The 57,671-nt window shown below is 72.4% G+C and carries 50 protein-coding genes, 2 tRNA genes and 2 pseudogenes (1 of these 54 running past the window's edge); 44 read left to right on the top strand and 10 right to left on the bottom strand.

From position 1 onward, the window contains the following. On the top strand, positions 1–719 hold the 3' portion of the coding sequence (galE, locus tag AB0L21_RS08090) for a UDP-glucose 4-epimerase GalE (protein WP_365699512.1). It extends 253 nt beyond the left edge of the window; the window shows 719 of its 972 coding nt (coding positions 254–972); its start codon lies beyond the left edge, outside the window; its stop codon occupies positions 717–719. Between the two features lie 94 nt (positions 720–813). Here galE and AB0L21_RS08085 read toward each other — a convergent pair whose 3' ends face one another. After that, positions 814–1,542, bottom strand: coding sequence for a hypothetical protein (locus AB0L21_RS08085; protein ID WP_365699511.1), 729 nt, complete (start codon positions 1,540–1,542; stop codon positions 814–816). Between the two features lie 492 nt (positions 1,543–2,034). Here AB0L21_RS08085 and proB point away from each other — a divergent pair, with 492 nt between their 5' ends. The 5 genes from proB to AB0L21_RS08060 all read left to right on the top strand — a co-directional run bounded on the left by proB (position 2,035) and on the right by AB0L21_RS08060 (position 7,123). Next, positions 2,035–3,141 carry a glutamate 5-kinase gene (gene proB / locus AB0L21_RS08080; protein WP_365782855.1) on the top strand — a complete coding sequence of 369 codons (1,107 nt, stop codon included), beginning with the start codon at positions 2,035–2,037 and terminating at the stop codon, positions 3,139–3,141. Between the two features lie 213 nt (positions 3,142–3,354). Further along, a complete protein-coding gene (locus AB0L21_RS08075; protein WP_103810746.1) occupies positions 3,355–3,780 on the top strand; it encodes a hypothetical protein in 426 nt (141 codons plus the stop codon). A 181-nt stretch (positions 3,781–3,961) separates the two neighbouring features. Continuing rightward, on the top strand, positions 3,962–5,248 hold the full coding sequence (locus AB0L21_RS08070; protein ID WP_365782823.1) for a glutamate-5-semialdehyde dehydrogenase: 1,287 nt from the start codon (positions 3,962–3,964) through the stop codon (positions 5,246–5,248). A gap of 116 nt (positions 5,249–5,364) precedes the next feature. Further along, positions 5,365–5,964 (top strand): hypothetical protein, encoded by a 600-nt coding sequence (locus AB0L21_RS08065; protein WP_365782821.1) that lies wholly within the window; start codon positions 5,365–5,367, stop codon positions 5,962–5,964. A gap of 88 nt (positions 5,965–6,052) precedes the next feature. Beyond that, positions 6,053–7,123 carry a hypothetical protein gene (locus tag AB0L21_RS08060; RefSeq protein ID WP_365699508.1) on the top strand — a complete coding sequence of 357 codons (1,071 nt, stop codon included), beginning with the start codon at positions 6,053–6,055 and terminating at the stop codon, positions 7,121–7,123. 90 nt (positions 7,124–7,213) lie between these two features. Here the strand turns inward: AB0L21_RS08060 and AB0L21_RS08055 are convergent, their stop codons facing one another. After that, entirely contained in the window at positions 7,214–8,299 is a 1,086-nt protein-coding gene (locus AB0L21_RS08055; RefSeq protein WP_365699507.1) for a M48 family metallopeptidase, read from the bottom strand. A 103-nt stretch (positions 8,300–8,402) separates the two neighbouring features. On the opposite strand from AB0L21_RS08055, the gene AB0L21_RS08050 reads away from it, so the two are divergent. From AB0L21_RS08050 to AB0L21_RS08020, 7 genes are all read left to right on the top strand, one after another. Continuing rightward, positions 8,403–8,567, top strand: coding sequence for a hypothetical protein (locus AB0L21_RS08050; RefSeq protein WP_189813311.1), 165 nt, complete (start codon positions 8,403–8,405; stop codon positions 8,565–8,567). A 167-nt stretch (positions 8,568–8,734) separates the two neighbouring features. Further along, the gene (locus AB0L21_RS08045) at positions 8,735–8,899 is read left to right on the top strand and encodes a hypothetical protein (RefSeq protein WP_014672678.1); all 165 of its coding nucleotides are present in this window, start codon (positions 8,735–8,737) and stop codon (positions 8,897–8,899) included. Positions 8,900–8,955: 56 nt separating this feature from the next. Then, complete coding sequence (gene nadD / locus AB0L21_RS08040; protein ID WP_365782819.1) at positions 8,956–9,642, top strand: nicotinate-nucleotide adenylyltransferase; 687 nt, start codon at positions 8,956–8,958, stop codon at positions 9,640–9,642. A gap of 16 nt (positions 9,643–9,658) precedes the next feature. Beyond that, positions 9,659–11,413: a LytR C-terminal domain-containing protein gene (locus AB0L21_RS08035; protein WP_365782817.1), complete on the top strand. Its 1,755-nt coding sequence runs from the start codon at positions 9,659–9,661 to the stop codon at positions 11,411–11,413. A gap of 125 nt (positions 11,414–11,538) precedes the next feature. Then, a complete protein-coding gene (gene rsfS / locus AB0L21_RS08030; protein WP_014672675.1) occupies positions 11,539–11,982 on the top strand; it encodes a ribosome silencing factor in 444 nt (147 codons plus the stop codon). Then, positions 11,976–12,647, top strand: coding sequence for a histidine phosphatase family protein (locus AB0L21_RS08025; protein WP_365782815.1), 672 nt, complete (start codon positions 11,976–11,978; stop codon positions 12,645–12,647). Before rsfS ends, AB0L21_RS08025 begins: the two co-directional genes overlap by 7 nt. Positions 12,648–12,739: 92 nt before the next feature. Then, positions 12,740–12,812 (top strand) — tRNA-Ala (locus AB0L21_RS08020). Positions 12,813–12,898: 86 nt separating this feature from the next. On the opposite strand, the gene AB0L21_RS08015 is transcribed toward AB0L21_RS08020, so the two are convergent. Continuing rightward, the gene (locus AB0L21_RS08015) at positions 12,899–13,765 is read right to left on the bottom strand and encodes a helix-turn-helix transcriptional regulator (protein ID WP_365782853.1); all 867 of its coding nucleotides are present in this window, start codon (positions 13,763–13,765) and stop codon (positions 12,899–12,901) included. Positions 13,766–14,067: 302 nt separating this feature from the next. Between AB0L21_RS08015 and AB0L21_RS08010 the strand changes: the two genes are divergently transcribed. From AB0L21_RS08010 to AB0L21_RS08000, 3 genes are all read left to right on the top strand, one after another. Then, positions 14,068–15,432 carry an MFS transporter gene (locus tag AB0L21_RS08010; protein ID WP_365782851.1) on the top strand — a complete coding sequence of 455 codons (1,365 nt, stop codon included), beginning with the start codon at positions 14,068–14,070 and terminating at the stop codon, positions 15,430–15,432. A 69-nt stretch (positions 15,433–15,501) separates the two neighbouring features. Beyond that, positions 15,502–15,675, top strand: coding sequence for a hypothetical protein (locus AB0L21_RS08005; RefSeq protein ID WP_365699502.1), 174 nt, complete (start codon positions 15,502–15,504; stop codon positions 15,673–15,675). 3 nt (positions 15,676–15,678) lie between these two features. Next, positions 15,679–15,912, top strand: a complete 234-nt coding sequence (locus AB0L21_RS08000; RefSeq protein ID WP_030653820.1) for a hypothetical protein — start codon at positions 15,679–15,681, stop codon at positions 15,910–15,912. Here the strand turns inward: AB0L21_RS08000 and AB0L21_RS07995 are convergent. Beyond that, on the bottom strand, positions 15,902–17,113 hold the full coding sequence (locus AB0L21_RS07995; protein WP_365782813.1) for a glycosyltransferase 87 family protein: 1,212 nt from the start codon (positions 17,111–17,113) through the stop codon (positions 15,902–15,904). The genes AB0L21_RS08000 and AB0L21_RS07995 overlap by 11 nt on opposite strands. 115 nt (positions 17,114–17,228) lie before the next feature. On the opposite strand from AB0L21_RS07995, the gene AB0L21_RS07990 reads away from it, so the two are divergent. Continuing rightward, positions 17,229–17,301: transfer RNA gene (locus AB0L21_RS07990), tRNA-Ala, on the top strand. A 117-nt stretch (positions 17,302–17,418) separates the two neighbouring features. Here AB0L21_RS07990 and AB0L21_RS07985 read toward each other — a convergent pair. Both AB0L21_RS07985 and AB0L21_RS07980 read right to left on the bottom strand, forming a co-directional pair. Continuing rightward, the gene (locus tag AB0L21_RS07985; protein WP_365782811.1) at positions 17,419–19,029 is read right to left on the bottom strand and encodes an NADH-ubiquinone oxidoreductase-F iron-sulfur binding region domain-containing protein; all 1,611 of its coding nucleotides are present in this window, start codon (positions 19,027–19,029) and stop codon (positions 17,419–17,421) included. Then, entirely contained in the window at positions 19,026–20,309 is a 1,284-nt protein-coding gene (locus AB0L21_RS07980; protein ID WP_365699498.1) for a cytochrome b/b6 domain-containing protein, read from the bottom strand. The genes AB0L21_RS07985 and AB0L21_RS07980 overlap by 4 nt, the downstream gene beginning before the upstream one ends. 414 nt (positions 20,310–20,723) lie before the next feature. Between AB0L21_RS07980 and leuS the strand changes: the two genes are divergently transcribed. From leuS to holA, 9 genes and pseudogenes are all read left to right on the top strand, one after another. Further along, on the top strand, positions 20,724–23,603 hold the full coding sequence (gene leuS, locus AB0L21_RS07975; protein WP_365699497.1) for a leucine--tRNA ligase: 2,880 nt from the start codon (positions 20,724–20,726) through the stop codon (positions 23,601–23,603). A 137-nt stretch (positions 23,604–23,740) separates the two neighbouring features. Next, positions 23,741–24,478, top strand: a complete 738-nt coding sequence (locus AB0L21_RS07970) for a hypothetical protein (RefSeq protein WP_365782809.1) — start codon at positions 23,741–23,743, stop codon at positions 24,476–24,478. Positions 24,479–24,550: 72 nt separating this feature from the next. Next, positions 24,551–25,396 (top strand): DegV family protein, encoded by an 846-nt coding sequence (locus tag AB0L21_RS07965; protein WP_365699495.1) that lies wholly within the window; start codon positions 24,551–24,553, stop codon positions 25,394–25,396. Between the two features lie 133 nt (positions 25,397–25,529). Further along, a complete protein-coding gene (locus tag AB0L21_RS07960) occupies positions 25,530–26,684 on the top strand; it encodes a ComEA family DNA-binding protein (protein ID WP_365699494.1) in 1,155 nt (384 codons plus the stop codon). Between the two features lie 77 nt (positions 26,685–26,761). Next, a complete protein-coding gene (locus AB0L21_RS07955; protein WP_365782849.1) occupies positions 26,762–29,443 on the top strand; it encodes a ComEC/Rec2 family competence protein in 2,682 nt (893 codons plus the stop codon). A 136-nt stretch (positions 29,444–29,579) separates the two neighbouring features. Beyond that, positions 29,580–30,416, top strand: a complete 837-nt coding sequence (locus AB0L21_RS07950) for an arylamine N-acetyltransferase (protein ID WP_365782807.1) — start codon at positions 29,580–29,582, stop codon at positions 30,414–30,416. A gap of 49 nt (positions 30,417–30,465) precedes the next feature. Further along, positions 30,466–30,726 (top strand): annotated as a pseudogene (locus tag AB0L21_RS07945) (YceI family protein); the annotation flags it as partial. Positions 30,727–30,889: 163 nt separating this feature from the next. Beyond that, positions 30,890–31,135, top strand: coding sequence for a hypothetical protein (locus tag AB0L21_RS07940; RefSeq protein ID WP_365699492.1), 246 nt, complete (start codon positions 30,890–30,892; stop codon positions 31,133–31,135). A gap of 123 nt (positions 31,136–31,258) precedes the next feature. Then, entirely contained in the window at positions 31,259–32,248 is a 990-nt protein-coding gene (gene holA, locus AB0L21_RS07935; RefSeq protein ID WP_365699491.1) for a DNA polymerase III subunit delta, read from the top strand. A gap of 410 nt (positions 32,249–32,658) precedes the next feature. Here holA and rpsT read toward each other — a convergent pair whose 3' ends face one another. Continuing rightward, complete coding sequence (gene rpsT / locus AB0L21_RS07930) at positions 32,659–32,925, bottom strand: 30S ribosomal protein S20 (RefSeq protein WP_004001350.1); 267 nt, start codon at positions 32,923–32,925, stop codon at positions 32,659–32,661. 225 nt (positions 32,926–33,150) lie between these two features. Between rpsT and lepA the strand changes: the two genes are divergently transcribed. From lepA to AB0L21_RS07905, 5 genes are all read left to right on the top strand, one after another. Further along, a complete protein-coding gene (gene lepA / locus AB0L21_RS07925) occupies positions 33,151–35,025 on the top strand; it encodes a translation elongation factor 4 (RefSeq protein WP_365699490.1) in 1,875 nt (624 codons plus the stop codon). 260 nt (positions 35,026–35,285) lie between these two features. After that, positions 35,286–37,160, top strand: coding sequence for an AMP-dependent synthetase/ligase (locus AB0L21_RS07920; protein ID WP_365782805.1), 1,875 nt, complete (start codon positions 35,286–35,288; stop codon positions 37,158–37,160). A 182-nt stretch (positions 37,161–37,342) separates the two neighbouring features. Further along, positions 37,343–39,163, top strand: coding sequence for a SpoIIE family protein phosphatase (locus AB0L21_RS07915; protein ID WP_365782847.1), 1,821 nt, complete (start codon positions 37,343–37,345; stop codon positions 39,161–39,163). 27 nt (positions 39,164–39,190) lie between these two features. Beyond that, entirely contained in the window at positions 39,191–40,423 is a 1,233-nt protein-coding gene (gene hemW / locus AB0L21_RS07910) for a radical SAM family heme chaperone HemW (protein ID WP_365782803.1), read from the top strand. A gap of 100 nt (positions 40,424–40,523) precedes the next feature. Further along, the gene (locus tag AB0L21_RS07905; RefSeq protein WP_365699486.1) at positions 40,524–40,694 is read left to right on the top strand and encodes a hypothetical protein; all 171 of its coding nucleotides are present in this window, start codon (positions 40,524–40,526) and stop codon (positions 40,692–40,694) included. Here AB0L21_RS07905 and AB0L21_RS07900 read toward each other — a convergent pair. Together AB0L21_RS07900 and AB0L21_RS07895 are read right to left on the bottom strand one after the other, a co-directional pair. Continuing rightward, positions 40,672–41,478 carry a DUF3097 domain-containing protein gene (locus AB0L21_RS07900; protein WP_365782845.1) on the bottom strand — a complete coding sequence of 269 codons (807 nt, stop codon included), beginning with the start codon at positions 41,476–41,478 and terminating at the stop codon, positions 40,672–40,674. The two genes, AB0L21_RS07905 and AB0L21_RS07900, sit on opposite strands and share 23 nt — an antisense overlap. Positions 41,479–41,609: 131 nt before the next feature. Continuing rightward, positions 41,610–42,332, bottom strand: a complete 723-nt coding sequence (locus tag AB0L21_RS07895; protein ID WP_365699485.1) for an MBL fold metallo-hydrolase — start codon at positions 42,330–42,332, stop codon at positions 41,610–41,612. Between the two features lie 163 nt (positions 42,333–42,495). On the opposite strand from AB0L21_RS07895, the gene hrcA reads away from it, so the two are divergent. The 10 genes from hrcA to AB0L21_RS07845 all read left to right on the top strand — a co-directional run bounded on the left by hrcA (position 42,496) and on the right by AB0L21_RS07845 (position 53,229). Beyond that, a complete protein-coding gene (gene hrcA / locus AB0L21_RS07890; protein ID WP_365699484.1) occupies positions 42,496–43,512 on the top strand; it encodes a heat-inducible transcriptional repressor HrcA in 1,017 nt (338 codons plus the stop codon). Continuing rightward, entirely contained in the window at positions 43,513–44,649 is a 1,137-nt protein-coding gene (dnaJ, locus tag AB0L21_RS07885; protein ID WP_103810769.1) for a molecular chaperone DnaJ, read from the top strand. 100 nt (positions 44,650–44,749) lie between these two features. Next, positions 44,750–45,826, top strand: a complete 1,077-nt coding sequence (locus AB0L21_RS07880) for a nitronate monooxygenase (RefSeq protein ID WP_365699483.1) — start codon at positions 44,750–44,752, stop codon at positions 45,824–45,826. Further along, positions 45,823–46,575 carry a 16S rRNA (uracil(1498)-N(3))-methyltransferase gene (locus AB0L21_RS07875; RefSeq protein ID WP_365699482.1) on the top strand — a complete coding sequence of 251 codons (753 nt, stop codon included), beginning with the start codon at positions 45,823–45,825 and terminating at the stop codon, positions 46,573–46,575. The genes AB0L21_RS07880 and AB0L21_RS07875 overlap by 4 nt, the downstream gene beginning before the upstream one ends. Before the next feature lie 15 nt (positions 46,576–46,590). Beyond that, positions 46,591–46,983 carry a VOC family protein gene (locus tag AB0L21_RS07870; RefSeq protein ID WP_365699481.1) on the top strand — a complete coding sequence of 131 codons (393 nt, stop codon included), beginning with the start codon at positions 46,591–46,593 and terminating at the stop codon, positions 46,981–46,983. Between the two features lie 120 nt (positions 46,984–47,103). Next, on the top strand, positions 47,104–47,616 hold the full coding sequence (locus AB0L21_RS07865; protein WP_365782801.1) for a hypothetical protein: 513 nt from the start codon (positions 47,104–47,106) through the stop codon (positions 47,614–47,616). 46 nt (positions 47,617–47,662) lie between these two features. Further along, positions 47,663–50,896, top strand: a complete 3,234-nt coding sequence (locus AB0L21_RS07860; RefSeq protein WP_365699479.1) for a PDZ domain-containing protein — start codon at positions 47,663–47,665, stop codon at positions 50,894–50,896. A 42-nt stretch (positions 50,897–50,938) separates the two neighbouring features. After that, positions 50,939–51,292, top strand: a complete 354-nt coding sequence (locus AB0L21_RS07855) for a histidine triad nucleotide-binding protein (protein WP_365699478.1) — start codon at positions 50,939–50,941, stop codon at positions 51,290–51,292. Positions 51,293–51,298: 6 nt separating this feature from the next. Further along, positions 51,299–52,204 carry a ribonuclease Z gene (locus tag AB0L21_RS07850; protein ID WP_365782799.1) on the top strand — a complete coding sequence of 302 codons (906 nt, stop codon included), beginning with the start codon at positions 51,299–51,301 and terminating at the stop codon, positions 52,202–52,204. A 20-nt stretch (positions 52,205–52,224) separates the two neighbouring features. Beyond that, on the top strand, positions 52,225–53,229 hold the full coding sequence (locus tag AB0L21_RS07845; protein WP_365782797.1) for an adenosine deaminase: 1,005 nt from the start codon (positions 52,225–52,227) through the stop codon (positions 53,227–53,229). Here the strand turns inward: AB0L21_RS07845 and AB0L21_RS07840 are convergent. Beyond that, a complete protein-coding gene (locus AB0L21_RS07840) occupies positions 53,181–54,464 on the bottom strand; it encodes an MFS transporter (RefSeq protein ID WP_365699474.1) in 1,284 nt (427 codons plus the stop codon). The two genes, AB0L21_RS07845 and AB0L21_RS07840, sit on opposite strands and share 49 nt — an antisense overlap. A gap of 226 nt (positions 54,465–54,690) precedes the next feature. Between AB0L21_RS07840 and AB0L21_RS07835 the strand changes: the two are divergent. The 3 genes and pseudogenes from AB0L21_RS07835 to AB0L21_RS07825 all read left to right on the top strand — a co-directional run. Next, positions 54,691–54,860, top strand: a pseudogene (locus AB0L21_RS07835) (5-dehydro-4-deoxyglucarate dehydratase); the annotation flags it as partial. Next, a complete protein-coding gene (locus tag AB0L21_RS07830; protein ID WP_365782795.1) occupies positions 54,857–56,146 on the top strand; it encodes a glucarate dehydratase family protein in 1,290 nt (429 codons plus the stop codon). The pseudogene AB0L21_RS07835 and the gene AB0L21_RS07830, both read left to right, overlap by 4 nt. Before the next feature lie 75 nt (positions 56,147–56,221). Further along, the gene (locus tag AB0L21_RS07825) at positions 56,222–57,379 is read left to right on the top strand and encodes a PfkB family carbohydrate kinase (RefSeq protein WP_365699472.1); all 1,158 of its coding nucleotides are present in this window, start codon (positions 56,222–56,224) and stop codon (positions 57,377–57,379) included. Positions 57,380–57,671 lie beyond the last annotated feature (292 nt).

The following is a 57,671-nucleotide window of genomic DNA, read 5'->3' as shown; positions in this document are numbered from 1 at the left end:
GGCCTCTCCACTACTACCGCGAGAACGTCACCGGTCTGCAGACCCTGCTGGAGGCGATGGCGGCCACCGGTGTCGGCCGGATCGTCTTCTCCTCGTCCGCCGCCGTCTACGGCATGCCGGACGTCGACCTCGTGACCGAGGACACCCCCTGCGTCCCCATGAGCCCCTACGGCGAGACGAAGCTGATCGGCGAGTGGCTGATCGCCGCCGCGGCCAGGGCCCACGGGATCCGGGCCGTGTCCCTGCGTTATTTCAACGTGGCCGGTGCCGCCGCCCCGGAGCTGTCCGACGCGGGCGTCTTCAACCTCATCCCCATGGTGTTCGAGCGGCTGGAGGCCGGCGAGGCACCGCGGATCTTCGGCGACGACTACGCCACGCCGGACGGCACCTGCGTACGTGACTACATTCACGTCCAGGACATCGCCTCCGCCCACCAGGCGGCGGCGGCACGTCTGCGGGACGCCCCGGAGGGGACCTCGCTTGTCCTCAACATCGGCCGGGGTGAGGGCAGCTCGGTCCGCGAGATGGTCGACCGCATCCTGAAGGTGACCGGCAACGAGCGGCTGACGCCCGAGGTGACCGACCGCCGCCCCGGAGACCCGGCGAGGGTGGTCGCGTCGGCGGACCGCATCCACGCGGAACTGGGCTGGACCGCCCGTCTCGGCCTGGACGACATGATCGAGTCCGCGTGGCTGGGGTGGCGTCACCGGCACGCCTGAGCGGCCGGCCGCGGAGCCGGGCGTCGGCACGGCCCGGCTCTCGTCGGCTCCCACCCCCGCCCGGGGCGCGGACCGGCCGCGCCCTGATATCCCGTCAGGCCTTCAGCTCGGCCTTGTCGCCCATCACCACGACGGGGTGCAGCCGGGGATCGAGGGTCCGCAGCAGGTACCGCATCGCCGACTCGGACTGGCTCACACACGCCGAAGTGCCGCTGCCGTGGTCCATGTGCAGCCAGATGCTGCCGCCCTTCGACTGGCCCTGCGGCCGGGTCGGGTCATTGGGCGCCGTGCCCTTGACGCGGTTGTAGTCGATGGCGATGACGTAGTCGAAGTCGTGCCAGTACGCCTTCTTCCAGTAGCGGGGCGCCTGGAAGGCCGAGGACCGGGTGTACGGCAGCTTGGTCCCCGGGGCGGCGAGGACACCGCCCGCGTCGCTGAGCGTGAACACTCCCACGGGGCTGCGCAGATCGCCCTCGTGATGGTCCGTCGTCCACCCCTTCCGCCCGTTGTGCGCCGCCCAGGAGCGTTCCTGCTTCCAGACGGTGCCGTGCTTGGTGAAGAGGGCGACGGTGGAGTCGGGGGAGTTCTTCCCCGCGCCGTACACCGCGACCACCTGGCGGGAGTCGGCCGGCACCCGCCGCCACAGCCGGTCCCCGATGCCGGGTACGCGCTTGAAGGCCGTCTTCCGCGGCTGCCTGTCGTCGGACCGGTCCCGCGGGGCCGCACTTCCGTCGTCCGAAGTGCCGCACGCCGCGACCGACATCACCAGCAGCCCACCGAGGACCCCGCCCCACGCTGCCCGTGTCCAACCTCTGCTCCGCATGGGGTCCATGGTCGCAGACCGCCGCGAACACGGCCGTACCGCCCTGTCCGACGCCGGCCAAACCGCTGCAGGGCCGCACCGGTTGGGGGTCGGGCCGGGCCGGAGTCCCTGGACGAAGGTGTTGCCGTCCGGCGACACGGAACCGTCCTTGCCGTGCTGCGAGCCGGCCAGGAGGCAGAGGTGGCCGCCGTAGCTGGGGAACCCCGGAAGGGGTCGAGCAGCCGGGCTGGAGGCCGGCGGGCTGGGCGCCGTCGGCGAGGGCGGCTCTGACGACACCCGCAAGGCTTCGAGGACGATCCCGGCTCGGCGGCCGTCCCTGGGGAGCCGCCTCGGCGGGGTGACGCCGGCGGGCCCCGGCTCGGGACTGTCCGTCGGTTGAGCGGCGCGGGCACGCCACGCCCGGCTTCCCGTAGATTGAGGACGCCGGGAAGCACGGTGCCGGAACGCGCACGTGAAGGAGACGGACCGCAGGTGGCAAGGGCAAGGCAGGCCGTGGGCGAGGCCCGCAGGATCGTCGTCAAGGTGGGCTCCTCCTCGCTGACCACCGCCGCGGGCGGCCTGGACGCCGACCGCGTCGACGCGCTGGTCGACGTCCTCGCCAAGATCCGCAGCGGAGGCGAGAAGGAGATCGTGCTGGTCTCCTCCGGCGCCATCGCCGCCGGCCTCGCCCCGCTCGGCCTGCGCCGCCGCCCCAAGGACCTCGCGCGCCAGCAGGCCGCCGCCAGCGTCGGCCAGGGACTGCTCGTCGCCCGCTACACCGCCTCCTTCGCCCGCTACGGCGTCCGTGTCGGCCAAGTCCTGCTCACCAGCGACGACATGAGCCGCCGCGCCCATCACCGTAACGCCTCCCGCACCCTCGACCAGCTGCTCGCGATGGGTGCCTTCCCGATCGTCAACGAGAACGACACCGTCGCCACCGACGAGATCCGCTTCGGCGACAACGACCGCCTCGCCGCCCTCGTCGCCCACCTCGTCCACGCCGACCTGCTGGTCCTCCTCTCCGACGTCGACGGCGTCTACGACGGCGACCCCAGCAGGCCCGGCACCTCCCGGATCGCGGAGGTGAAGGGCCCGGAGGACCTCGCCGGCGTCGAGATCGGCAGCGCGGGCAAGGCCGGCGTCGGCACCGGCGGGATGGTCACCAAGGTGGAGGCGGCCCGGATCGCCGCCGCCGCCGGCATCCCGGTGGTGCTGACCAGCGCCGTCCACGCGGCCGAGGCCCTGGCCGGCGGCGACACCGGCACCTACTTCCACCCCACCGGCAAACGCTCCGCCGAGCGGCTCCTCTGGCTCCAGCACGCCTCCACCCCGCAGGGCGCCCTGATCCTGGACGACGGGGCGGTGGACGCGGTAGTCCAGCGGCGCACATCGCTGCTGCCCGCCGGAATCGCCGCCGTCGAGGGGGACTTCAGCGCGGGCGACCCCGTCGAGCTGCGGGACACCGCGGGCCGCGCGGTGGCCCGGGGACTCGTCAGCTTCGACGCCAAGGAGATCCCCCGGCTGATCGGGCGTTCGACCCGTGAGCTGGCCCGCGAACTGGGCCCGGCGTACGAACGCGAGGTCGTACACAGGGACGACCTGGTCCTCCTGCTCCCCTGAAGCTCGCAGAACCGCTCGTAAAACGGGGCGCACGGAACGACCCCGGTGGGGGACGTTCCGTAAAACCACCACGCGGAGCCCTGCGGCCTGCTCAACTTTGTCTGGGGGACATGCTGAAGCGACGGGTTCCGTCAAGGGGCCGAGCGAGTCATACGAGCATGTGAGCCGTGCGAGCCATGTGAGCCATGCGAGCCATGCGTGAAGGAGGCCGTCGTGAGACGAGTGCGCCCGGGGGCGGCGTCCCGCGGTGCTCTGACGAGCGTCGCGGCCGGGGACACCTATGAGGAGCCCAAGGACCTGCCCAGGCTGTGGCACGTCACCCTCAGCGTCTCCGGGGAGAAGGTCCCCCTGCCCGAACTGCGGCGGGCCCTGGAACAGCTCGCCCACGACCACCCCTTCCTGCTGACCAGCAGATACGCGACCGACCACGCCGAGATCCGGTACTGGGAAGAGGCCCGCGACCTGCACGACGCCGCCGCCGTGGCGCTGCGCCTGTGGGGCGAGCACCGGCAGAGCGCCGGCCTGCCACCCTGGGAGATCGTCGGCCTGGAGGTCATCGACCGCGAGACCTACCACCACCGCATCGCCGAGGGCTACGGCCCCGCCCCGGCGACACCGGTGGGGGTGCATCCGTTCTGAGCGGAGCCGGGTGGGCCGGGGGCGGCGAGCCGGGGCCGGGTGAGAGGGTGCCGAGTGGGTGCGCCGTGCCGGAGTGAGCGGGCCGGCCGTTCCCCGGCCCACGAAGGTTCACCCCTTTTGCGGTGTCTCGGGGTGTGGGACGACCGCTGAACCGCCGCGCCCCGCGCACTACCCTTCCCTCATGACCACGCTCTCGCCGTACGACTCGATGTCCCCGGTCACCCAGGCCGCCTACCGGGCCAAGGCCGCCGCCGCCGACCTCGCGCCGCTCCCGCGCGCCGTGAAGGACGACGCGCTGCTCGCCATCGCCGACGCCCTGGAGGTCCGGACCGCCGAGATCGTCGAGGCCAACGCCAAGGACGTGGCCAAGGCCCGCGAGAGCGGCACCAGCGAGGCCATCGTCGACCGCCTCACCCTCACCCCGGAGCGGGTCCGCGCCATCGCCTCCGACGTCCGTGACGTCGCGAAGCTGCCCGACCCGGTCGGCGAGGTCGTCCGCGGCTCCACCCTCCCCAACGGCATCGACCTGCGCCAGGTCCGCGTCCCGCTCGGCGTCGTCGGCATCATCTACGAGGCCCGCCCGAACGTCACCGTGGACGCCGCCGCCCTCTGCCTCAAGTCCGGCAACGCCGTCCTGCTGCGTGGCTCGGCCTCCGCCTACGAGTCCAACACCGCCCTGGTCCGGGTGATCCGCGACGCCGTCGGCGGCGCCGGGCTGCCCGCCGACGCCGTCCAGCTCGTGCCCGGCGAGAGCCGCGACTCCGTCCGCGAGCTGATGCGCGCCCGCGGCCTGGTCGACGTCCTCATCCCGCGCGGCGGCGCCTCCCTGATCCAGACCGTGGTCAACGAGTCCACCGTCCCCGTGATCGAGACCGGCACCGGCAACTGCCACGTCTACGTCGACGCCCAGGCCGACATCGACATGGCCATCGAGATCCTGATCAACTCCAAGGCCCAGCGGGTCAGCGTCTGCAACGCCGCCGAGACCCTCCTGGTCCACCAGGACATCGCCCCCGAGTTCCTGCCGCGCGCCCTGGACGCCCTCGCCGAGGCCGGCGTCACCGTCCACGCCGACGAGCGGGTCATGGCCTACGCCAAGGACTCCAAGGCCACCGTGGTCGAGGCGACCGCCGAGGACTGGGAGACGGAGTACCTGTCGTACGACATCGCCGCCGCGGTGGTGGATTCGCTGGACAAGGCCGTCGAGCACATCCGGCTGTGGACCTCCGGCCACACCGAGGCCATCGTCACCACCTCCCAGCAGGCCGCCCGCCGCTTCACCCAGCTGGTCGACTCCACCACCGTCGCCGTGAACGCCTCCACCCGCTTCACCGACGGCGGTCAGTTCGGCTTCGGCGCCGAGATCGGCATCTCCACCCAGAAGCTGCACGCCCGCGGCCCGATGGGCCTGCCGGAGCTGACCAGCACCAAGTACATCGTCACCGGCGACGGACACGTCCGCCGCTGAGGTTCACCCGTCCGGCCGCGGCCCACTGGTCCCGGAGGCCGTCCCGTGAACCGTCCCGCGGCCCGGCGGAAAAGGCGTCTCACCAGGCAGACGAATTTCCATACCGTCTGCCCAAATTGACCCCCCAGGTCTACTCTGGATCCGTGCCGGAGGACGTGGGGGGCACGCCGTTCCCTGACGGCTGGGAGCCCGACGACGACCACGACCACGGGGTGTCGGACGAAGAGTTCGCCTCCGTGGTCTTCGACGAGGCCTTCGTACAGGCGGCCACCTTCCACGAGCCGACCGCAGTGGAGCGCCTTCTGGCCGCGGCCCAGGCCAGAGCCGAGGCCTCCGAGGCGGAGGCCCGCCGCGCACGCGCCCGGGGCGAGCACTACGACGACGGCTACGGCCCCGAGGGCGCCGAATTCGGCCAAGATCACGACGATGACGAGCTGGACGACACCTACGTCGTCGGCGACCACCACGGCCCCTTCGGCGCCTACGGCAGGCAGGTCCGCTGGCACCGGCCCGTGGCCTGGATCCTCGCCGTCGTGATGGGCATCGGCATGGTCGCGCTGGCCTTCGCCGCCGTCTACCGGGGAAGCTCCTCGGGCACCCGCGACCGCGTGCCCACCCCCGCCTCCACCGGTCCGGAACAGGGTGGCGCGCCCGCCCCCGGCTCCGCCACCGATCACTCCCGGCCGGCCGTCTCAGCCATCCCGCCCTCCCCCTGAGCGCCCCGCCCGCGCTTGGTGAGAACCTGTCAGAAGTTGTCGCGCAGCGGGGCGTTTACCCGGCGCTCACGAGACCTACTCTGAAGGTATGGGCGGGCCTGGAGACCCACCGGAGGGGACACCCGAGGGCGGCCCCGGAGGTGCGGAGGACGAATACCGATCCGTCGTCTTCGACGAGTCGTTCGTCCGCGCTGCCCGCCTCCAGGAGTTCTCCGCAGAGGAGCGGATGGCCGACCACGCCCACGCCGTCCGCCGCCGCCCGCCCCTGCACCGGGGCCTCAGCCGGCAGGTCCTCGTCCTCGTCCTGCTGATCGCCGTCGCCTTCGCCACCGCGATCTACATGGGCGTCCGCCACCCCTACGGCTCCCCGCAGACCCGGCGGCCCGTGGAATCCCTGCGGATGACCGTCATCCCGCTCGCCCCCCAGGGCAAGGTGCCCGGCGCCGCGGACCCCGAGAGGCTCTACGCGCGCAGCCCCGCCGCCCCGTACGAGGCCGGCGCCGAAGGCATACCCCTGCCGGCCTCGCGCGGCACCGCCCACTTCTCCGACAGCCAGGTGGTGACCGCCCTCACCACCGCCAAGGACTACATCGTCCGCTCCTCGCTCTACCCCGAGGTGGTCAGCGGTCGCGAGGTCCGCCCCGCCCGGGCCCTGATCGACTCCGACCAGCTCGACCAGTTCGACCAGAGCTTCGACCACCCGGCGGCGGACGGCCGGCACGCGGCCACGGGCTGGGTCGTCCGCATCGACCCCGCCCGGGCCCAGCTGGCCGACGACAGGATCCGCGTCTTCGGCAGCCTGCACGCCGCCGAAGCCGACGCGGCGACCCTGGAGGTCACCGCCGACCACACCTTCGTCTACGCCCTGCGCCCCACCGGCGCCGCCGCCGACACCCCCGCCTCCCTCTTCACGGTCCGCCGCGAGGTGACCTTCCACTTCGACCGCGACGACCTGCGCACCCACCAGATCGAGCTGGTCACGTCCTACGTCCAGGCGGGCCCCCTCGCCTGCGCCGAGGACGCCTCGGCCTACCTCCGTCCCCTCCTGGCCGGGCAGACGGCCCGGTCGGGCGGCCCCGCGGGCACCAACCCCTACGAGACGGACAGCGCCACGGCCCTGTGCGGGACGCTGGCCACCGGCGCCCAGCCGAAGGTGTGAGGGGCACGGGGGCGCGGCGGGAACGCGGGACGTGAGGGGCGCGGAGGGGGAGCGGCGCCGGTGGTGGTCGCCCTCTGCCGGGCCTGGCGGCTACTCCTCGCCGCCGCCCGGGGCGTCCCCCTTCGCCGACGGCGGGCTCCGGAAGCCGTCGAAGCCACGCCGGACCCGGCCGCCCAGGTCGCCCGCGCCGCCCGCGAGGTCGGTGACCAGCTTCATCAGCGGGTCCTTGGAGGTCTTCACATCGCTCGCGTAGCTGGCCGCCGACTCGCGGAAGGAGTCACTGACGGAGGCGTCCCTGTCCGCGCTGCGCCGTGCGTAGTGCCCGTCCATGATCCGCTGGAAGTCCCGGGACTCGGCCCACTTCTTCAGCTCGGCGGCCCGCACGGTGGTGAACGGGTGCGAGCGGGGCAGCACGTTCAGGATCTTCAGCACCGAGTCGCGCAGATCGCCCCCGGAGTCGTACTCCTCGGCCTGCTCCAGGAACGCGTCCACGTTCATCTCGTGCAGATGGTTGCCACCCGCGATCTTCATCAGCCCCCGCATCGAGGCCCGGACGTCCTGGCCCACCAGCAGGCCCGCCCGGTCGGCGGACAGCTCCGACTTGCGGAACCACTCCCGCAGCGCCGTGATGATCGCCATGATCGCCAGGTTGCCCAGCGGGATCCAGGCGACCTTCAGCGCGAGGCTCGTCAGGAACAGCAGGATGGTGCGGTACACCGAGTGCCCGGACAGCGCGTGCCCCACCTCGTGCCCGACGACCGCCCGCATCTCCTCCTCGTCGAGCAGCTCCACCAGGCCCGTGCTGACCACGATGATCGGCTCGTCGAGGCCGATGCACATCGCGGTCGGCTGCGGGTCCTGCGTGACGTACATCGGCGGGACCTTCTGAAGGTCCAGGATGTAACAGGCGTCCAGCAGCATGTCGTGCAGGTGCGAGAACTGCCGCTCGGAGACCCGCACCGAGTCGGACAGGAACAGCAGCCTGAGGCTCCGCTCCGGCAGCAGCCCGCTGAGCGCCTTGAAGACGGTGTCGAACCCGCTGAGCTTGCGCAGCGCGACCAGGGCCGAGCGGTCGGCCGGGTGCTCGTACGCGCGCGTGGAGATCCCCGGGAAGCGCCTGCGCTGCCTGCTCGGCACCCGCTCGTGCCCCGTGTGCTGGTGGCCGTCGTCGGACATGTCTTCCCCCATGTGCGTCTGAGTGCCCGCTGTGCCCCCGAGGCGGGGCCCAGCCTAGGCGGAGATACCGTGGACGGGCAGTACACCCGAAGGAGTCCACGTCATGGAGCACCACCCCGCAGCCGCCTGGCTGACCGAGGCCGCCGCGAGCGCCGTCCAGCAGCACGGGTCAGGAAACCTGCTCCGCGTCGTGCTGATCGTGATGGTCCTCGGCTGTGTACTGACCGCCTGGTTCCTGCTGCGCGGCTACAAGCGGAAGGACGACTGACGAGCGTCGAAAGTTCCCCGCCGGCGGGCGTTGACCGCTGCGCGCCGCGTGCGAGCCGCCGGTGCCCTCCGGGGTCAACGGCGGAGTCGGCGTGATCGCCGCACGGCCGCCCGCTTACGATGAGCCGACATCTTTATTCCGCCCACACGCGATAGGTCCTGCCGAAGATGAGCTTCCACAGCGCAGCAGCCCAGTTGGTCACCCTTGCCGCCGAGGGCGAGCAGCACGGCGGAAACCACAACAGCCTGAACCCGGCCCTCACCGGCGGCGGCGCCCTGTTCATCCTGCTCCTGCTGCTGTGGATCACCACGCGCTTCAACCGCGACCGCTGAGCGGGGCACCCGTCCCCGGCCGGACGTCCGAGGCCGGGCCGGTAGGGTCTGCACGCATGGGAGAGCAGGACATGCCTACCGGTCCGGCACACGAGACCGCCGACGACACGGTGAAGCAGCCGCAGCACGGACCGGGCAACGGCCCCGCCCACACCGGCAAACGGCGTCTCGGCGTCATGGGCGGAACGTTCGACCCGATCCACCACGGGCACCTCGTGGCGGCAAGCGAGGTCGCCGCGCAGTTCCACCTGGACGAGGTGGTGTTCGTCCCCACCGGCCAGCCGTGGCAGAAGTCCCACCGCAAGGTCTCCCCGGCCGAGGACCGCTACCTGATGACGGTCATCGCGACCGCCGAGAACCCGCAGTTCTCCGTCAGCCGCATCGACATCGACCGCGGCGGCCCCACCTACACCGTCGACACCCTGCGCGATCTGCGGGCCCTCAACCCCGACACCGACCTGTTCTTCATCACCGGCGCCGACGCCCTCGCCCAACTGCTGACCTGGCGCGACTCGGAGGAACTGTTCTCCCTCGCGCACTTCATCGGCGTCACCCGCCCCGGGCACCACCTGACCGACCCCGGCCTGCCGGAAGGCGGAGTCTCGCTCGTCGAGGTGCCCGCGCTCGCCATCTCGTCCACAGAGTGCCGTGCGAGAGTCGCCAAGGGAGACCCCATCTGGTACATGGTGCCGGACGGAGTCGTGCGCTACATCGACAAGCGCGAGCTGTACCGCGGCGAGTGAGCCGAGAGGGGCACCGGTGAACGACCGATACGACGCGGGTGACGCAGGCTACGGCGCCGGCCCGTACGAAGTCGTCGGCTACGACGAGTACGGCCGGCCCGTGTACGGGCAGGTCCCGGCACAGCAGGCTCCGCAGTCCCACCAGGCGGCCTACGACCCGTACGCCCAGCAGCAGGGCTACGGCTACGACCCCTACGCCACCGGCCAGCAGCCGCAGGCGCCCTCCTACGGCTCCGTCCAACAGCCGCACGCCTACGACCCGTACGGCACCCAGGCCCCGTACGACCCGTATGCCACCGGCACCCAGGACGCCACCGGCTACGACCCCTACGGGCAGGCGGCGGGCAGCGGACAGCAGCCCCGGGCCGCCGAGCAGACCGCCTACATCCCGCAGCAGGCCGGCCCCGCGGAGAACACCCGTATCCAGGACGACACCCGGTTCCCCCAGGACACCCGCACCCCGGAGGAGACCGAGCCGCCCGCGGGGGAAGGGGACTACCACACCGAGCAGTTCGCCTTCGTCGAGGAGCCGGACGGCGACTCCGAGGACGTCATCGACTGGCTGAAGTTCACGGAGAACCGCACCGAGCGCCGAGAGGAGGCCCGCCGCCGCGCCCGCAGCCGGATCATCGCCCTTCTCGTCGTCCTCGCCCTCGTCGCGGTCGCCGGTGTCGGCTACCTCTGGTTCGCCGGAAAACTGCCCGGCCTGTCCTCGTCCGACGGCAAGGCCGGCACCGCCACGCCGGTCACCGCCCAGAAACGCGATGTGATCGTCGTCCACCTGCACAACACCGGCAAGAGCGGCACCTCCACCGCGCTGCTGGTCGACAACACCACCACCAAGCAGGGCACCACGGTCCTGCTGCCCAACGCCCTCGCGCTGACCGACGACGACGGCTCCACCACGACCCTCGCCAAGTCCGTGGACGACGACGGTGCCTCCGGCACCCGCGACCAGCTCGACACGGTCCTGGGCACCAGAATCCAGGGCACCTGGCGCCTCGACACCCCCTACCTGCAGAACCTCGTCGAACTCGTCGGCAACATCGAGATCGACACCAACACCGACGTGCCCGACCCGGACACCAAGAAGAAGGGCACCGCGCCGCTCGTCCACAAGGGCCAGGACCAGACCCTCAGCGGCAAGATGGCCGTCGCCTACGCCACCTACCGCGCCGCCGGCGAGTCCGAGAACGCCCAGCTGGAGCGGTTCGGCCAGGTCATGCAGGGCGTGCTGCGCAAGATGTCCTCCGACCCCTCGTCCGCCACCACCACCGTGCAGACCCTCGCGCAGATCCTGGACCCGCCGCTGACCGACAAGGACCTCGGCGGTTTCCTCGCCAAGCTCGCCGACCTCGCCAAGAGCGGCGACTACAGAACCGCCCTGCTGCCCGTGCAGTCCGACGGCACCCTCACCGCGCGGACCAGCGACAGCGTGGTGAAGGACATCCTCGGCGGCACCGCCAAGAGCCCCGACGCCGGCTCCTCGGTCCGGGTCTCCGTCCAGAACGCCACCGGTGTGAAGGACGACACGGAGAAGGCGCGCGTCGTGCTCCTCAACGGCGGCTTCACCTTCCTGGAGGGCGGCGCCGCCTCCGGCACCCAGGCCGCCTCGAAGGTGCTCTACGCAAACGCCGCCGACAAGGCGAACGCCACCGAGGTCGCCAAGACCCTCGGGCTGCCCGCCGGCTCCGTGACCAAGGGCAGTGTCTCCTCCGGCGCCGACGTCTCGGTGATCCTCGGCAGCGACTACAAGCCGTCCTCCTCCTGACCCCGAGCCGCCGCCGAACCGCAGCGCGGCCGGGGGCACCCCACGTGATGCCGTAATCACGTGGGGTGCGCCGGGCGGTCCGTGAGACCCTTGATGACAAACGACCGCCGACGGAAAGCCATGTAGTGACCGCCACCGACCGTTCTCTTGAGCTCATCAACACCGCCGCCCAGGCGGCGGCCGACAAGCTCGCCCACGACGTCATCGCCTACGACGTGAGCGACGTGCTGTCGATCACGGACGCCTTCCTGCTGGCATCCGCCCCGAACGACCGCCAGGTCAAGGCCATCGTCGACGAGATCGAGGAGCGCCTCCTGAAGGACCTCGGGGCCAAGCCGGTCCGCCGCGAGGGCGACCGTGAGTCCCGCTGGATCCTGCTCGACTACGTCGACATCGTCGTCCACGTCCAGCACAGCGAGGAGCGCGTCTTCTACGCCCTGGAGCGGCTGTGGAAGGACTGCCCCGAGCTGGAGCTGCCCGCCGACGCCAAGGCCACCCGCGGCAAGGCGGAGGAGCACGCCAGGGCGCAGGCCGCCGAGGCCGACCAGGAACCGGGCGGGGCGTGGTGAGCGCCACCGGCGAGGTGACCGACCGCAGGGGCCGGGGCCGCCGCCTCATCCTGTGGCGGCACGGCCAGACCTCCTGGAACGTGGAGCGCCGCTTCCAGGGCACCACGGACGTCGAGCTGACCGAGACGGGCCTCGGCCAGGCCCGCCGCGCCGCCCGGCTCCTCGCCTCCCTGCGGCCCGACGCGATCGTCTCCTCGGACCTGCGGCGGGCCGCGCACACGGCCGCCGAGCTGGCCGCCCTCACCGGCCTCGACGTCACCCACGACGAGGGGCTGCGCGAGACCTTCGCGGGCGTCTGGCAGGGGCTGACGCACGAGGAGATCATCGCCCGCTACGGCGCGGAGTACGCCGCCTGGAAGCGCGGCGAGGCGGTCCGCCGCGGCGGCGGCGAACTGGAGACCGAGGTCGCCGACCGCGCCGCCCCCGTCGTGCTGCGGCACGCCGAGAAGCTGCCGGAGGACGGCACGCTCGTCGTCGTCAGCCACGGCGGCACCATCCGCACCACCATCGGCCGGCTCCTCGGCCTGGAGGCCCGGCACTGGGAGAGCCTCGGCGGACTCTCCAACTGCTGCTGGTCCGTGCTCGGCGAGGGCGCCCGCGGCTGGCGCCTGCTGGAGCACAACGCGGGCACCCTCCCGGAGCCCGTCCTCGGCGACGACGACTGACCGTCCCGAGGTGCCCGACCCCGGATTTCACTTTCTGGCAGGTCACAGGCTAAAGTTCTTCTTGTTCGCCCCGCCGAGCGGGAAGAACGCGAGGGGCTATAGCTCAGTTGGTAGAGCGCCTGCATGGCATGCAGGAGGTCAGGAGTTCAATTCTCCTTAGCTCCACTGATCGACACTCTGTTGAGTTGTCAAGGATCGGTGATGAGGATCCCGTCCCCGCAGGGGGCGGGATTTTCTGCATCCAGCTGCCTTCATTTCTTCAGCGCCGGCGGCCACACCCGCTCTCGTCGCTCCCGCAGCACCGCGGTCTTCGCCCGCGTCTCCTCGTCCTCCGGCGTGTAGACCACGATCCGGCACTCGGGCATCCCGTCGATGGAGAGCGACTGCGAGGTCATCCGCATCTCGCCCACGGCCGTGTGGCGGAACACCTTCACCCGGGGACCCGGAGGCGCCACCTCACCGCTCGCCCACAGCTCGGCGAACCAGGGGCTCGCCGCCGACAGCCCGCGTATGTACTCCTCCCAGGTCGGCTCGCCCACGTGTCTGCCGTAGGACGACCGCAGGGTCGCCACCATCAACGGCAGCTCCTTCTTCCGGTGCACCAGCGGACAGGCCCTCTCCGGCAGTGTGAACAGCGTCCACAGCACGTTCGGCATGCCGATCCGGAGGGTCTCGGGGACCAGGAACAGGTCCCGGTAGGCCGCGTTGGTGGCCAGGACGTCGTACCGCGCGTTGTAGACCGTCGCCGGCATCGGGTCGAGGGCGTCGATGATGCCCTGCACCTCCGGGCTGATCCGTCGGGTCAGCCCTTCGGGGTCCGGCTGGAACGGCACCTCCGCGAGCCGGTACAGGTGCTCCCGCTCCGGCGGGTCCAGCCGCAGCGTCCGCGCGACCGCGTCCAGTACCTGCGGCGAGGCGTTGATCGGCCGGCCCTGCTCCAGCCACGTGTACCAGGTCACGCCCACGCCCGAGAGCTGGGCGACCTCCTCCCGGCGCAGCCCGGGTGTGCGCCGCCGCAGGCCCGGCGGCATCCCCACATCGGCCGGTGTGACCCGCGCCCGCCTGCTGCGCAGAAAGGCGGCCAGTTCGGGCCTGCGTCGCTGTGTCCTCGTCCCCATCGTCATGCCCCCGTCGTCCCCGTCGTCCCCGTCTCATCGTCGGCACCCGGACCCGCCCATGCCAGGTGCTGGCAGTACCAGCATCGGCGGGCACTCGGCACCGGTACCGGCCCGTCGTCACGCTCGACGCCATGACGACGACATCCCGTACCGGTCCGGGCACCGAGCCGGTCCCGAACCTTGCGACCAGTGAAGCACCCGCCACTGACAGTGACGTCCCGGCCGCCGGCCGGGCCGTCTCACCCATCACGGACAGTGAAGCACCCGCCACTGACAATCGGCCCCGGCTGCTGCTCGGCGTGCTGCTCGCCGCCCTGTTCATGGCGGCCCTCGACGTCTTCATCGTGAACGTCGCGGCCCCGACGATCGGTTCCGGACTGCACGCCTCCGGCGCCGACCTGCAGCTGGTCATCGCCGGCTACACCATCACCTACTCCGTGCTCCTGATCACCGGGGCCCGGCTCGGCGACCGGCTCGGCCACGGCCGGGTCCACTTCGCCGGTCTGGCCCTGTTCACCGCGGCCTCGCTCGCCTGCGGACTGGCTCGGGGATCGACCGAGCTGATCGTGTTCCGGCTGGTGCAGGGCGCGGGCTCGGCGCTGATGATCCCGCAGGTGCTCAGCCTCATCCAGCGCACCTTCACCGGGGAGGCCCGGGCGCGGGCGCTCGGCGCCTACTCGGCCGTCCTGGCCGTCGGTGCGGCGGCCGGACAGGTCGCCGGCGGGGTGCTGGTCAGCGCCGACCTGTTCGGCGCCGGCTGGCGGCCGGTGTTCCTGGTCAACGTGCCGGTGGGCGCGCTGCTGCTCGTGCTGGGCCGGTGGGTCCTGCCGCTGGGCCGTGCGGGCGGGCGGGAGCGGGGCCGGGCGCTCGACCTGCCTGGCCTGGTGCTGCTCGGCGCCGCCGTGTCGCTGCTGACGGTGCCGCTGGTGCTCGGGCAGGAGGAGGACTGGCCGCTGTGGTCCTGGCTGTCGCTGGCCGCGGCGGCGGTGCTGTTCGCCCTGTTCTGCGGCTACGAGTCCCGGCTGGCCAGGCGTGGCGGCGCCCCGCTCATCACGCCCCGGGTGCTGCGGCATCCCGGCATCGGTCTCGCCGTCTTCCGGATCCTCGCCGTGATGTCGGTCAACGCCGGCTTCCTGTTCGCGCTGACCCTGCACGTCCAGGGCGGCCTCGGCTACAGCGCCCTGCGGGCGGGACTGAGTTTCGCGCCGACCGCGGCCGTCTTCGGCGCCGTCAGCCTCACCTGGCGAAGGTGGCCGGCCGCCTGGCAGCGGGCCCTCGTGCCGGCCGGGTTCGCGCTCACCGCGGTGTCCGTCGCCGTCGTCGGGCTCGCCTTCCACGGCGGCGGTGACGGGGGAGCGGTCCTGTACGCGGGGTACGCGGGCACGGGTGCCGGGCTGGCTCTCGCCTTCAGCCCGACGCTCACCGGGGCCCTGGCCACCGTGCGGCCCGAGGACGCGGCGGACGCCAGCGGCCTGCTGGCGACGGTCGCGCAACTCGGTCAGCTGATCGGCGTCGCCGCTTTCGGCACACTGTTCCTGAACCGGCTTGAGTCGTTCGGGGCGCTGCGCTCGTATCCCTCTGCGGAGGCCTTCTCGGTGTGCGCCTGGGCACTGGCCGGAACGGCTGCGGCGGGAGCCGTGTCCGGACTGGTACTGAGGCGTCGCTGACCGTATCGGTCCGGTCGTGGCAGAATCAAACGGCCGGAAGGGGGCGCGGCCCGACGGGAGGGAGTAGCGATGCCTGCGAGCATCCTTGAGGAGGTCGGCCACCTCCTCGGTGCGGCGTTGATACGGGACACGACCGCCCGGCTGAGCTGCCCTTCCTGCGGTTCCGCGCATGTGGCGCAGGTCCTCGGCGACAACGGCGGAATCTCCTACGTGTGCACGGCCTGCGGCCACAGCTGGAGCTGATCGATGGGTGCACACAGGCGAAAGTGCGACTGGTGCGGGAGCGGTACCCCGATCGTCCGTGACATGGAGCCGATCAATCCCGATTACCAGTACTGGTGCGAGGAATGCGCGCGGGCGCTGATCATAAAAGGCGACCCGATCGAGACATACCGGGAACTGGAGGGCGAGCCGATCTACGGACGCCTCCTGGAGGAGCACTGCACGCTCAAGAGGTTCTACCAGTTCGTCACGGCTTGACGCGGACCCCGCCCGTCCCGGACTTCGGCAACGATGTCCGGGTCAGCGCGAGGAAGAGCACGCCGACGCCTCCGTAGACGGCCGACAGCGTCAACTCCGCGCCCGACTGGTGCAGTTCCGGCCGCCCGGGCCCGTGCGGCACCCACCACGGGGCGTACGAGCAGAACACCAGCAGGGTGGCCACGGCCGCCGTCCGGTGCCCGCGCGTCCACAGCAGCAGTACCAGCGGGACACACCACACCCAGTGGTGGGTCCAGGAGACCGGGCTGATCAGCAGGGCCGTGACCGCGCAGGCACACACCGCCCAGGCCCGCTTCCCCCGCAACTCCGCCCGGACGGCCACGGCGAGGCCCAGGACGGCCACCACGGCCACGCAGGTCATCCACAGGGCTCCCGGGTCGGGTGTACGCAGAAGGCGGGCGAGAACGCCGCGCAGGGCTTGATTGGCGGTGTCCTCGGCGTGCCCGACCCGGCTCGCGCGGAACAGCATCCCCGTCCAGAACCGCCAGGAGTCGTACGGCAGGACGGCCGCCGCCAGCAGCGTCGCCCCGGCGAACGCGACGGCCGCCCCGCGCGCGTGCCGCAGCCACGGCTCCCCGTGACCGCCCCTCAGACGGGCCACCAGGCCCGTGGCGAGCAGGAACACCGGGAACAGCGCGGGCGTCAGCTTCACCGCCGCGGCCAGCCCGAGGCCCACCCCCGTCCAGCGGTCGTACCCGCCGGCGGGACGGCGGGTCAGGTCCCACAGCACCAGGACGGCCAGCAGCAGGTTGATCTGGCCGTACCGCACGGTGGTCCACACCGGCTCGCACCACACGGCCGGCGCCGCGACCCACCAGACGGTCTCCACGCGCGCGTGGCCGACGAGTTTCAGCGACAGCCGGACGAACACCACCAGCAGCGCCAGGTTCCCGGCCGTCGCCAGCTCCCGCAGGAGTGCGGTGTCCAGCGACGGCAGCGGCGTGAACAGCAGGGCCGCGAACGGCGGATAGGTGGTGGGCAGGTGTGCGGCCGTCGCGCGCAGCGCGTACAGGTCGCCGCCGGCGCGCACGGTGGCGCCCTCGGCCCGGTAGACCATCAGATCGATCATGGACACGTGCGCACCCCGCTGAGCGGCCCAGAAGGCCGCGAAGGACACCAGGCACACACCCAGCGCGACCGGGATCCTGCGGTGGGCTGAGGGCGACGGGACCATGGTCATGAAAACCGACATTAGCGGGCGTATCGGCGCAGAGCGGAAACCGATTTTGTGCTGCGCCCTCCGCCCTGTAATGTTTACGTCGTCGCCGGGGGAACCGGGCGAAACAACAGAACAAGGGGCTATAGCTCAGTTGGTAGAGCGCCTGCATGGCATGCAGGAGGTCAGGAGTTCAATTCTCCTTAGCTCCACAGAAGTCGAAGGCGGACCATCCTGACGGATGGTCCGCCTTCGGCGTGTTGCGACACGGCACGGCCGGGCGAAGGGGGCGGGCCGCCCGGTACGGGTGACCCACCCCTCGCGTGTGCTCAGCGGCCGAGCGCGCGCCGGCCGCGGCCCTGGGAGAGGACCGGCAGGTTGCGCGACGGCGCCTGCCCGCGCGTGTCCTCCTCGAGGCGCAGGGCCAGCGCCGGGCAGCGGCGCACCGCGCGCAGCGCCTTGGCCTCCGCGTAGCGCGGCACCTGCGCCTGGGCCACCGTCGGGAAGCCGTCGGCGCCGAGCTCGAACACCTCCGGGAGGATGTCCGCGCACAGCCCGTGGCCCCGGCAGAGCGTCCAGTCGACGTAGATCTTCTGGCGGCTGGCGCCGGTCTCCGCGGGCTCTCCGCCGCCCGGCACCCCCGTAGGGGCCCTGCCCCCCTCGAAGAGCGGCAGAACGCCTTCCACGGGCCGTCCGCAGCCGTTGCCGAGGACGTGCGCGGCCAGGTCGTCGGTGAACGCCTTGATGGTCGACTCCAGGAACATCGCCGAGCCGTCCGGGTGCGAACACGCCCCACGCCGCTTCACGTTCTTCGCGACCTGCTTCAGCGCTTCCAGGGCGGCCGGTCCGCCGCCGTTCAGGATGTCCTCCATCCCGCGCGCGGCGGCGGGCAGCCCCAGGTAGCAGGGTCCGCACTGGCCCGCGCTCTCCTCGGCCAGCCACTGCGCCACCCGCAGCGACTCGCCCAGCGGGCACGTCTCCTGGCTGATCGGCAGGATCGCGCCCGCGCCCAGCGAACCGCCCACCGCGTCCAGCGAGTTGCGGGAGACGATCGCCTCGTTGACGGTCGCCGCGTCGATCCACTTGCCGTGGTAGCCGCCGGTCAGCACGCCCTGCGGCACCGGCGGGGCGCCGGCCAGCTGCAGCACGTAGCGCAACGGCACTCCCGTGGGGACCTCGATCACCATCGGGCGGGCGACCGCGCCGGACACCGTGAGCATCACGGTGCCCGGTTCGTCGTACAGACCGGTGTTGCCGTAGCGCTCCGGGCCGATGCGGGCGGCGATGGCCAGCTGCGCGAACGTCTCCGCGTTGGACAGCAGCGTGGGCGCTCCGCCGATGCCGCTCTGCGAGGCGCTGATCTTGCGGCCGGGCGGGATCGCCGGGCCGCCGTCGATGGAGCGGATCAGCGAGGCGGCGGCGCCGGTGACCATGCGCACCGGATTGCGCTGCACCCACGCGCGCAGCGCCGATCTACGGCTGTTGCTCAGCCCGCGTTCGGCGAGCGCGGCCTCCATGGAGCGCTGCGTGGACTCCCGGGTGACGCCGATGACGAGCGTGCGTGCGCCGAGCGCCTCGGCGCACAGCAGGGCGCCGTCGAGGATGAGGTGCGGGGCACGGTTGATCAGCACCGTGTCCTTGCGGCAGGCCGGTTCGTCCTCGCTGCCGTTGACCACGACGACCGGCCGCACCCCGCGCTTGATCGCCGATTCGGCGACCGAGCGCAGCTTCTTGTGGAAGGGGAAGCCGGCGCCGCCGCGGCCCTTGAGGTTGATGCCTTCGGCGAGCTGGGCGAGCTGCTCGCCGCCCAGCGGGTCGAGCGGCCCGTGCACCTTCAGGTGCATGGCCAGATCGAGCCGCTCCACAAGGTCGAAACCCGACGTGAGCTGGGGAAGCCCGACCACGCGGACTTCGGGGACGTCGGGCAGGGCCTCGTTCACTTAAAGCCTCCGGAAGGCGTGTTCCAAGGTTCGCCCGAACCCGGTGTCTCGTAGGACGAGCCGGGCAGCGTTTCGGTGGCGGGACCGCTGTTGAACGTGTCACTCGGGTTGTACGTGCCGTAGAGGCCGTTTGTCTCACCGGTGTCGTACACGTCACTTCCGCCGTATCCAGGCGTGCCCGGATTGCCATAGACCGGGATGGTGTATCCGGTGTCCTGGAGCGGGTCGTACGCGGACGGCGGGGCCTCGCCGACCGGCGGCGGGGACGGGATCGGCCAACTGCCCGAGGTGCTGGAGGGGCCGTCCACGCGCGGGATGGCCTCCGTCGGCCGCAGATCCATGGGTACGTCCATGCGGGCGGTCTGGTCGGTCATGTAGGGCTGCTGGGGGCGGCCCGGCGTGGAGACCGCGCGGTAGGCCGCCGCGAAGCCGGAGGCGGGCTCGGCGCCGGGGGCGGCCGGGGTCTGGTAGAGCGGGGATGCCGCCGTGTCGGCGGACGCCATGCGTGGCTCGCGCCGGCTCTCGAAGCCGGGCAGCGCCGGCTCGGCCACCCGTGAGCGGCTCGCGTCCAGCTCGTCGAGCCCGGGCCGCTCCGAGCTGCCGAACAGGGCCACCAGCCGGTCGGCGACCTTGCGCTTGACCGGGCGCGGCGCGGCGCGCAGCGCGAGGGCGCCCATCACGGCGAGCAGGGAGAGGCTGTAGAGGATCACGAAGACCGGCTTGGCCGAGCGACCCGCGTAGAGGCCGTGGACCAGCGCGGCGCACCAGGCCGGGTAGGCCAGCATGTGCATGGCCCGCCAGCGGGCGGCGACCGGGGCCGGGGTGGCGAAATTGCTGCGCAGGGCGCCGGTGATGCCCACGAAGATCATCAGCAGGCCCGCGAGCGAGCCCAGTCCGATCAGGCCGGCGATTCCGGTGACGCCGAGCGAGAACGGAATGATCGCGGCGATCAGTTTCGTGTGGCCGAGCGCGATCTTCGTGGTGATGTGCAGCAACAGGAACGCGATCGAGGCGACCGCGGTCGTCCGGTGCACCGCCTGGCCGATGATCCGCTGCCGTGTGTTGAGGAAGATCCGGTCCTGGGCGAACAGGCCCCAGATCACCGAGCAGCTCAGCGAGACGAGGGACAGCACGCCCGCGCCGAAGTTCAGGAACTCGCGGAACTGGCTGCCTCCGACCAGCACGACCACGGGTATGAGCAGCAGGACGACAGCGGACGCCACCCCATAGGCCGAGCGGCCCGTTTTGGGGAGCGAGCTGGTACTACGACGAGGGTTCATGGGGGCAACTCCGAGCAGTTTCGGGAAAGCGGTCCCGCTGCCGCACTCTAAGTGGCGCCATACCGATCAGTACGGGGTTTGAGTTATTGCGTTATCAACGGACCATGCGACTGGGGGAGGTGTCCTATAGGGGACGTTACGCGAAGTAATCATTGACCTTCGTTCAGTTCCGGTGGGCTTCGTGACATGTCCACCAGGGATACGGAAGCGCCTCGCGGCTTGCTCAAGGGCTGCGGTACCCTGACGCCATGCGTGCCGTACGCCTTCTGCTTAGCGGGCCGCGCTGATCAGTACCGACCCCGGTCCACCCGTGAGGTCGGCATCGGCGCGGCGTCCCCTCCTGTGCGAGGGGTTTTTTCGTTTCTTTGAATGTCACAGCCGCAGGCAGAGACGATCGATGGAGCTTTGAGGATCATGAGCGAGACGAACCCCGCTGCCACCGCCGCGTCGGCGGAGGCCGCGCCGCACCGCTACACGGCCGCCAGGGCAGCCGAGATCGAGGCACGCTGGCAGGACTTCTGGGACGCGGACGGCACCTACGCGGCGGCGAACCCCACGGGCGACCTGGCGGGTGACCCCGAGCTGGTCGCCAAGCCCAAGAAGTTCATCATGGACATGTTCCCGTACCCCTCCGGTGCGGGCCTGCACGTCGGCCACCCGCTGGGCTACATCGCCACCGACGTCTACGCCCGGTTCCAGCGCATGACCGGCCACAACGTCCTGCACACCCTGGGCTTCGACGCCTTCGGCCTGCCCGCCGAGCAGCACGCCGTCACGACCGGCGAGCATCCGCGGATCACCACCGAGGCCGCCATCAACAACATGAAGTCCCAGCTGCGCCGGCTGGGCCTGGGCCACGACAAGCGCCGGTCGTTCGCCACGATCGACCCGGACTACTACAAGTGGACCCAGTGGATCTTCCTGCAGATCTTCAACTCCTGGTACGACGAGGAGGCGCGGAAGGCCCGCCCGATCTCCGAGCTGATCGCCCAGTTCGAGTCCGGTGAGCGCGCCGTTCCGGGCTCCACGCGCGCGTGGAACGAGCTGACCGCCACCGAGCGCGCCGACATCCTGGGCGAGTACCGCCTGGCCTACGCCTCCGAGGCGCCCGTCAACTGGTGCCCGGGCCTGGGCACTGTGCTGGCCAACGAGGAGGTCACCGCCGACGGCCGCTCCGAGCGGGGCAACTTCCCGGTCTTCAAGGCCAAGCTGCGCCAGTGGAACATGCGCATCACCGCCTACGCCGACCGGCTGCTGGAGGACCTGGAGGAGCTGGACTGGCCCGAGGCCATCAAGCTGCAGCAGCGCAACTGGATCGGCCGCAGCGAGGGCGCCCGCGTCGACTTCCCGATCGACGGCGAGCGCATCACGGTCTTCACCACCCGGCCGGACACCCTGTTCGGCGCGACCTACATGGTGCTGGCGCCCGAGCACCCGCTGGTCGAGAAGTTCACCCCCGAGGCGTGGCCGGAGGGCACGCACGAGGTGTGGACCGGCGGCCACGCCAGCCCGGCCGAGGCCGTCGCCGCCTACCGCGCGCAGGCCGCCTCCAAGTCCGACGTCGAGCGGCAGGCCGAGGCCAAGGACAAGACCGGCGTCTTCACCGGCGCTTTCGCGACCAACCCGGTCAACGGCGAGCAGGTCCCGGTCTTCATCGCCGACTACGTCCTGATGGGCTACGGCACCGGCGCGATCATGGCCGTCCCGGCACACGACAGCCGCGACTTCGCCTTCGCGCGCGCCTTCGAGCTGCCGATCCGCTGCGTGGTCGAGCCGACCGACGGCCGTGGCACCGACCCGTCCACCTGGGACGACGCCTTCGTCTCCTACGACGCGAAGATCGTTAACTCCGACAGCGACGACGTGAGGCTGAACGGCCTGGGCGTGGTCGAGGCCAAGGCGCGCATCACCGAATGGCTGGAGCGCGAGGGCATCGGCGAGGGCACCGTCAACTTCCGGCTGCGCGACTGGCTGTTCAGCCGCCAGCGCTACTGGGGCGAGCCCTTCCCGATCGTCTACGACGAGGACGGCGTCGCCCACGCGCTGCCCGAGTCGATGCTGCCGCTGGAGCTGCCCGAGATCGAGGACTACAGCCCGCGCACCTTCGACCCGGACGACGCCGACACCCAGCCCGAGACGCCGCTGTCGCGCAACGAGGAATGGGTCAACGTCACGCTGGACCTGGGTGACGGCCCCAAGAAGTACCGCCGCGAGACCAACACCATGCCCAACTGGGCCGGTTCCTGCTGGTACGAGTTCCGCTACCTGGACCCGCACAACGACCAGAAGCTGGTCGACCCGGAGATCGAGCGGTACTGGATGGGCCCGCGCGAGGGCCGGCCGCACGGCGGTGTCGACCTGTACGTCGGCGGCGCCGAGCACGCCGTGCTGCACCTGCTGTACGCGCGCTTCTGGTCCAAGGTCCTGTACGACCTGGGGCACGTCTCCTCCGCGGAGCCGTTCCACAAGCTGTTCAACCAGGGCATGATCCAGGCCTACGTCTACCGCGACAGCCGTGGCATCGCGGTGCCGGCCGCCGAGGTGGAGGAGCGCGACGGCGCCTACTACTACCAGGGTGAGAAGGTCAGCCGCCTGCTGGGCAAGATGGGCAAGTCCCTGAAGAACGCGGTGACTCCGGACGAGATCGCCGCCGAGTACGGCGCCGACACGCTGCGCCTGTACGAGATGGCCATGGGCCCCCTGGACGTCTCCCGCCCGTGGGACACGCGCGCGGTGGTCGGCCAGTTCCGGCTGCTGCAGCGGCTGTGGCGCAACATCGTCGACGAGAACACCGGCGAGGTCACCGTCACCGACGCCGAGCCCGACGAGGAGACCCTGCGCGCCCTGCACAAGGCGATCGACGGCGTGCGCCAGGACCTGGAGGGCCTGCGCTTCAACACCGCCATCGCCAAGGTCACCGAGCTGAACAACCACCTGACCAAGGCCGGTGCCGCGGTGCCGCGGTCCGTGGCCGAGCCGCTGGTGCTGATGGTCGCCCCGCTGGCCCCGCACATCGCCGAGGAGCTGTGGCGCAGGCTGGGCCACACCGACTCGGTCGTCCACCAGGACTTCCCGGTCGCCGATCCGGCCTACGTCGTGGACGAGACCGTGACCTGTGTCGTGCAGGTCAAGGGCAAGGTCAAGGCCCGGCTGGAGGTGCCGCCCACCATCTCCGAGGAGGAACTGGAGAAGGTGGCGCTGGCCGACGACAAGGTCGTCGCGGCGCTGGACGGCGCGGCCATCCGCAAGGTGATCGTGCGCGCGCCGAAGCTGGTCAACATCGTCCCGGCGTAACAACCGGAGTCTTTTCGCCGGCTCGGGGTAGTCCCCTACGGGCAGGTTCGGGGTTCTTCCGGAACTCCGGGCCTGCCCGCTGCGTTTACCGTGGAGAGCACAGCGGCTTGTGCCGTACCGGCCGGAGGAGGAGCGCCATGGAAGTCGTGCTGACCGTGTTCGCCCTGCTCTTCCTGCTGTTCGTCGCCCTGGGCGCGTACGCCACGGTCAAGGCGGTCGGCGCCGCCAAACGCGGCGTGGACCGGACCATCGCGCAGGCCCGCCGCACGGTCGAGGACCACACCCTGCGCGCCAAGTCCTTCGCGCAGATGGGCCCCGCCGGCGAGCTCGCCCAGCTGCGGCTCGCGCTGCGCACCTCCATGCGCGCCACCCAGGAGGCGCTGCACGCGGCCGTGGCCGAGGACGAGTCGCTGAAGGAGTCCTTCGGCCTCTTCGAACGGCTCAGCGCGCACGGACACGAGCTGGACGCCGACCTCAAGCGTCTGGAGTCCGAGCCGGACCGGGCCATGCTCACCGCGCGCCTGCCCGAACTGCGCAGCCGCACCGAGCGGATCACCAAGTCCGCGGACTCCCTGCGCTGGGCCGTCCGCGACCGGGCCCGCCGCTTCGCCGACGACGATCTGGGCCCCCTCAGCGCACAGATCGACATCGAAGCGGACGCCCTGCGCCACTGGACGCGGGCCGAGCCCGGGCAGGCACCCCCGCCGTGGCCCGACGCGCCCGCCACCGCCGGCGGCCAGGCCACGGAACAGACCTGGCGCAAGGCGCCCGGGGCCCCCGCCGCCGAGGAGCCCGCGCCCGAGGCGATCGCCCCGCCGTCATGGCGCCCCACCGCCCCATGGCAGAAGAAGCCCCGCCCCGAGAGCACCACATGAGCGAGCCGGACCCGGACCGCAGGACAGGGGCCGGGCTGCCGAGTGAGCGCTACGCCAGGTAACCTCCAGCTCATGTCCCGCCATGTCGCGATCGTCACCGATTCAACGGCCTACCTGCCGCCCCGGGCGATGGAGCGTCACGGCATCACCACGGTCCCGCTGACCGTCGTTCTCGGCGACCAGGCCCTGGAAGAGGGCACCGAGATCTCGACCCGCTCCCTGGCCCAGGCGCTGCAGAAGCGGCGCCCCGTCACCACCTCCCGCCCCAGCCCCCAGGTGTTCGCGCAGACCTACCGCAAGGTCGCAGAGTCCGGCGCGTGCGGCATCGTCTCCCTGCACCTGTCCGCCGAGCTGTCCGGCACCTACGACGCGGCGGTCCTCGCGGCGCGCGAGGCACCGGTGCCCGTGCGGGTGGTGGACACCGGAATGGTCGCGATGGCGCTCGGCTTCTGCGCGCTCGCCGCGGCCCAGGCCGCGGAAGCGGGCGGCACGGTGGACGAAGCCGTCACGGCCGCCGAGAAACGCGCCGACGGCACGTCCGCCTTCTTCTACGTCGACACCCTCGACTACCTGCGCCGCGGCGGCCGCATCGGCGCCGCGCAGGCACTGCTGGGCTCCGCGCTCGCCGTCAAACCCCTGCTCCAGCTGGACGGCGGCCGTATCGACCTGCTCGAAAAGGTCCGTACGGCGTCCAGGGCGATCGCGCGCCTGGAGGAGCTGGCCGCCGAGCGGGCGGGCAGCGCCGAGGTCGACATCGCCGTCCACCATCTCGCCGCGCCCGACCGCGCCGCCGCACTCGCCGACCGGCTGCGGGCGCGCGTCCCGGGCCTGGCCGACCTGCATGTCAGCGAGGTCGGAGCGGTGATCGGGGCGCACACCGGGCCCGGGCTGCTGGGCGCGGTCGTCTCGCCTCGCTGACCGCGGTGATCCCGGGTAGGGGCTGCTTCCGCTGATGCCGGCGGCGGCCGGCTTCACCCGTGTGAGTGGCGGAGTTTTCCACAACCGGGCGGTCCTCCACGGGAATTCACCAAGATCATCGCGATGGGTCGGAATGCACCATCCTCGTCGCATGGCACTTCCATCTCGCTCACGCACAGCAACCGCGACCAGCGGCCCCGGCCGTGGCCCCGCCTCCGACGGCCGCGTCCGGCAGCGCCGCTCCACCGGCCATCGCCACGCCCGCCGTCGCCCGTCCGCACCGGCGGAGGAACTGCGCCGCCGAGCGGAACTCCTCTTCGGTGAACGGGCCGTGCAGTGGCGGGAGTCGGGGAACGCGCCACCGGTCCCGGACGGATCCGGGAACACACCGACGGCAACGGTGACGGGCCCGGCACCCGGCCTGACGTCGCGTCCGGGTTCCAGGCGGACGGTGACAGCGGCCACGTCGGTGCCGGGCGGGATCCGGGAGGGGACAGCGGCTGTGGCCGAGCCTGAACCGGGCGGTGCGGTGCGGTCGCCGGGGCCCGAGCCGGAGCCGGCGTCGGAGGAGCCCGGGGCCCCGGACTGGCGGCAGCGGGCCGGGCTGGCGCTGCGCGAGCGGATGCCGGTGTGGCTCCAGACCCGGTACGGCGTGGAACGGAGGGGAGCAGTGGCGCTCGCCGTGGTCCTCGTGGCCGCCGCTGTCTTCGCCGTGCAGCACTTCTGGGCGGGCCGGCCCCAGCAGGTGAGCGCTCCTCAGGTGGTGCGTGCCCAGGCGCCCTTCGCCAAGAAGAGTGAGGGAGCGACCGCCGGACCGGCCGTGGGCACCTCGCCGACAGCCGGCGCGGAGATCGTCGTGGACGTCAGCGGCAAGGTCCGGAAACCGGGGATCCGACGGCTGCCGGCCGGTGCCCGGGTGGCCGACGCGCTGCGGGCGGCGGGCGGGGTCCGGCCGGGCGTGAGCACGGAAGGACTGAACCGCGCCCGCTTCCTGGTAGACGGCGAACAGGTCGTCGTCGGCACCCCCGCCGGGGCTGCCGCTCCGCCCGCCCCGGCAGGCGGGTCGCTCACCGGATCCACCGGCACGGGCCCGCCGGCGCCGGTCTCCCTGAACACGGCCACGGCGGAGCAGCTCGACACCCTGCCCGGAGTGGGCCCGGTACTGGCCCAGCACATCATCGACTACCGCACCCGGCACGGCGGTTTCCGCTCGGTGGACGAACTGCGCGAGGTCAACGGCATCGGTGACCGCCGATTCACCGATCTGCGCGACCTGGTACGGCCATGAGCCGCGTGCTCGACGAGACCGGCCCGCGCTGCGAGCCCGAGCGGGATGGCACCGCGCCCGCCGACCGGAGCGGTCCCATGGACCTGCGCCTGGTGCCGCCCGCACTCGCGGCCTGGGCCACGGCGGCCCTGACCGTGGACACACCGGCGGCCTGGACCGCAGCGACCGCCGTCGTCTGCCTGGTCGGCGGGGTGCTCCTGCTGTCGGTGCGGCGGCCGGGACGGGCAGGCGGGGGCGGACGGGCTGATACGAATCCGCCGGCCGATGACGCGGGTGGTGCCCGGCGGACGGCGTCGACAGGGACGGCGGTGACGGGGCAGGGCCGCTGGGCGGAGCGGGCCCGGTGGGTGCGCGCTCGGTTCGGATGGGCGCGTGCCGCCGTCGCGGCGGTGTTGCTCTGCGTCGCCGCGGCAGCCGCCTCCGCCGGGCTGCACGGTGCCGACGTGCGGCGCGGGCCGGTGCCCGAGCTGGCCCGGCGGTTCGCGACCGTGACCGCCGAGGTCGAGGTGAGCGGCGATCCCTGGCTGAGCAGGCCACACGTGCGCGGTGATCACGCGGCACCCGTGGCGGTGCTGGCCCGGGCGGAGGTGCGCAGCGTCGAGGAGGCCGACGGGAGACGTGTGCGGACGCGGACGCCCGTGCTGTTGATCGTCGACCCGGATGTCCCAGCACCGGAGGAGAGTGCCGCGGGGAGCCGGAATTCCGGGCCGCCACCGGACCGCGCCGAGCAGAGCATGTCGGCTGGGCGAGCCGCCTGGCTCGGGCTGCTGCCGTCCACGCGGCTCCGGGTGGCCGGGCGGCTGGCGCCCGAGCTGACGGGAGGTGACCGGATCGCGGCCGTGCTGCGGGTGCGCGGCCGGCCGGAGCCACGCATCATGGCGGGGCCCAGCGGGCCGCAACGCTTGGCGGGGCGGCTCCGAGCCGGCCTGCGGGACGCCACCGAAGACCTGCCGGGAGACGCGCGGGCGCTGCTTCCAGGGCTGGTCGTCGGGGACACCTCACGGATCACGCCCGAGCTGGACCACGCCTTCCAGGAGACGGACCTGGCGCACACGCTCGCCGTCTCCGGCAGCAACCTCACCGTCCTGCTCGCGTTGCTCATCGGACCGCCCGGCCTGGCTCAACGGGCCGAGCGTCGGGGTCTGGCGCCACGCCTGGGGCTCTCCCTGCGGGCGACGGCCCTGCTCGCGGGAGCGCTGACGCTGGGCTTCGTCGTCGTCTGCCGGCCCGACCCCAGCGTTCTGCGGGCCGCCGCCTGCGGCGCGGTCGCGCTGCTCGCCCTGGCCACCGGGCGCCGTAGATCACTGGTGCCGGCACTGGCCACGGCCGTCCTGCTGCTGGTGCTGTACGACCCGTGGCTGGCCCGCAGTTACGGCTTCCTGCTGTCCGTGCTGGCCACCGGTGCGCTGCTGGTGCTGGCGCCGGGCTGGAGCGAGGCGTTGCGGCGGCGCGGGGTACCCCCGCGGCTCGCCGAGGCACTGGCGGCGGCCGCCGCCGCGCAGGCCGTGTGCGCGCCCGTCGTGGCGGTGCTGTCGGCGCGGGTGAGCCTGGTGGCGGTGCCGTGCAACCTGCTGGCCGAGGTGGCGGTGGCACCGGCGACGGTCCTGGGGTTCGCGGCGCTCGCGGCGGCGCCGGTGGCGATGCCGGTGGCCAAGGCGTTGGCCTGGTGCGCGAGTTGGCCGGCGCGGTGGATCGCCGGCGTCGCCCGGACCGGGGCGGCGCTGCCGGGCGCGGGTGTGGACTGGCCCGGGAGCTGGCCGGGGGCACTGGCGCTGGCGGTGGTCACCGTGGCCGTCGTCCTGGCCGGCCGGAGACTGCTGCGGCACCCGGGGTGGTGCGGGCTGCTCGGAGTGCTGCTCGTGCTGCTGGTCACACGGCCGGCGCCGCTGACCCGGGTGATCACGGGCTGGCCACCACCGGGCTGGCGGTTCGCGATGTGTGATGTCGGGCAGGGCGACGCGACCGTGCTGGCGGCGGGGGAGGGAGCCGGCGTGGTGGTGGACGCCGGACCCGATCCGGCACTGGTCGACCACTGCCTGCGGCGGCTGGGCATCACTCGCGTCCCCCTCCTCGTCCTCACTCACTTCCACGCCGACCATGTGGCGGGGCTGCCCGGCGTGCTGCGGGGCCGCTCGGTGGCCGCGATCGAGACCACGGCGTTCGCGGAACCGGTGGAGCAGGCGGCATTCGTCCGAAGAGAGGCGGCCGAGCGGCACATCCCGGTCACGACGGCCGTCGCGGGAGAGGAACGGCGTACCGGACCGCTCACCTGGCGGGTGCTGTGGCCACCGCCACCGCCGCCATCGCCGCCGCCGTCGTCATCGCAGAGCCCACGTGTGCCCCCGGTATGGCAGGGCGCGGGTGCCGGGTGGGAGCCGGAGGGTCCGAACGACGCCAGCGTCGCACTGCTCGTACGCACGGGCGGGCTGCGGCTGCTGTTGCTCGGAGATCTCGAACCCCCGGCCCAGCAGGCGCTGGTGCGGTCGCCGGCGGCGGCCGATCTGGCCGGAGTGGACGTGCTGAAGGTGGCCCATCACGGCTCGGCCTATCAGGAGCCGGAGTTGTTGCGCCTCGCGGCACCCCGGGTGGCGCTGGTCTCCGCCGGCGCAGGCAACCCCTACGGTCACCCGGCCCCGGCGACCATGGCCGCGCTGCGGGCCGGCGGCGCGATGGTCCTGCGCACCGACCGGGACGGGGCGCTCGCGGTCACCGGGACCGGTGGGAGGAACGGGCGGATGGGGGTGGCGAGAGAGGAGTGACGACGACGGCAGACGCCGGCAGAGGACAGAGACGACTGGGGACGGCCGGCGAGCACGAGAAAAGGCCGGACCAGAGAGAGGAGGGAAGAAGGACCGGCCCCGTGAGGACGGGAGGAGGCCGGAGCAGACTGGGCTCATGACCTCGGTACAGATCGACGCCTATCTCCGCCGACTCGGCATCGCGCGCCCAGCCCGGCCCACCAGCGAGGCGCTGCGCGAGTTGCACCTGCGCCATCTGCGGACCATTCCCTTCGAGAACCTGTCGGTCCACCTCGGAGAGGAGATCGCCCTGGAGGAGAAGCGGCTGCTGGACAAGGTGACCGAGGCCCGGCGGGGCGGCTTCTGCTACGAACTGAACGGCGCGTTCGGGACGTTGCTCGCCGCTCTCGGTTACGAGGTGGAGCTGCTCGCGGGACGCGTGTACGGGGACGAGGGACGGCTCGGGATCCCGTACGACCATCTCGCGCTGCGGGTGCGGACGGCGGACGGGGGCATCTGGCTGGCCGACGTCGGGTTCGGGGCGCACAGCCACTGCCCCCTGGACTATGCGGAACGCGGGGAGCAGGACGACCCCGGTGGCCGGTTCCGGGTGGTGGACGCGGGGCCGGACCCGGCCGGGGTGCGTGGTGGTGCCGCGCCGGGCACCGGGGACCTGGACGTCGTGCGGGACGGCACGCCGCAGTACCGGCTGGAGACCCGCCCCCGGGTGCTCGGGGACTTCGCGGCCGGCGCCTGGTGGCACAGCACGTCGCCGCGGTCGCACTTCACCCGGTCGCTGGTCTGCTCGCGGCTCACGGAGGACGGAGGGAGGATCACGCTCAGCGGGCGCAGACTGAAGACGACCACCGTGGACGGCACGCATGAGACGCGGGAGCTGGAGACGGACGAGGAGGTGCTGACGGTGTACCGGGAGCGCTTCGGCATGGCGTTGAGCTGTGTACCGACTGTGCGCAACCCCGACCTGAACGGCTGATTCTTCTCAGTTCCGGCACATGTGCTGATTCCCGTGATGTGGGCCCGTACCCTACGGCTCGTTCATGGCCACGGCGCCGGCGGGGGAGTACCGGCTGTCGGCGAGAACTCCCTCGCCTCGCTGGGCGATGTGACCCTGCAGGTGGCCAGCCGCCGCCGGCGCCGGGTGACTGGGAGATCGAGCCCACGCACTCCTCGGTCGCTTCACCGCCCGGCACATCGGGCCGGCCCGGATCCACGGGCGGTTCAACTCGTTCGCCGGGGTGGTGCGGATCGCCGAGCGGGTGGAGCAGCTGGCGATGCACGTTGTGGGATGCTCGGTCCGACCACCGCGATGCCCGTGCCGAGGTGCTGAGGTGCGGAGTGTGCCGAGGTGCTGAGGTGTGGAGCGCGCTGCCGAGGCGTCGGCGTACGCCTCGCTCCCCCTGACTGACCTGCCTCTTCGCCTTACCCCCGGTGCCGGAGAATGGCCCCGTGAGTGATGTGAGACATGTGCTGGTGCTGCCCGATCGCGACGCCGCCGAGGAGGCGGCCGAGGCGCTCGGGGAGCGGTTCGGGACCGATGAGGAACCCCGGCTGGTCCGGGACGCGCTGGCCGGCGAGGACGACGCCGAGGACGCCCAGTGGCTGGTGGTCCTGCGGGACGAGGACGAGCGGCTCGACCCCGCCGAGCTGGACGCGTTCGCGGGGGAGTGGGACGGCTGGCGCGAGGAGCCGTGACCCCGAGCCCGGCGCGCCGCTCGCGTCGGGGCCGGTCCCCGATCCGCACTCAGGGTCCGCTCCGGGACCGGTCAGGGTGCCGGGAGCGCTTCGCTGTCAGTGCCGCGTGGGATGCTGTAAGCGATGGCCAGGAAGACTGCGAATGACGACCCTCTCGCCCCGGTGACCCTCGCCGTGGGCCAGGAGGACCTCCTGCTCGACCGTGCCGTGCAGGAGGTGGTGGCCGCCGCCAAGGCCGCCGACGCCGACACGGACGTACGTGACCTGACCCCGGACCAGGTGCAGCCCGGCACACTCGCCGAGCTGACCAGCCCGTCGCTCTTCGCCGAGCGCAAGGTCGTGGTCGTACGCGACGCGCAGGACCTGTCCGCCGACACGGTCAAGGACGTGAAGGCGTACCTCGGCGCGCCCGCCGAGGAGATCACGCTGGTGCTGCTGCACGCCGGCGGCGCCAAGGGCAAGGGGCTGCTGGACGCCGCGCGCAAGGCGGGGGCGCGGGAGGTGGCCTGCCCGAAGATGACCAAGCCGGCGGACCGGCTGGCCTTCGTGCGGGGGGAGTTCCGCTCGTCCGGCCGGTCGGCCACACCCGAGGCGTGCCAGACGCTCTGCGACGCCATCGGGAGCGATCTGCGGGAGTTGGCCTCGGCGGTCTCGCAGTTGGTCGCCGACGTGGAAGGGACGATCGACGAGGCGGTCGTCAGGCGGTACTACACCGGTCGTGCCGAGGCGTCCAGCTTCACGGTCGCCGACCGGGCCGTGGAGGGCCGGACGGCGGAGGCGCTGGAGGCGCTCAGATGGTCGCTGGCGACGGGCGTGGCGCCGGTGTTGATCACCAGCGCGCTGGCGCAGGGCGTGCGGGCGATCGGGAAGCTGTCCTCGGCCCGGGGCGGCCGGCCGGCCGATCTGGCGCGTGAGCTGGGCATGCCGCCGTGGAAGATCGACCGGGTACGGCAGCAGATGCGGGGCTGGACGCCGGACGGGGTCGCGGTGGCGCTCAGGGCGGTCGCCGAGGCGGACGCCGGCGTGAAGGGAGGCGGGGACGATCCCGAGTACGCGCTGGAGAAGGCGGTCGTGACGATCGCCCGTGCCGCCCGCTCCCGCGGGCGCGGGTAGACACCGCCGGGACTCGGCCCCGGAAGAGGGGTGTGGGGGAGGCAAACCCTCCTGGCCCGGCCCCGGAGGGGCAGCCAAGCCAAGCCCCTGGCCTTCGGCCGGGGGAAGGGCGACCAGCCCTCGGCTGCGCCACGAACACCCCCTGGCCACGCTCCGGAACAGGAAGCCGACCCCTGGGTCTCGTCCCCGAAAAGGAGGCCACGCCCTGAGCTTCGGTTCCGGAAGAGGCAACCAAAAACCCCCGGCCCCCACCCTGGGGAAGGGCGAGGGGACCGGGGGCCTCGGTTCAAGCTGGTGAGCCCGTTCCCGCGTGGCGAACGCAGGCCGCGAACAGGCTCGGGGGTGCCGGGCGGGAGCGGATGAGAGAGGGCCCGCTCTGGGTCCTTCCGGCGGTCAGATCAGAAAGGAGTTCAGCCCTTGAGGGACGCGACCTTGGAAGCAAGCGCCGACTTCTTGTTGGCGGCCTGGTTCTTGTGGATGACGCCCTTCGAGACGGCCTTGTCGAGCGCACGCGCGGCAGCGCGCTGCAGCTCGGTGGCCTTCTCGACGTCACCCGCGGCAGCGGCCTCACGGGCCTTGCGGATCGCGGTCTTCAGGGAGGACTTGACGGCCTTGTTGCGCAGCCGGGCCTTCTCGTTGGTCTTGATCCGCTTGATCTGGGACTTGATGTTCGCCACGAAGGAGCCTTTTCAGGTTCAGGCGCGGGGCCGCAGGGGTCCCGCACCGGTGATCCAAAATTACCTGTCGTGCCTCGCGCTGAGAGGGCATGAGGCACAGCCATCTACAGTACCAGTGGCCCTCCGGACGGCCCAAAACGGCCCCCGGTCCCCCCGCGTGGGACCATGGAGACTACGTAACGATCCGACCCGAGGCATAAGGCGCCTCAAGAGACAGGACCCTGCGTGCCCGCGACCCCTAACCATGTGCCCGAGCCGAGCCGTACCGACCCGGCTCTGATCCGCAATTTCTGCATCATCGCGCACATCGACCACGGCAAGTCCACGCTCGCCGACCGGATGCTCCAGCTGACCGGTGTGGTCGAGCAGCGGCAGATGCGTGCTCAGTACCTCGACCGGATGGACATCGAGCGCGAGCGCGGCATCACGATCAAGTCCCAGGCGGTGCGTCTGCCCTGGGCCCCGACCGAGGGCCCCGACCAGGGCACGACCCACATCCTCAACATGATCGACACCCCGGGGCACGTCGACTTCACCTACGAGGTCTCGCGGTCGCTCGCCGCCTGCGAGGGGACCATCCTCCTCGTCGACGCCGCCCAGGGCATCGAGGCGCAGACCCTCGCCAACCTCTACCTGGCGATGGAGAACGACCTCACGATCATCCCGGTGCTGAACAAGATCGACCTGCCGGCCGCCCAGCCGGAGAAGTTCGCCGAGGAGCTGGCGAACCTGGTCGGCTGTGACCCGGAGGACGTGCTCAAGGTCTCCGCGAAGACCGGGCTCGGCGTGGACGCGCTGCTGAACAAGGTCGTCAAGGAGATCCCGGCGCCGGTCGGGGTCGCCGACGCCCCCGCCCGCGCGATGATCTTCGACTCGGTGTACGACTCCTACCGGGGTGTCGTGACGTACGTCCGTGTCATCGACGGCCAGCTCAACAAGCGCGAGCGCATCAGGATGATGTCGACGGGCGCCACCCACGAGCTGCTGGAGATCGGCGTCAACTCGCCCGAGATGCTGTCGGCGGACGGCCTGGGCGTGGGTGAGGTGGGTTACCTCATCACCGGTGTGAAGGACGTCCGGCAGTCGAAGGTCGGTGACACCGTCACCAGCCAGCACAAGGGTGCGACGGAGGCGCTCGGCGGTTACAAGGACCCGAAGCCGATGGTCTTCTCGGGTCTGTATCCGCTGGACGGCTCCGACTACCCGGAGCTGCGCGAGGCCCTGGACAAGCTCCAGCTCAACGACGCCGCGCTGGTCTACGAGCCGGAGACCTCCGCCGCCCTCGGCTTCGGCTTCCGCGTCGGCTTCCTCGGCCTGCTGCACCTGGACGTGATCCGGGAGCGGCTGGAGCGCGAGTTCGGTCTCGACCTGATCGCCACCGCCCCCAACGTGGTCTACCGCGTGATCATGGAGGACGGCAGCGAGGCCACCGTCACCAACCCGAGCGAGTTCCCCGAGGGGAAGATCGACGAGGTCTTCGAGCCGGTCGTGCGGGCGACGATCCTCGCGCCCACCGAGTTCATCGGCGCGATCATGGAGTTGTGCCAGACCCGGCGCGGCACGCTGCTCGGCATGGACTACCTCTCCGAGGACCGGGTCGAGATCCGCTACACACTGCCGCTCGCGGAGATCGTCTTCGACTTCTTCGACCAGCTGAAGTCGAAGACGCGCGGGTACGCCTCGCTGGACTACGAGCCCACGGGCGAGCAGTCGAGCAGCCTCGTCAAGGTCGACATCCTGCTGCACGGCGACAAGGTGGACGCGTTCTCGGCGATCACCCACAAGGACCAGGCGTACGCGTACGGCGTGCGGCTCGTCGCCAAGCTCAAGGAGCTGATCCCGCGGCAGAACTTCGAGGTGCCGGTTCAGGCCGCCATCGGCTCCCGGGTGATCGCCCGCGAGACCATCCGCGCCATCCGCAAGGACGTCCTCGCCAAGTGCTACGGCGGTGACATCTCCCGTAAGCGGAAGCTGCTGGAGAAGCAGAAGGAAGGCAAGAAGCGGATGAAGATGGTGGGTTCCGTGGAGGTTCCGCAGGAAGCCTTCATCGCCGTGCTGTCCAGCGATGACGGTGCGGGGTCGGCCAAGGGCAAGAAGTGACCAGGGGTAACAACTGGTGACGCCCGTAAACCGGGCATGTGGGGGCCCGTCGTGCGAAAGCGCGGCGGGCCCCTACGCGTGCGTAACGTCGCTCTGAGTGGAAAGTGACAGGCCGAGGCCCCTTACGCAGCGGGCGGTCGCCCCTTACCCTGTCCCTGCTCGATAGTTACTCGCGAGTTAAACAACAGCCCGAAACCCCACCGTGAGTTAACCCAGCCGCACCGAGTCAGCCGCACCGTCGCGGGCCCCCGGAGGATGTCGTGAGCGACACACAGACCCTGATCGAGAACCGTCCGCCGTCCGTGGCGGCCCTCTTCCTGGAGCGCGTGGCGGCGACACCCGACGCCGAGGCCTACCGCTACCCCGTCCCGCCTGCCGCCGGGCAGGGTCCCGACGACTGGAAGTCGCTCAGCTGGGCGCAGGCTGCCGACCGGGTGTACGCGATCGCGGCCGGGCTCATCGAGCTGGGCGTCGAGCCCGAGCAGCGGGTGGCGCTCGCCTCCTCCACCCGCGTCGAGTGGATCCTCGCCGACCTCGGCATCATGTGCGCGGGCGGTGCCACCACCACCGTCTACCCGCAGACCAACGCCGACGAGTCCGCGTTCATCCTCTCCGACTCCCAGAGCCGGGTGCTGATCGCCGAGGACGCGGCCCAGCTCGCCAAGGCCGTCGAGAAGCGCGCCGAACTGCCGGACCTGACCAAGGTCGTCGTCATCGACCCGGCCGGTGTCGAGACGGACGACTGGGTGACCACCCTGGCCGAGCTGGAGCAGCGCGGCGCCGCCTACCTGGAGCAGCACCCCCAGCTGATCAAGGAGCGGGTCGGTGCGATCACCAAGGACCAGCTCGCCACCCTCATCTACACCTCCGGCACCACCGGCCGTCCCAAGGGTGTGCGGCTGCCGCACGACAACTGGGCCTACATGGCGAAGGCCATCGCCGCGACCGGCCTGATCAGCGGCGAGGACGTGCAGTACCTGTGGCTGCCGCTCGCGCACGTCTTCGGCAAGGTGCTGACCTCCGGGCAGATCGAGGTCGGGCACGTCACCGCCGTGGACGGCCGGGTCGACAAGATCATCGAGAACCTTCCGGTGGTGCAGCCGACGTACATGGCGGCCGTGCCGCGCATCTTCGAGAAGGTCTACAACGGCGTCGCGGCCAAGGCCCGCGAGGGCGGCGCGGCCAAGTACAAGATCTTCCAGTGGGCCGCCGAGGTCGCCCGCGAGTACGCCAAGGCCAGCCAGGACAACTTCCGGAGGACCGGCACGCACGCCGTGCCGTTCGGGCTCGCCGCCAAGCACAAGGTCGCCGACACCCTCGTCTACGGCAAGCTCCGCGAGGCCTTCGGCGGCCGGCTGCGCGCCTGCGTCTCCGGCGCCTCCGCGCTCTCCCCGGAGATCGGCTACTTCTTCGCCGGCGCCGGCATCCACATCCTGGAGGGCTACGGCCTCACCGAGACCTCCGCGGCCTCCTTCGTCAACCCCGGCGAGGCCTACCGCACCGGCACGGTCGGCAAGCCGCTGCCCGGCACCGAGGTCCGCATCGCCGACGACGGCGAGATCCTGCTGCGCGGCCCCGGCGTCATGGAGGGCTACCACAAGCTGCCCGAGAAGACCGCCGAGGTGCTGGAGTCCGACGGCTGGTTCCACACCGGGGACATCGGCGAGCTGTCGCCCGACGGCTACCTGCGCATCACCGACCGCAAGAAGGACCTCATCAAGACGTCCGGCGGCAAGTACGTCGCCCCGGCCGAGGTCGAGGGGCAGTTCAAGGCGGTGTGCCCGTACGTCTCCAACATCCTCGTGCACGGCGCCGACCGGAACTACTGCACCGCCCTCATCGCCCTGGACGAGATCGCGATCCAGGAGTGGGCGAAGGAGAACGGGCTGGAAGGGAAGTCGTACGCCGAGATCGTCGCCGCGCCGCAGACGGTCGAGATGGTCGACGGGTACGTGCGGCAGCTCAACGCCGGGCTCCAGCGCTGGCAGACCATCAAGAAGTTCCGGCTGCTGCCGCGGGACCTCGATGTGGAGCACGGGGAGATCACGCCGAGTCTGAAGCTGAAGCGGCCGGTGGTGGAGCGGGAGTACAAGCACCTCATCGAGGAGATGTACGCCGGAACGCGGGAGGCGTAGCGCGGCCTCGGAGGGGTGGCGGGGGCCGCCGGCGGCTGCGGGTCGTCCGTGGCTCGTCGCGCAGTTCCCCGCGCCCCTCAGGGAGATTGTGCTCAGCGGCGCTCGAAAGTGTCCGCATTCCGGCCACTTCAGTAACTCGACGCTTATAGGTGGCCTCTGTCTGTCACTCTGACCGCATGGATATGGCGGCCATACCCACGCAACGGGACAGCGGCACGCAGCCCGGTGAGACGCGGGGGCGGGCCACGCTGCCCGGGAGTCCACTCGCTCCGGGCTCGGCCCGCGCGCTCGTGCGGGCCGCGCTGGACGGGATGCCCGGAGTCTGCGCGCGGCTCGCCGACGACGCCATGGCCGTCGTCAGCGAGCTGGTCACCAACGCCGTCGTGCACGCCGGCACCGACGTGCAGGTCGAGTGGCGGCTGGAGGACACCGGCGCGCTCGTGGTCGAGGTGCGTGACCAGCATCCGTCCCGTGCCCCGCGGGACGCCACGAGCGGGGAGGGGCCGTACGACACCCCCGAGTACGGGCGCGGCCTGCGCCTCGTCGCCACGCTCGCCGAGTCCTGGGGCGTCACCTACCGCACCGGCGCCAAGACCATCTGGGCGCGGCTGCCCCCGGGCGGCAGCGAGGCCCCGGACGGACCCGGCCCCGACCCGGCCCTGGAGGTCGCCGAGGACCTCGCCCCGCAGCCGCACCGCGCCGAGGGCGACCGGGACTGGCTCGGCCGGGGCGCCCTGTCCTTCCTCGCCGAGGCCTCCGACCTGCTCGCCGGACAGCTGGACGAGAACCTGGTCGCCGCGCTCACCGGCCAGCTGATCGTGCCCCGGCTCGCCGACTGGTGCGCGGTCTGGCTGGAGGACGAGGCGACCGTCCGCAACGGCGCCGGCGGCGGACCGGCCCGGGTCTGGCACGCCAGCGAGGCCCGCATCGAGGAGCTGCGGTGCGCCCTGGAGAAGGAGCCGCCGTGCCCGCCGACCGGGCTGCGCTCCGGCCCCGAGCCCTACCCCTGGCCCGGCCATGCGCTCGGCCCACAGGGCACCCACGGGACGGCGCTGTCGTACCGGCTCGTCGCGGGCGGCCGGCCGCTCGGCACGCTGGTCATCGGCCGGTGCGGGCTGATGGGCTTCCCGGACGAGATCACCGGGCTGGTGGAGGACCTCAGCCGCAGGGTGGCGCTGGCCATCGGCGCGGCCCGCCAGTACGCCCGCCAGGCCACCATCAGCGCCGTCCTCCAGCGCGGCCTGCTGCCCGGCGCCGTCGCCGAGATCCCCGGCGTGCGCAGCGCGCTCGTCTACGAGCCCTGCGACAAGGGCGGCCCCAGCGGCGACTTCTACGACCTGTTCCCGGCGGGCGACGGCCGCTGGTGCTTCGCCGTCGGCGACGTCCAGGGCAAGGGCCCGGAGGCCGCCGTGGTGATCGGCCTCGCCCGCCCCTGGCTGCGCCTCCTGGCCCGTGAGGGCTACCGGGTCGCCGACGTCCTGGACCGCCTCAACCAGCTCCTCCTGGACGACGCCACCGAGGCCGCCGACGCCGCCGCCCGCGCCCTGGTCGCCGTCGGCGGGCGGCCCCTGGCCACGGGGGAGGGCCCGCAGACCCGCTTCCTCTCCCTCCTCTTCGGCGAGCTGACGCCGTACGAGGGCGGGGTCCGCTGCACCCTCGCCTCCGCCGGCCACCCCCTGCCGCTCGTCCTGAGCCCCGACGGCACCGTGCGCACCGCCGCCCGCCCGCAGACCCTCCTCGGCGTGGTCGAGGACGAGACGTACACCAGCGAGACCCTCGACCTGCGCCCCGGCGACAGCCTGCTCTGCGTCACCGACGGCGTGACCGAGCGGCGCTCCGGCACCCGGCAGTTCGACGACGGCGACGGCCTCGCCCGCGCCCTGTCCGGCTGCGCCGGGCTCGGCGCCGAACGGATCGCGGAAAGGATCCGCCGCCTCGTCCACGACTTCGGCGGCGGCCTGCCCGAGGACGACCTGGCCCTGCTGGTGCTCCAGGCGGAGTGACGCCCGCGGTGCTGGACAATGGAAGGCATGCCTTCCGCACTCCCCGACGGCGAGCCCGTCCCCACCGACGGTGCGCTGCCCGCGCACGCGCTCGCCGGGGCCGCCGGCCGCCCGCTCGGTTTCTACCTGCACGTCCCGTACTGCGCGACCCGCTGCGGCTACTGCGACTTCAACACCTACACCGCGACCGAGCTGCGCGGCACGGGAGGGGTGCTGGCCTCCCGCGACAACTACGCGGACACCCTGACCGATGAGGTCCGCCTGGCCCGGAAGGTGCTGGGCGACGACCCGCGCGAGGTCCGTACGGTGTTCGTCGGCGGCGGTACGCCGACGCTGCTGGCCGCCGACGATCTCGTACGGATGCTGGGGGCGATCCGGGACGAGTTCGGGCTGGCGCCGGACGCGGAGATCACGACGGAGGCGAACCCGGAGTCCGTCGGTCCCGCGTACCTCGCCACCCTCCGCGAGGGCGGCTTCAACCGGATCTCCTTCGGCATGCAGAGCGCGAAGCGGCATGTGCTGAAGGTCCTGGACCGGACCCACACCCCGGGCCGCCCGGAGGCCTGCGTGGCGGAGGCCAAGGCGGCGGGCTTCGAGCACGTGAACCTGGACCTGATCTACGGCACGCCGGGGGAGAGCGACGACGACTGGCGGGCGTCCGTGGAGGCCGCCCTGGGCGCCGGACCCGACCACATCAGCGCCTACGCGCTCATCGTGGAGGAGGGCACCCAGCTCGCCCGCCGGATCCGCCGGGGCGAGATCCCGATGACCGACGACGACGTCCACGCCGACCGGTACCTGATCGCCGAGGAGATGCTCGGCCAGGCGGGCTTCGACTGGTACGAGGTCTCCAACTGGGCCACCTCCGAGGCGGGCCGCTGCCTGCACAACGAGCTGTACTGGCGGGGCGCGGACTGGTGGGGCGCCGGGCCGGGGGCGCACTCGCACGTGGGCGGGGTGCGCTGGTGGAACGTCAAGCACCCGGGTGCCTATGCGGCAGCGCTGGCGTCGGGGAAGTCGCCGGGCGCGGGCCGCGAGCTGCTGTCCGACGAGGACCGGCGAGTGGAGCGCATCCTGCTGGAGCTGCGGCTGCGGGAGGGTGTTCCGCTGTCCCTGCTGAAGGAGGAGGGGCTCGCGGCGTCCCGGCGCGCGCTGGCCGACGGACTCCTCCAGGAGGGTCCGTACGAGGAGGGGCGAGCGGTGCTCACGCTGCGGGGACGGCTGCTGGCGGACGCGGTGGTGCGGGACCTGGTGGACTGATCAGGCCGGCGAGTGGATCCCCCCCGGAACGCCGGTTCGCTCCCCAGCCTGGTTCGTAGGCTGCCGCCGACAGGACGCGGCGGATGTGGAGGCCACGGCGATGACCGCTGTGGACGAGCGTGGAACGGCCAAGTGCCTCGACAGGTTCGAGCCTCCCGAGGGCGTCAAGGCTGAGCTTTTCCGAGGAGTCATCGTGGAGGCTCTCGGACTCGAACGCGACACCAGCGAGTTCGGAACGTTCCCCGACGTCAGGCCCCACCGCTGCCCGTGACGAAGTCGATCAGCTCCTCCACCCTGCCCAGCAGCTCCGGCTCCAGGTCCTTGTAGGACCCCACCCGCTTCAGGACCGCCTGCCACACCGCCCCGGTGTTCTCCGACGGCCAGCCCAGCGCCCGGCACACGCCCGTCTTCCAGTCCTGCCCCTTCGGCACCGCCGGCCACGCCTCGATGCCCAGCGACGACGGCTTCACCGCCTGCCAGATGTCGATGAACGGGTGGCCGACGACCAGCGCGTGTTCGCTCGTCACCGACTCGGCGATCCGCCACTCCTTCGTCCCCGGCACCAGATGGTCCACCAGGACGCCCAGGCGCGCGTCCGGACCCGGGGCGAAGGACTCCACGATCGACGGGAGGTCGTCCACGCCCTCCAGGTACTCCACGACCACGCCCTCGATCCGCAGGTCGTCGCCCCAGACCTTCTCGACCAGCTCGGCGTCGTGCCGGCCCTCCACGTAGATGCGGCCGGCGCGGGCCACGCGCGCGCGTGCCTGGGGGACGGCGACCGAGCCGGACGCCGTACGGGTGGGACGTACCGGCGCCGAGGTGGGGCGGACGAGCGTCACCACCCGGCCCTCCAGCAGGAAGCCGCGCGGCTCCAGCGGGAACACCCGGTGCTTGCCGAAGCGGTCCTCCAGGGTCACCGTGCCCGCCTCGCAGCGGATCACCGCGCCGCAGAACCCGGTGCCGGGCTCCTCCACCACCAGGCCGGGCTCGGCCGGGACCTCCGGTACGGGCTTCGGCTTCTTCCACGGCGGGGTCAGGTCGGCGGAGTACACACGAGGGCGCGGGCCCGAAGGGCCCTCGTCGGAAGGGCGGTGGCGGGAGACGGGTGGGCGCATTCGGATGACGATAGGAGAGGCCGCCTGCCGAGGCGTACGACACGCCGGAACCCGGCGGGAAGAGCCGCTCAGATCACGCCGAACCGCGTTGCCAGGGCGTCGCGTTGGCGGCGGACGAACCCCGCGTCCACCACCGCTCCGTGACCGGGCACGTACAGCGCGTCCTCGCCGCCGAGCGCCAGCAGGCGGTCCAGCGCGTCCGGCCAGCGGGACGGGACCGCGTCCGGGCCCGCCTGGGGTTCGCCGGACTCCTCCACCAGGTCGCCGCAGAACACCACCTCCGGATCGCCCGGGACCAGCACGGCCAGGTCGTGCGCCGTGTGGCCGGGGCCCACGTTGGCCAGCAGCGCCTGGCGGCCGTCGCCGAGGTCCAGCGTCCACTCGCCGGAGACCGCGTGGCGGGGCGGGGTCAGCGCGTCCACCGCCTCGTCGGCGTCGGCCACCGGCAGCCCGTTGCGGATCGCGTCCAGCCGCAGGTCGGCGCGCTCGAACGCGAACACCGCGTCCAGGCCCACCGCCCCGTACACCTCCGCCCCGGCGAACACGGCCGCGCCGAACACGTGGTCGAAGTGGGGGTGGGTGAGCGCGAGATGGGTCACACGGCCGCCCGCCAGTTCCTCGGCCTGGCCGCGCAGCCGGACCCCCTCCGCGAGGCTCGAACCGGCGTCCACGAGCAGTGCCGTACCCTCACCGAGGACCAGCCCCGCCGTGCAGTCCCAGCCAGGCAGCCGGCACCGGCCCACCCCCGCGGCCAGCCGCTCCCACCCCAGCTCTTCCCAAGTCACGGTCATACCCGCGACGCTAGCGGTTCGAGCCGGTACGGCGGCCCGACCTTGCCCAGGGTGTACCCGGCAGCCGTACACTGGGCCGGGGAACGCTGGCACTCGCACGGCAAGAGTGCCAAAGGGGCGAACCCGGACGGACGAGGGGACGACGTGCTGGAGGTGCGCGCGAATGCTGAGTGAACGCAGGCTTCAGGTACTGCGCGCCATCGTCCAGGACTACGTGGGCACCGAGGAGCCGGTCGGTTCCAAGGCGCTCACCGAGCGGCACAACCTCGGCGTCTCCCCGGCGACGGTCCGCAACGACATGGCGGCCCTGGAGGAGGAGGGGTACATCGCCCAGCCGCACACCAGTGCGGGGCGCATCCCCACCGACAAGGGCTACCGGCTGTTCGTGGACAAGCTCGCGGGCGTGAAGCCGATGACCGCGCCGGAGCGGCGGGCGATCCAGAACTTCCTGGAGGGCGCCGTCGACCTCGACGACGTCGTGGCGCGGACCGTGCGGCTGCTCGCGCAGCTCACCCGGCAGGTCGCCGTCGTGCAGTATCCGTCCCTGACCCGGTCCACGGTCCGGCACGTGGAGCTGCTGTCGCTGGCTCCCGCGCGCGTGATGCTCGTGCTGATCACGGACACCGGCCGGGTCGAGCAGCGGATGGTCGACTGCCCGGCGCCGTTCGGCGAGGCCTCGCTGGCGGATCTGCGGGCACGGCTCAACAGCCGGGTCGCCGGCCGCCGGTTCACGGACGTGCCGAAGCTGGTCGAGGACCTCCCGGAGGGCTTCGAGCCGGAGGACCGCGGTACGGTCTCCACGGTGCTCTCCACTCTTCTGGAGACACTCGTGGAAGAGAACGAGGAGCGGTTGATGATCGGCGGCACCGCCAATCTCACCCGCTTCGGACATGACTTCCCCCTCACGATCCGGCCCGTCCTGGAGGCACTGGAGGAGCAGGTCGTGCTCCTCAAGCTCCTCGGCGAGGCGAAGGATCCGGGCGTGACCGTGCGTATCGGGCACGAGAACGCCCATGAGGGACTCAACTCCACCTCTGTCGTGTCGGTCGGCTACGGTTCGGGCGGCGAGGCGGTTGCCAAGCTCGGCGTGGTCGGACCGACCCGCATGGACTACCCGGGAACGATGGGAGCGGTACGCGCAGTGGCACGGTACGTCGGACAGATCCTGGCGGAGTCGTAAGTGGCCACGGACTACTACGCCGTTCTCGGCGTGCGCCGCGACGCGTCGCAGGATGAGATCAAGAAGGCGTTCCGCCGGCTCGCGCGCGAGCTGCACCCGGACGTCAACCCGGATCCGAAGACCCAGGAGCGGTTCAAGGAGATCAACGCCGCTTACGAGGTGCTGTCGGACCCGCAGAAGAAGCAGGTCTACGACCTCGGCGGCGACCCGCTCTCCCAGTCGGGCGGCGCGGGCGCGGGCGGCTTCGGCGCCGGCGGCTTCGGCAACTTCTCCGACATCATGGACGCGTTCTTCGGTACGGCGTCGCAGCGCGGGCCCCGCTCGCGCACCCGGCGCGGCCAGGACGCGATGATCCGGATCGAGGTCGAGCTGGACGAGGCGGCCTTCGGGACGACCAAGGACATCCAGGTCGACACGGCTGTCGTCTGCAACACCTGCAACGGCGAGGGCGCGGCGCCCGGCACGTCCGCCCAGACGTGTGACATGTGCCGTGGCCGGGGTGAGGTCTCGCAGGTCACCCGGTCCTTCCTGGGCCAGGTCATGACCTCGCGTCCGTGCCCCCAGTGCCAGGGCTTCGGCACGGTCGTCCCGACCCCGTGCCCCGAGTGCGCCGGTGACGGCCGGGTGCGCTCGCGGCGGACGCTGACCGTGAAGATCCCGGCCGGTGTCGACAACGGCACGCGGATCCAGCTCGCCGGTGAGGGCGAGGTCGGCCCCGGCGGCGGCCCGGCCGGTGACCTGTACGTAGAGATCCACGAACTGCCGCACCCGACGTTCCAGCGGCGCGGCGACGACCTGCACTGCACGGTCACGATCCCGATGACGGCGGCGGCCCTCGGCACGAAGGTGCCGCTGGAGACGCTGGACGGCCTGGAGGAGGTCGACATCCGGCCCGGCACCCAGTCCGGCCAGTCGATCCCGCTGCACGGCCGGGGCGTCACGCATCTGCGCGGCGGCGGCCGGGGTGACCTGGTCGTGCACGTCGAGGTGACCACGCCGACCAAGCTGGACCCGGAGCAGGAGCGGCTGCTGCGCGAGCTGGCCAAGCTGCGGGGCGAGGAGCGGCCCCAGGGCCAGTTCCAGCCCGGGCAGCAGGGGCTGTTCTCGCGGCTGAAGGACGCGTTCAACGGGCGCTGAGCCGTGACGTACGGGGTGCTGCGGCACCCCGTATGCCAGGGGCTTATGCCGGGGGAAGCCCGGATTCGGACTTGTTCGGAGGACGTGACAACATGCGGTCATGTCCTCCGCGCTGACCGATCTCTTCCCCCACCCGATCGTGCAGGCCCCCATGGCGGGCGGCGTCTCCGTCCCGCAGCTCGCCGCCGCCGTCTCCGAGGCCGGTGGCCTCGGGTTCCTGGCCGCCGGGTACAAGACCGCCGACGGCATGTACCAGGAGATCAAGCAGCTGCGCGGGCTCACGAGCCGCCCCTTCGGCGTGAACCTGTTCATGCCCCAGCCCGAGCAGGCGGAGTCCGGGGCCGTCGACCTCTACGCGCACCAGCTGGCCGGCGAGGCCGCCTGGTACGAGACCGAGCTGGGCGACCCGGACAGCGGCCGGGACGACGGCTACGACGCCAAGCTCGCCGTCCTGCTCGACAACCCGGTACCGGTGGTCTCCTTCCACTTCGGTGTGCCGCGCCGCGAGGTGTTCGACAAGCTCCGCCGCGCCGGCACCTTCACCCTGGTCACCGCCACCACCGCCGAGGAGGCCCGCGCGGTCGAGCGGGCCGGGGCCGACGCGGTGATCGCGCAGGGCGTGGAGGCCGGCGGACACCAGGGCACCCACCGGGACCTCCCGGAGAACGACGGCGCCGGCATCGGCCTGCTGTCGCTGGTCACGCAGATCCGGGAGGCCGTACGCATCCCGGTCGTCGCCGCCGGCGGCATCATGCGCGGCGGCCAGATCGCCGCCGTCCTCGCGGCGGGCGCGAGCGCGGCCCAGCTGGGCACCGCGTTCGTCGCCACCCCGGAGTCCGGCGCGCACGCCCTGCACAAGCGGGCGCTGACCGACCCGCTGTTCCCGCGCACCGAGCTGACCCGCGCCTTCACCGGCCGCCCGGCCCGCGCGCTCGTCAACCGCTTCCTGCGCGAGCACGGACCGTACGCCCCCGCCGCCTACCCCGAGGTCAACCATCTCACCGCGCCGCTGCGCAAGGCCGCCGCGAAGGCCGGGGACCCGCAGGGCATGGCGATGTGGGCCGGGCAGGGACACCGGATGGCCCGGGAACTGCCCGCGGGCCGGCTGGTGGAGGTGCTGGCCGCCGAACTCGCCGAGGCCCGGACAGCGTTGTCGGCCGGGGGTGGTCCCCGATGACCGCGCCGGTGTTCGTCGTCGACTCGCTGGAGGGCGTGGGCCCCGGCTCGGTCGTCGACGTCCAGGGCCCCGAGGGACGGCACGCGGTCTCCGTACGGCGGTTGCAGCCGGGCGAGAACGTGGTGCTCACCGACGGCAGGGGCCGGGGCGCGGCCGGGGTCGTCGTCAGCGTGTCGGGGAAGGACCACCTGGTGGTCGAGCCGTTCGAGTTCCCGGTGGAGCCCGAGCCCAGCCCCCGGATCACCGTCGTCCAGGCCCTGCCCAAGGGAGACCGCGGCGAGCTGGCCGTGGAGACGATGACGGAGACCGGCGTCGACGCGATCGTGCCCTGGCAGGCCGCCCGCTGCATCACCCAGTGGAAGGGCGACCGGGGGCTGAAGGCGCTCGCCAAGTGGCGTGGCACCGCGCGCGAGGCCGGCAAACAGTCCCGCCGCCTGCGCTTCCCGGAGGTCGCGGACCTGGCGACCACCCGGCAGGTCGCCGCGCTGCTCGCCGCGGCGGACTTCGCCGCCGTGCTCCACTCCGACTTCGACCACGTCAGCGAGCCCCTGGCCACCGCCGAACTCCCCACCGAGGGCGAGATCGTCCTGGTCGTCGGTCCGGAAGGCGGCGTCTCACGGGACGAGCTGGCGCTCTTCGAGGAGGCGGGCGCGAAGGCCTGCGTCCTCGGCCCCACCGTCCTGCGCACCTCCACCGCCGGCACCGCCGCCGTGGCCCTGCTGCTGGGCCGCACCGGCCGCTGGTCCTGACCTCCTGGGGACATCGTGGAACTCGCCCAAGTCCGGCTGCTGGTCACCGACTTCGCCGCCTGTTACCGCTTCTACGCCGACGTCCTCGGCCTCAAGCCGCAGTCCGGCGCGACGGGGGGCCCGTACGAGAAGTTCAGCCCGCACGCCGGCTCCGCCGGGATCGCGCTGCAGGACCGCGCGATGATGGCCGAGATCCTGGCCGAGCTGGGCGACACCGCCACCGGCCACCGGTCCCTGGTCGTCCTGCGCGTCGACGACCTCGACGCCTACTGTGCGCGGATCACCGCCCGGGGTGCGACCCTGCTGCACGGACCGGCCCCGATGACCGACCGCATGCGCGTGGCCCACCTCAAGGACCCGGAGGGCAACCTGGTGGAACTCCAGGAGTGGCTGCTGCTGCGCGGCTGACGCCCGCTCCGCCGGGGGCGCCGCGATACCCGTCCGCGCCCCTTCGGGCGCCGCCCCCGAACGGGTGAGTGGCCGTATCCGGGCTTCCCCACGGTGCGGGCCGGTGGCACGCTGCCCTGCATGGGGGCTTCGAGACGGATACGGCGTCGGTCGCGGGTGATGGCCGTGGCGGGGCTGGTCGTGGTGGGCGGTGGGGCTGTCGCGGCCTGTCAGCCCGGTGGGGGACTCGGGTCGGCGACCGTCGCCTACACCACCGACCAGACCGCGACCGCCGCGCTGGAGCACCGGCATGTGAACGTCAGCTGGCTGACCTGCACCGGCAGTTACGGCGACGACGGTGCGCGCGGCGGCTCGCCCGCGCCGAGCGAGACCACCGTCGTCTCGGTCGACTGTCAGGGCGAGACGGACGACGGGCGGAAGATCGTCGTCGCCGGGCTGGTGACCAAGGCCGTCGACGGTGCCTGTGTGCGCGGGGATCTGACCGCCAAGGTCGACGGCAGACAGGTGTTCCGTGTCGACGGGCTCGGCAACTGCTCCGCCACGCGCGGGCCGACGTACCGGCTCCCCACCGGGGGACAGCCGACCGTGACCGTCACCGTGACCCGCACCGTCTGGCCCGTGCCGGGCAAGTGATCCGAAACCGCGAGCGGGCGCACCGGTCGCTGCGTAGAGTGACGGCGTGACTCAGGGTGCTTCGACGGGAACCACGGCAGACTCCGCCTATCTCCGATTCCCCCATCTGCACGGCGACTTGGTGACCTTCGTCGCCGAGGACGACGTCTGGCTCGCGCCGGTCGACGGCGGCCGGGCCTGGCGGGTCAGCGCCGACAACATGCCGGTGACCCGGCCCCGGATATCGCCGGACGGCCGGCACCTCGCCTGGACCTCCACCCGGGACGGCGCCCCCGAAGTGCATGTCGCCCCGGTCGACGGGGGCCCCGCCGCGCGGCTGACGTACTGGGGCAACGGCCGTACCGAGGTGCGCGGCTGGACCCCGGACGGGCGGGTGCTCGCGCTCGGCGCGCAGGGCCGGCACAGCTTCCGGCACACCTGGGCGCACGCCGTCCCGCTGGACGGCGGACCCGCCGAGACCCTGCCGTACGGCCCGGTCGGCGATGTGGCCCTCGGCCCGGCCACCGTGCTGCTGTCCGCGCCGATGGGCCGTGAGGCCGCCCACTGGAAGCGCTACCGGGGCGGCACGGCAGGCAAGTTGTGGATCGACCGTGCCGCCGAAGGCGGAGAAGGTGCCGGCGAGTTCGTCCGGCTGCACGAGGACATCGACGGGAACATCGAGTGCCCGGTGTGGGTCGGTGACCGGATCGCGTTCCTCTCCGACCACGAGGGCACCGGCGCGCTCTACTCCTCCCTCGCCGACGGCTCCGACCTGCGCCGGCACACCCCACTCGACAGCTTCTACGCCCGCCACGCGGCCGGTGACGGCACCCGCGTCGTCTACAGCTCGGCCGGTGAACTCTGGCTCCTGGACGACCTGGAGGGCGCCGAGCCGCGTCGGCTGGACGTACGGCTCGGCGGACCCCGTGTCGACCTGCGGCCGTACCCCGTCAACGCCTCCCGCTGGTTCGGCGAGGCGGCCCCCGACCACACCGCGCGCGGCAGCGCCGTCTGTGTGCGCGGCGGCATCCACTGGGTCACCCACCGCTCCGGCCCCGCCCGCGCCCTGGCCGCCACCCCCGGCGTGCGCGCCCGGATGCCGCGCGCCTTCCGCGCCGAGGGCGAGGAGTGGGTGGTGTGGGTGACGGACGCCGAGGGCGACGACGCCCTGGAGTTCGCGCCCGCGACCGGCACTGTGCCCGGCGCCCCGCCGCGCCGGCTCGCGGCCGGACAGCTCGGCCGGGTCCTGGAGCTGGCCGTGGCACCCGACGGCAGCCGGGCCGCCGTAGCCGCGCACGACGGCAGACTGCTGCTGGTCGAGTGCGAGACCGGCGAGGTCCGCGAGGTCGACCGCAGCGACGACGGCGAGGTCTCCGGCCTCGCCTTCTCCCCCGACTCCGCCTGGCTCGCCTGGTCCCACCCAGGCCCCCGCCCGCTGTCCCAGCTGCGCGTCGCCCACACCACCGACCTGTCGGTGACCGAGGCGACCCCGCTGCGCTTCCAGGACTACGCGCCCGCCTTCACCCTGGACGGCAAACACCTCGCCTTCCTCTCCAACCGCGCCTTCGACCCGGTCTACGACGAGCACGTCTTCGACCTCGCGTTCGTGGTCGGCGCCCGCCCGCACCTGATCACGCTGGCCGCCACCACCCCCTCGCCGTTCGGCCCGCAGCGCCACGGCCGCCCCTTCGAGACGCCCGACAAGGACGAGACCCCCGACAGCGAGGGCACGCCGACCACCCGCATCGACCTGGAGGGCCTGGCCGACCGCATCGTCCCCTTCCCGGTCGAGGCCGGGCGCTACTCCACGCTGCGGGCCGCCAAGGACGGCGTCCTCTGGCTGCGCCACCCCGTGCGGGGCGTCCTCGGCGCCTCCCGCGCCCACCCCGAGGACCCCGACCCGCACACCGAGCTGGAGCGCTACGACCTCGCCCAGCGCCGTCTGGAGCACCTCGCCTCCGACGCCGACCACTTCGAGGTCAGCGGCGACGGCAAACGCGTCCTGCTGTGGACCGACGGCCGGCTCCGGGTCGTGCCGGGCGACCGCCGCACCGGCACCGACGACGACGGCGACACCAGCCTCACCGTCGACCTCGCCCGGGTCCGGCAGACCGTCGACCCCGCCGCCGAGTGGCGGCAGATGTACGACGAGACAGGCCGCCTCATGCGCGACCACTTCTGGCGCCCCGACCTCGGCGGCACCGACTGGGACGGCGTCCTCGCCCGCTACCGCCCGCTCCTGGCCCGCCTCGCCACCCACAGCGACCTGGTCGACCTGCTCTGGGAGGTGCACGGCGAACTCGGCACCTCGCACGCCTACGTCATCCCGCGCGGCGGCTCGGGCCGCCGCGCCCGGCACGGCCTGCTCGGCGCCGACATCTCCCGCCACGCGGACGGCAGCTGGCGCATCGACCGCATCCTGCCGTCGGAGACCTCCGACCCGGACGCCCGCTCCCCGCTCGCCGCGCCCGGCGTCGCGGTCCGCCCCGGCGACGCGATCATCGCGGTCGCCGGCCACCCGGTCGACCCGGTGACGGGCCCGGGCCCGTTGCTCGTCGGCACGGCGGGCCACCCGGTGGAGCTGACCGTCTCCCCGGCCGGCGGCGGCGAACCCCGGCACACGGTCGTCATCCCCATCGCCGACGAGGAGCCCCTGCGCTACCACGCCTGGGTCGCCGATCGCCGCGCCCATGTCCACGCGGCCTCCTCTGGCCGCCTCGGCTACCTCCACGTCCCGGACATGCAGGCCCCCGGCTGGGCCCAGATCCACCGCGACCTGCGCGTCGAGGTCGCCCGCGAAGGCCTCGTGGTCGACGTCCGCGAGAACCGGGGCGGCCACACCTCCCAGCTGGTGGTCGAGAAACTGGCCCGCCGGATCATCGGCTGGGACCTCCCACGCGGCATGCGCCCCACCAGCTATCCGCTGGACGCCCCGCGCGGCCCGGTCGTCGCCGTCGCCAACGAGTTCTCCGGCTCCGACGGCGACATCGTCAACGCGGCGATCAAGGCCCTGGGCATCGGCCCGGTCGTCGGCACCCGCACCTGGGGCGGCGTCATCGGCATCGACAGCCGCTACCACCTGCTCGACGGCACCCTGGTCACCCAGCCGAAGTACGCGATGTGGCTGGAGGGCGTGGGATGGGACGTGGAGAACCACGGCGTGGACCCGGATGTGGAGGTCGTACAGAGGCCTCAGGACTGGGTGGAGGGCCGCGATGCCCAGCTGGACGAGGCCATCAGGCTCGCGCTGGAGGCACTGGGGGAGCGGCCCGCGAAGACACCGCCGGGCATGCCCACCTGACCGACTACGATGCCCACGGTATTGATCACAGGAGGCACACGCATGGCCGGAGAGCCGCAGGACGACTGCCTGTTCTGCAAGATCGTCGCGGGCGAGATCCCGGCGACGATCGTCCGCGAGACCGAAACGACCGTAGCCTTCCGCGACATAAACCCCCAGGCCCCCACCCACGTCCTGGTGATCCCGAAGGCCCACTACGAGAACGCCGCCGCCCTCGCCGCCGGGGCACCCAAACTCGCCGCCGACGTCCTGCGGGAGACCCAGGCCGTCGCCGACGAGGAGAAGCTGGACAGCTACCGCCTCGTCTTCAACACGGGCAGCGGTGCCGGTCAGACCGTCTGGCACGCCCACGCGCACGTCCTCGGCGGCCGTGGCCTCCAGTGGCCGCCCGGGTAGGCAACCGTGTCCGTCCGTGAACTGGTGGTCCTCGGCACCGCCAGCCAGGTCCCGACCCGGCACCGCAACCACAACGGCTACCTGCTGCGGTGGGACGGTGAGGGCATCCTGTTCGACCCCGGCGAGGGCACGCAGCGGCAGATGCTGCGCGCCGGGGTCGCCGCCCACGACCTGAACCGGATCTGCGTCACGCACTTCCACGGTGACCACTGCCTCGGTCTCGCCGGGGTCATCCAGCGGATCAACCTCGACCAGGTGCCGCACGAGGTCACCGCGCACTACCCGCGCTCGGGGCAGCGCTTCTTCGACCGTCTGCGCTACGCGAGCGCCTACCGTGAGACCGCCGGCCTCACCGAGGCGCCGGTCGCCGCCGACGGCATCCTGGCGGTGACCCGGTCGTACACCCTGGAGGCCCGCAGGCTCTCGCACCCGGTCCAGTCCTACGGCTACCGCCTGATCGAACCCGACGGCCGCCGCATGCTGCCCGACCGGCTCGCCGCGCACGGCGTCAAGGGCCCGGACGTGGGCCGCCTCCAGCGCGAGGGCCGGCTCGGGGACGTGACGCTGGAGGACGTCAGCGAGGTGCGGCGCGGACAGCGTTTCGCGTTCGTCATGGACACCCGGCTCTGCGACGGCGTGCACGCGCTCGCGGAGGGCTGCGACCTGCTGGTCATCGAGTCCACCTTCCTCGACGAGGACGTGGAACTCGCCATCGAGCACGGGCATCTGACGGCCGGACAGGCCGCCGCCGTGGCGCGGGACGCCGGCGTACGGCATCTCGTCCTCACCCACTTCAGCCAGCGCTACACCGACCCGGAGGAGTTCGAGCGGCAGGCGCGGGCAGCGGGCTTCGAGGGAGAGCTGACCGTGGCGTACGACCTGCTGCGGGTGCCGGTTCCGAAACGGCGGTAAAACACTCGTACGATGCTTTGATGCCCCTCCCGAAAGCAGAACTGCACCTCCACATCGAAGGCACCCTGGAGCCTGAGCTGGCGTTCGAGCTGGCCGCCCGCAACGGTGTGACCCTTCCGTACGCGGACACCGACGCCCTCCGCCAGGCCTACCGGTTCGAGGACCTCCAGTCCTTCCTGGACCTGTACTACGAGCTGATGGCCGTCCTGCGCACCGAGCAGGACTTCGCCGACCTGGCGAACGCCTACCTCGCCCGGGCCGCCGCACAGGGCGTGCGGCACGCGGAGATCTTCTTCGACCCGCAGGCCCACCTGGCCCGGGGCGTGCCGATGGGCACGGTCGTGGAGGGGCTGTGGCGGGCGCTCGGCAGCAGCGAGACCGACCATGGTGTCTCCACGAAGCTGATCATGTGCTTCCTGCGGGACGAGTCCGCCGAGTCGGCCCGCGCCACCCTGGAGGCCGCGAAGCCGTATCTGGACCGGATCACCGGTGTCGGCCTGGACTCCGCCGAGGTCGGGCACCCGCCGGTGAAGTTCCGGGAGGTCTACGAGGCCGCCGCCGCGCTCGGGCTGCGCCGGGTCGCGCACGCCGGCGAGGAGGGGCCGCCGGAGTACATCACCGAGGCGCTGGACGTGCTCGGCGTGGAGCGCGTCGACCACGGCCTGCGCTGCGTGGAGGACCCGGCGCTGGTCGAGCGGCTGGTCCGGGAACGGATCCCGCTCACACTGTGCCCGCTGTCCAACGTCCGGCTCCGGACCGTCGACACCCTCGCCGGCCACCCCCTGCCCGCCATGCTCGACGCCGGCCTGCTGTGCACGGTCAACTCCGACGACCCGGCGTACTTCGGCGGGTACGCGGGCGACAACTTCGCGGCCGTGCACCAGGCCCTGGGGCTGTCGCGGGACCGGCTGCGCGAGCTGGCCCGCAACTCCTTCCTCGCCTCCTTCCTGGAGGACGACGAGGAGCGCAGGGCCCGCTATCTCGCCGAGGTCGACGCGTACGAGTTCGGGGACGCCGTCTCGTAAGCACGCTGAGCGGGTACGGCGGGCGTCTCCACCGGGACTTCGACGACCGGGAGTTCCGTGACGGGGGTCTCCACGAGAGGGGCTTCGACGGGGACTTCCACGACCGGCAGGGGGCGCCTGCCCGTCCGCAGCGCGACCGCCGTCATCGGTACAGCGATCAGCAGCAGCCCGGCGCCGAGCACCCGGCCCATCGCCGGGAAGCCGGCGCCGGCCGCCAGCACACTCCCCGCGAGCGGCCCCGCCGCCGTACCCAGCGAGGACGCCGACCCGACCAGGACCGTCCAGCGGCCCCGCGGGTCCAGGGACGCGGCCAGGGCGATGACGTAGGACAGCACGACCGGGTAGAGCAGGTTCCAGGCGATCTCGCCCGCCGCGAACGCGGAAAGGTCCGTGGCCGCCGCGCTGAGCGCGACGCAGCCCGCGATGAGGGCCGTACCGGCGCCGATGGGCAGGGCCCGGCCCAGCCGCGGGCCGAGCGCGCCCGCGCCCACGACGCCGAGGAGTCCGGCGCCGAGCGCGACCGCGAAGACCGCGCCGACGGTGACCTCGGTGAGGTGGGCCTGGTCGAGGCCGATCCGGCCGCTGACGCCCCACAGGGCGTTCTGGGCGAGGGACCAGCAGGGCATCGCGGCGGCCAGCAGCAGGCCGGCGCGCGGGTGGGGGAGGCGGTCGTACCCGACGACCGTGCGGGCCGGGGCCGTACGACCCGACAGGCGGCCGGTGAGCGGCCAGACGGCGAGCGCGGTCAGCGCGATGGCGGCGAGCGGGAGACCGTGGCCGGGGCCGAGGTGCGGGATCGTCAGGTACAGGGCGCCCGCGAGGGCGGAGACGCCGAGCAGGCCGAGGGTGGTGACCCGGTGCGGGTCACGCTGGCCGGCGATGCCGCTCGCGGCCACCGCCGTGACCGTGCCGGACCCGAAGCCGCCGACGACCGCGCCCGCGACGACGGCCGGTACGGCGCCGGTGAGGGCGGCGCCGCCGTAGCCGAGGGCGGCGAGTGCGAGGCCGGCGCGGGCGAGGACACGGGGGCCGGTGCGGTCGACCCGGGAGGCCAGCAGGAAGCCGGCGGTCGCCGAACTCAGCAGCAGGGCACTGCCGGTGGCCCCCGCCTGGGTCGCGGTGAGCGGGAGTCCGCTGTCGAGTCTGCCGACGGTGGTGGGCAGCAAGTAGGGGGCGAGGTACCCAGCCGTGAACAGGGCGACGAGGGGCCAGGGCAGGGTGCGGGGGGCGGACACGGGCGTTCCCAGGGCAGGCGAGAAGTGCGGCTCGGAAAAAGGGGGATGGGCTGCGACCGTCGACGGACAGGAACGCGCGAGCAAGTTGTATCAAGCACGCGGTTCCGGAAGAAGTCCGGTGGGTGTGATCCGGACCACGGTTGCGTTTGAAGGTGATGCTCAGGGGTAGGAGCGTCTAGCCCCTGTTCTCATACGTGGACGCTATTCAAATGGGGGATGGTCAAGTGAGCGGTTCCACCCGGATCCGCCGTGTCCCTGGTGAAGGCGGCGGCCCGGCTGCGCGGTCAGCCCGTCGGGCCCGTGCGCGCCCCGCTCGCCGACCCCTCGCCCGCCGACCTCACCGACCTGAAGGCCCTCCTCACCGCCGGACTCGACCTCGTAGGAGCCTGTCTGTGACCCGTGACCTGACCATCGCCGAGGTGCGGCTGACGCCGATCCTGGTCGCCGACCCGCCGCTGCTCAACACCCAGGGCGTGCACCAGCCGTACACCCCGCGGCTGATCGTGGAGATCGTCACCGCCGACGGGACCACCGGGCTCGGCGAGACCTACGGCGACACGAAGTACCTGGAGCTGGCCCGGCCGCTGGCCGAGCGGCTCACCGGGCGGCCGGTCACGGACGTGAACGGTCTGTTCGGGATCGACCTCGCCGTGGACGCCTCCCGGGTCGAGGGCGAGGCGGACGCGGGCGGGCTGCGCGGGGTGCAGACCGCCGACAAGCTCCGGCTGTCCGTCCTGTCCGCCTTCGAGGTCGCCTGCCTCGACGCCCAGGGCAAGGCGCTCGGGCTGCCCGTGCACGCGCTGCTCGGCGGCAAGGTGCGGGACACGGTCGAGTACAGCGCCTACCTCTTCTACAAGTGGGACCGGCACCCTGCGGGGGTTCCCGCCGAGCCGGACGAGTGGGGCGCCGCGCTCGACCCGGCCGGCGTGGTGGAACAGGCTCGCCGGCTCCAGGAACGGCACGGCTTCGGCTCGTTCAAGCTCAAGGGCGGGGTGTTCCCGCCCGACGAGGAGATCGCCGCAGTCCGCGCCCTCGCCGAGGCCTTCCCCGGACACCCGCTGCGGCTCGACCCCAACGGCGCCTGGTCGGTCGCGACCTCGCTGAAGGTCGCGAAGGAACTCGGCGACGTCCTGGAGTACCTGGAGGACCCGACGCTCGGCACACCCGCCATGGCCCAGGTCGCCGCCGGCACGGATGTGCCGCTCGCCACCAACATGTGCGTCACCACCTTCGGCGAGATCAAGGAGGCGTTCACGAAGGACGCCGTCCAGGTCGTCCTCTCCGACCACCACTACTGGGGCGGACTGCGCAACACCCAGCACCTCGCCGCGATCTGCGCCGCCTTCGGGGTCGGGGTGTCCATGCACTCCAACACCCATCTCGGCATCAGCCTCGCCGCGATGACCCAGGTGGCGGCCACGGTCCCGAACCTCCACCACGCCTGCGACTCCCACTACCCCTGGCAGTCCGAGGACGTCCTCACCGAACGGCTCACCTTCGACGGCGGCCGGGTCGCGGTGTCCGACGCGCCGGGCCTCGGCGTCGAACTGGACCGGGACGAACTGGCCCGGCTGCACCGGCGGTGGGCCGAGGACGACGGCTCGCTGCGCGACCGCGACGACGCCGCGGCGATGCGCACCGCCGAACCGGACTGGCGGTCACCGGCGATGCCCCGCTGGTGACCCGGAGCCGCACGGCATCCCGGTGCGTGACCTGGTGCACACTGGCCAGAACCGCACCACGCCAGGGAGCGCACCGTGACGCCGTCGCACACCCTCACCGGAGAGGAACCGGAGCACCTCACCCAGGCAGCGCGCTGCCAGACCCAGGTCGACCCGCTCGCCGCGCTGCGCGCCCCCGGTGACCCGCCCTGGGACGTCTACCTCACCGGCACGGTCTTCCTCGACATCATCTTCACCGGCCTGGACTCGGCGCCGGTGCGCGGCACCGAGTCCTGGGCCCGGGGCATGGGCTCCAGCCCCGGCGGGGTCGCCAACATGGCCGCCGCCCTCGCCCGGCTCGGCCTGCGGACCGCCCTCGCGGCGGCCTTCGGCGACGACCACTACGGCGAGTACTGCTGGGACGCGCTGGAGCAGGGCGAGGGCATCGACCTGTCCGCCTCGCGGACCGTGCCCGGCTGGCACTCGCCGGTGACCGTCTCCATGGCCTACGAGGGCGAGCGGACCATGGTCTCCCACGGGCACGAGCCGCCGGCGGAGGCCGTGCTCCTCCAGGAGGGCGCCATCGCCCGGCCGCCCCGCGCGCGGGCCGCCGTCGCCTCCCTCACACCCGGCCGCAGCGCGCCCTGGATCGCCGAGGCCGCACGCGCGGGCACCCGCATCTTCGCCGACGTCGGCTGGGACGAGACGGGCGCGTGGGACCTGTCGGGGCTGGCCGACCTGGAGCACTGCGAGGCCTTCCTGCCCAACGCGGAGGAGGCGAAGCGGTACACCGGCACCGACTGTCCGCGGCTCGCCGCGCACGCCCTCACCGAGTACGTGCCGGTCGCCGTGGTCACGCTGGGCTCGGACGGCGCCTACGCGGTGGACCGGCGGACCGGGGAGACGGCGGAGGTGCCGGCGATCGAGGTGGAGGCGCTGGACCCGACCGGGGCGGGGGACGTGTTCGTCGCCGGGTTCGTGACCGGGTCCCTGGCGGGGTGGCCGCTGGCCGACCGGCTGGCCTTCGCCGGGCTCACGGCCGCGCTGTCGGTGCAGGAGTTCGGGGGCTCGCTGTCGGCGCCGGGGTGGTCGGAGATCGGGGCGTGGTGGCGGCGCGTGCAGTCCCTGCCGGGGCAGTCGCCGGCGGCGCTTCGGCGGTACGAGTTCCTAGAGGACCTGGTGCCGGAGGAGCTGGACCGGCCGTGGCCGCTGCGGCGGGCGGTGCCGACCATCGGGTTCCGCCGCTCAGGCTGACGCACCAGGGGCTCCGCCTTCTCGCCCCCGTCTCCCACCCGCCCACCCGACTCGGTTGGCTGAGAAGTGGCCCGCGGGTGCGATTCGGTTGGCTGGGAAGTGGCCGCCGGGGTGCGACTCGGTTGGCTGGGGAGTGGGCCGCGGGGGTGTGCTGGGTCGGTTCTGAAGCGGTCCGTGGGGGTGTGCTGGGTCGGGTGTGAAGCGGCGGCCCACGAGTGATGTGACTCGGTCGGCTGGGAACGGGCCCACGGGGGATGTGCTCGATCGGTTGTGAAGCGGCCAGCAGGTGGCG

Origin of the sequence: Streptomyces sp. NPDC052721 (assembly GCF_040678315.1) — a bacterium.
Taxonomy (GTDB): domain Bacteria; phylum Actinomycetota; class Actinomycetes; order Streptomycetales; family Streptomycetaceae; genus Streptomyces.
The sequence above is the reverse complement of the archived record's forward strand: the minus strand, read 5'-3'. Positions and strand labels throughout refer to the sequence as shown.

Excerpts from the sequence above, each read along its gene's own strand:
- AB0L21_RS08085 (WP_365699511.1), bottom strand. The coding sequence starts at position 1,542 with ATGCGGAGCAGAGGTTGGACACGGGCAGCGTGGGGCGGGGTCCTCGGT.
- AB0L21_RS08070 (WP_365782823.1), top strand. The coding sequence starts at position 3,962 with ATGACCACGCTCTCGCCGTACGACTCGATGTCCCCGGTCACCCAGGCC.
- AB0L21_RS08060 (WP_365699508.1), top strand. The coding sequence starts at position 6,053 with ATGGGCGGGCCTGGAGACCCACCGGAGGGGACACCCGAGGGCGGCCCC.
- AB0L21_RS08055 (WP_365699507.1), bottom strand. The coding sequence starts at position 8,299 with ATGTCCGACGACGGCCACCAGCACACGGGGCACGAGCGGGTGCCGAGC.
- AB0L21_RS08050 (WP_189813311.1), top strand. The coding sequence starts at position 8,403 with ATGGAGCACCACCCCGCAGCCGCCTGGCTGACCGAGGCCGCCGCGAGC.
- AB0L21_RS08045 (WP_014672678.1), top strand. The coding sequence starts at position 8,735 with ATGAGCTTCCACAGCGCAGCAGCCCAGTTGGTCACCCTTGCCGCCGAG.
- nadD (WP_365782819.1), top strand. The coding sequence starts at position 8,956 with ATGGGAGAGCAGGACATGCCTACCGGTCCGGCACACGAGACCGCCGAC.
- AB0L21_RS08015 (WP_365782853.1), bottom strand. The coding sequence starts at position 13,765 with ATGGGGACGAGGACACAGCGACGCAGGCCCGAACTGGCCGCCTTTCTG.
- AB0L21_RS08005 (WP_365699502.1), top strand. The coding sequence starts at position 15,502 with ATGCCTGCGAGCATCCTTGAGGAGGTCGGCCACCTCCTCGGTGCGGCG.
- AB0L21_RS08000 (WP_030653820.1), top strand. The coding sequence starts at position 15,679 with ATGGGTGCACACAGGCGAAAGTGCGACTGGTGCGGGAGCGGTACCCCG.
- AB0L21_RS07995 (WP_365782813.1), bottom strand. The coding sequence starts at position 17,113 with ATGACCATGGTCCCGTCGCCCTCAGCCCACCGCAGGATCCCGGTCGCG.
- AB0L21_RS07980 (WP_365699498.1), bottom strand. The coding sequence starts at position 20,309 with ATGAACCCTCGTCGTAGTACCAGCTCGCTCCCCAAAACGGGCCGCTCG.
- leuS (WP_365699497.1), top strand. The coding sequence starts at position 20,724 with ATGAGCGAGACGAACCCCGCTGCCACCGCCGCGTCGGCGGAGGCCGCG.
- AB0L21_RS07970 (WP_365782809.1), top strand. The coding sequence starts at position 23,741 with ATGGAAGTCGTGCTGACCGTGTTCGCCCTGCTCTTCCTGCTGTTCGTC.
- AB0L21_RS07965 (WP_365699495.1), top strand. The coding sequence starts at position 24,551 with ATGTCCCGCCATGTCGCGATCGTCACCGATTCAACGGCCTACCTGCCG.
- AB0L21_RS07960 (WP_365699494.1), top strand. The coding sequence starts at position 25,530 with ATGCACCATCCTCGTCGCATGGCACTTCCATCTCGCTCACGCACAGCA.
- AB0L21_RS07955 (WP_365782849.1), top strand. The coding sequence starts at position 26,762 with ATGGACCTGCGCCTGGTGCCGCCCGCACTCGCGGCCTGGGCCACGGCG.
- AB0L21_RS07950 (WP_365782807.1), top strand. The coding sequence starts at position 29,580 with ATGACCTCGGTACAGATCGACGCCTATCTCCGCCGACTCGGCATCGCG.
- holA (WP_365699491.1), top strand. The coding sequence starts at position 31,259 with ATGGCCAGGAAGACTGCGAATGACGACCCTCTCGCCCCGGTGACCCTC.
- AB0L21_RS07915 (WP_365782847.1), top strand. The coding sequence starts at position 37,343 with ATGGCGGCCATACCCACGCAACGGGACAGCGGCACGCAGCCCGGTGAG.
- hemW (WP_365782803.1), top strand. The coding sequence starts at position 39,191 with ATGCCTTCCGCACTCCCCGACGGCGAGCCCGTCCCCACCGACGGTGCG.
- AB0L21_RS07905 (WP_365699486.1), top strand. The coding sequence starts at position 40,524 with ATGACCGCTGTGGACGAGCGTGGAACGGCCAAGTGCCTCGACAGGTTC.
- AB0L21_RS07895 (WP_365699485.1), bottom strand. The coding sequence starts at position 42,332 with ATGACCGTGACTTGGGAAGAGCTGGGGTGGGAGCGGCTGGCCGCGGGG.
- hrcA (WP_365699484.1), top strand. The coding sequence starts at position 42,496 with ATGCTGAGTGAACGCAGGCTTCAGGTACTGCGCGCCATCGTCCAGGAC.
- AB0L21_RS07880 (WP_365699483.1), top strand. The coding sequence starts at position 44,750 with ATGTCCTCCGCGCTGACCGATCTCTTCCCCCACCCGATCGTGCAGGCC.
- AB0L21_RS07875 (WP_365699482.1), top strand. The coding sequence starts at position 45,823 with ATGACCGCGCCGGTGTTCGTCGTCGACTCGCTGGAGGGCGTGGGCCCC.
- AB0L21_RS07865 (WP_365782801.1), top strand. The coding sequence starts at position 47,104 with ATGGGGGCTTCGAGACGGATACGGCGTCGGTCGCGGGTGATGGCCGTG.
- AB0L21_RS07855 (WP_365699478.1), top strand. The coding sequence starts at position 50,939 with ATGGCCGGAGAGCCGCAGGACGACTGCCTGTTCTGCAAGATCGTCGCG.
- AB0L21_RS07845 (WP_365782797.1), top strand. The coding sequence starts at position 52,225 with ATGCCCCTCCCGAAAGCAGAACTGCACCTCCACATCGAAGGCACCCTG.